This window comes from Lacimicrobium alkaliphilum, assembly GCF_002591895.1.
GTDB lineage: Bacteria > Pseudomonadota > Gammaproteobacteria > Enterobacterales > Alteromonadaceae > Lacimicrobium > Lacimicrobium alkaliphilum.
The window spans coordinates 1-48873 of record NZ_NISX01000026.1 but is presented as its reverse complement, the minus strand read 5'-3'; the positions used below and the strand labels follow the sequence as shown (position 1 = coordinate 48873).

Genomic DNA, 48873 nt, shown 5'->3' with positions numbered 1-48873 from the left:
CAGGATCAGGCAGAATATGCAGGGCCAAACTTGGTACAGAGTTTAAGGCTCTCAATAAATCATTTGTTACAATCAGTAAGGGCGTTCAACAAATTTCCGAACGAGAAAAAAGTTAACAATCGCAGGCACAGCGACGGCTTTTTCATTGCGGCTACGCCTTCATTACAAAGCCGCGCGTGCTGCGGGCGTTATATTTTCCTCAAACTTAACCATCAAGGATGAATTATGAAACCTTATAAGAATATACAGAGTAGACATTTAGGCTTTTTACTTTTGATCGCCAGGGCTACGGCGATTATTGGTTTGTTGGTATTTATCTTTTCAATTGTAATGTTTTGTTTAACATTTATGGGTAAGAGTATTGGGGCAATGTCACTCGTAACATTTCTTCCGATGTCTATGGGAATCATTTTTTTCTCAGGTTTGCTTGCAGTCTTGGTCGCATGGGAAGAGGGTTATCGTCTTAGAACAGAGCACATGATAAGTAATGCAAAAATATAACAAACTAAATCATCGGAAATCCCCTGTTTGAAGCGTTAGGGGGTTAAAGGTGCTGATCCACATCCATACTGTTGTGGAGAATTCGGATTACAACGATCCTGGATTCCGTGCCGGCTCGGTAAAAGATGATATGACTGCCCTGACTGAATTTTTTGTACCCTGGTTTTATGTCATCCGCATCGCGGCCAATATCAGGTTGGCGAGCAAGCAGCTTGAAAGCATCGTCAATCTGCCTGAGGTATTTATCTCGTTGACGTTTTCCCCATTTTTCGGTGGTGAAACGGCCTATATCGATAACGTCTTTTCGGGCAGCGGCAGTGAGCAGGTATGGACGCATCAGTGAGCTTCGTTGTCCAGTTCTGTAATAACGCTTTCAAGGGAATATTCTGCTATTCCACTCTGCTCGCCTTCATCCAGGAGGCGTCGGAGCCGTTCAAGCTTACTTTCCGTTTCTTCAAGCAGACGCAGTCCGGCACGTACTACCTCACTCGCCGAGCCATAGCGGCCATTTTCAACCTGAGTGGCTATAAACTCGTCAAAGTGGGGGCCGAGCGTAATGCTGGTATTTCTAGCCATGGGGAGACTCCTGTACCAAATATTGGTATATTGTGCCAAAACACCCATAACAAGGCAAGGCAGGCCGACGCGATAAAGCCGCGCGGCTGCTTGAAACGTTATACGCAATTGGTCAGAATAACTTTTTAACATCGCGGTAAAAATTCTCATGAGAACCAAGTGCTATCAATTCGAGTATTACAGTGCCATCCTCGTAGCTGTAACCAAGTAAAGTTAACTGCTTGACCATCTTGAACTTATACACGCGAAGAAATGCTAGGTCGCCTTTTTTCTGCTCTCCTAGAAGAGGATCGTCCATCAGTACCTTTACGGCTTTATCCAAGTCTCTTTTCTGATTCTGATGTAACTTCTTTACTGCTCTCTTAAAATTAGCTGTCTGTAAAACACTGGTAATCTTAGCCAAAATCGTAAGGCTCCAATTTTCCTGCTTCTTTTTCAGCTTTGGAAATGATTGCCTGTTTAACGAATTCGTATGGCAAATCAGGATTATCTTCCATCATTTCACCTATCTTCGCCCAATGCTCAATCTGTTTTGGCATAGTTCGGTTTAGTGCTTTGCCCATAATGGTCGCTTTCTCAACCAGATCTTGGTCTAGCCTTACGCTTGCAGTTGCCATAAGATGTCTCCTAATAGTTTGCCATCACATTGTAGCAATGCGCTACAAATGTGGCAAATTGCGTATAAGAAACGCATTAAGTCGCTCGCAGGCTCGCTGGGACAGTAACACGTGGGCTCTGTCGCTTATGTGGGGCGTTATACATGAGAAGGAACTCTGATGAGCTTGAAAAATCACTTTGAATTGCTAGCCGCCTATAATCAGCGGATGAACTCGAAAGTTTATGAGGCTGCGGGACACCTCTCCGCAACAGATTTGGCGAAAGACCGTGGGGCCTTTTTTGGCTCCATCCTGGGAACTCTGAATCACATTCTCGTTGGTGACACCATCTGGCTCAAACGGTTTGCTACCCATCCGTCCTGCCTGAACTCGTTGCGGGAAGTCGCTGATATTCAAAACCCGACGAGCCTGGAGCCTCTTGGTCTGTCTGTTACAGCAGCTGCTGAAGCGCTCGGGGTCAGTCGAAAAACGTTAAGCGCCGTTCTGAACGGCAAAGCCGGTATTAGTCCGGAAATGGCAATTAGGCTTCTATCGCTTTTAATACCTCATCGGAGAGCTGGCTAACCCAGCAGTCTCAGTATGAGCTTTGGCATGCTGAGCAATACCGTAAAGACCTTAGGGTCAAGAAACTTGTCGCTGCGCAGTAGAGCACATAACCAAGCCATCAAATTCGCTCCCTTTGGTCGCCGGACCTCGTTTCACCCGGCCGTTTATGGAGGCCGTTATGTGCGCACGATCTACAGGCAATAGAGGGAAACTTGATGACCGATTATTCTGGTTCTTGCCTGTGTGGCAATGCGAAATTTGAAGTGCAAGGGAAGTTCGATGGCTTTTACCTGTGTCATTGTCAGCATTGCCAAAAGGATACCGGATCTGCTCATGCGGCAAATCTATTTTCGAGCTCAGCCAAGTTGACCTGGTTGGCGGGCTCAGATTCTGTGACTACCTTCACGCTTCCAGGCACTCGTCACAAGAAAAGTTTTTGTAAGTTCTGCGGTTCCGCATTGCCAATCATTCACGAGGTGGGGCTGCTCGCCGTTCCCGCCGGGTGTTTGGATACGGAAGTCTCTGTATCACCAACAGCTCACATCTTTACATCTAGCAAAGCTGTTTGGGATAAAGGTTTAGGTGATGTGCCAGAATTCGAGGGGCTGCCAGAGTGAGCAGCTGTCACATAATCGGGTAATCGGGGGTCTCTGGCCATCGTCAGGTTTCTCAATCTCAACGCGCCGTGCCGGTTGTGGGCGGCAGCGGCCTGAGCGTAGCTCAGACTTGACCATTTCCCAGTCCCCGGATCTTGCCCATGCCGGGCATACACAAATCAAGCCAGCAGGAAGCGCTAATGCACGCTTCTGCTTGAGGCGTTAGTTGCCCACAGGGAATTTTTGCTTTTGATGTAGAACTCGAAGAATATGAACAGCACCATCTTGAACGAAATATGAAACTATCATTGAGACTTCTGGGATTATTAAAAGTCTTCCTTGTATACCTTCTCTTTCTACTCCCATCAAAGACTGCTGAATCAAATTCTCTACTTTAGACTCAATTATTGCATCCGTTTTCTCTGCTGCTAACGGGTTAAATTCGTATAAAAATTCGAAAATAACCTCACGATCGTCCAATGAGCTTTTTTCCCAAACAATCATTTTTTAGCTTTATTCCGGATTTTCATTTTTCTAGCTTCCATGTCCAAGCTAGCCTTTTCATGACTGACAAACTCACTCTGTCCAGTTTCCAATTTGCTAAACGCTGCATTAACCTGTTCAGTAAGCCACTGATCGTGAGTAATTACTTTGCGTTGCTGTTCAGCAAGTTCTTCAGTAAGCTCTCTACAAGCGTCACTTAAAGTACGCCCTTGGCTTTCAGCCATGAGCTGAGCAAGACGTTTAGTTTCTTCATCAACTCTAAATTGTATGCGAGTATCCATGATAAACCTCATATTTATGTGCACACAAACGTTAGCACAAACTTGTAGTTTACGGCAACTAACAAACGCATAAACTCGCTCGCTAGCTCGCTGGGGGATCCCCTCATAATTCGGGTCTTCCTAGCGAATGAACCAGCCTCGAATATTCTTTTAGCGCCCCCGAGCAATCGTTGCCCGGGGATGAGATAGTTATTCCGTTGTTCGTGAGTACTGTGGTCATGGCATTGGTCGGGAAATGCATGAAGAACCGCAAGTTTTACATTATGGTCAGCGAGGGAAAGGCCTGACCTTGCAGGAAGGTATGGTGTTCACAATAGAACCGATGATTAATCAGGGTAAGGCCAAAGTTAAGTTAAAGAAAGACGGCTGGACCGTTGTCACCAGCGATAAAAAGCTATCCGCTCAGTGGGAGCACACGATTGCAGTGACGTCAGACGGTTATGAGGTGCTTACACTCAGAACAAGCGAGCGTATTTAACCGGCCAGTCCTCAGCGGAGGCTTTCTGGCTGAGGCTGCGCCCGCGATCTGCCTCCTACATACATTTCATCCTGAGGGCTCACCCGGGCATGTCGTTTTGCAGAAGTAAGGGTCGTATTAAAAGGCCATATCAATCCTTTGCGTTTCCCGTCGACATCACTATTTGCCATCTTAGCCATACTGGGTATATTAAGCTTGTCAATAAACTGAATTTTAATCATCAGAAGACCTGTAACAGCGACGTTGCCAGGTTAAAAGGGTGCATAGCTAAACATCACTATGGCTGTACAGATGCTGTATGTGTTATCAGTTTCCGGAGTCTGATTTGAAAAAATTGATAGTCAGTTTGATACTTTTGTTATTGATTGCCACGCTTGTTACAGCCAAATATTTGGGCTTTTTCGCCCCGTCTTTTTCGTCTGTCGCACATAATCCCATTCAAAGAATCGAATTAACTGATCTCAGCGGTACCAGTCACTCGTTTGATGAACTGGAGGGTAATGAAACAGTTATCTATTTTTTTACGTCCTGGTGCGCCCCCTGTTACAAAACATTGGCGACACTACAAGCGCTTTCCCAAAATCACGATCTGAAATTTGTTCTGCTTACCGTAGCCCTGGATGATGATCTGGATGCTATTACCAGGATGCTGGAAAAGACCGCATTTTCAGGGCAGGTCTGGCTCGCCAGCGAGGGCACTATGGCGTTGCAGAAGCGCTACTTTGGCAATGAACGCAGAACCGTGCCTTATGTAATCAGGCTGAGTGATAACACCAACATATCAGAGAGTGCCTATAGTCTGAACGCCGCAGAGTGGAAGTCGATTTTAGTCGATGGCGTTTCTTTTGCCAGAGCAAAAGGTTTGTAACGCTTCAAACAACGATATATCTGTGGCGGACCAAGCGGAACGTGACAAGGGCATGTACGATATGTCACTGAATTGCCTGTAAGCCTCGCATGTACTGACTTGGTAATTCATGCAAAGACAAATACTCACTGGCTAAATATCGTTCAAAACGATAGGATTCTTTGATTAAAAATATAATCAGCTCGAAGGAACGGCAAATAAAATGAACTCCCTACTGGTATCTGCAGGTTTGTTGTCAATTGTTGTTGGTCTGGTTTTAGTCGCACAAAAGTAGTCACCTGTTTTCGAACCGCATTAACGTGCAATGGGCTGTTGCCCGCTGCCATGGGGTCTTGTGGTTAAACAGGTTTTTAAGAAAAAATGTTTACATTCAATTCAGACAGGACGAAACGATGAAAAAAGTAATCTATCTGGCGATTCTGGCCTTAGTGTTGGGTAGCTTGCCTCTTGTGGTTAAGGCTAAACCTGAAGATGTACAGGTCAGCCCCTTTACTATCGGAGAAAAAGTGACCTTTCACTCAGCCATATTAAATGAAAACCGGATGCTGAACGTATACCTCCCAGCCAGCTATGCAGAAAACGCTGACAAAGAGTATCCGGTAATTTATCTGTTGGATGGTTCGGCTGATGAGGATTTTGTGCATCTGGCCGGGCTGGTGCAGTTTGGCTCAATGTCATGGATAAAATTGCTTCCGGAGACCATCGTTGTAGGCATCGCCAATGTTGACAGAAAGCGCGACTTTACTTACCCCTCTGACAATCAGCAAGATATAGAAGAGTTTCCGTCTCACGGCGGGTCGGCAAGCTTTATTAAAGCGATTCGTGAAGAGATTCAGCCACTGGTGGAAGAAAAATATCGCACCAGCGCAGAAAAAACCATCATAGGCCAATCCTTAGGAGGGTTACTGGCCACTGAAATCTTATTAGGAAGCCCGGCATTATTTGATCACTACATTATCATCAGCCCGAGTTTGTGGTGGGATGATGAATCCTTATTGAGCCTAGAGCCGACGCCACTCAACCCGGCCAAATCGGTTTATGTGGGCGTGGGCAAAGAAGGGCCGACAATGGAGCGTGTGGCGAAAGCGCTGTTTGAAAAAATTGAGGGCGCAAAACCAGAGGGCACATCTGTCTACTTCAGCTTTTTTGAACAGCTGGATCATGGTGACACGCTTCACCTTGCGGCCTATGATGCTTTTGATAAAGTGTTTAAGGCTAAAACAAAGTAATAGATGATGCCCCATCCGGGCTCTAACACAGCGTTTCAGAGACGGCTCTGAGTCACGGAGTATCTTATACCAATTGAACCAAATAATTGGTATTAAGGGGACGGCCCCTGGCATGCGAGGAGTCGATATGAACTGGCTGATTCTGTTTTTCGCGGGTTTACTGGAAGTGGTTTGGGCGGTCGGGCTCAAATATACCGACGGTTTTACCAAACCCATTGCCTCTTTTATTACACTGCTGGCCATGATGGGCAGTTTTTATCTGCTTAGCCTGGCCATGCGCTCTCTGCCTCTGGGAACGGCTTATGCTGTTTGGGTGGGCATTGGCACAGTGGGCGCTGCCATTGCCGGTATCGTACTGTTTCAGGAGTCGGTCAGCGTGGTCAAAATGCTCAGCTTACTGTTGGTGGTGTTGGGGATTATCGGGCTGAGATTATCAGCGTGATTGCCTCTTGTTTTTGCTCCTGAGAAGAGAGCCCCGGCTCACTGGGCCAGTTAATATTAGCCACAGAAGCAATCCAGGCTGCACGGAACTCGGTGGCCACCGTCTGGCGTTCTGATTTTCCATAATCAGGCACATCAGGCCCGAACAGCGCTGCATAATTCAGTAAACAAACCAGCAGAACAGTCACCAGAACGAGGTAAAAGCGCTCTGGTAAACTGCGCGAAGACCAGAAACTGAACAGGGATTTAAACACATTTTTTGTTTGCATACGGCTTGCTTAACTGGAAATTGGAAATGGATAAAGGACGGTTGTCGCCAGCTACAGTTAGTCGATACTGTTCGACTTCTTGAAGGCGTTAATGGATGCACTTAACAGCCTGGCCTTGGCTGTCTGCGCGGGCAGCTCTTTCAGTACGGCTTCATAGGCAGCCAGATTGCTTTTGTTCAGAAACGGCTGAATGCCCTGTGCGATAGTTCTTGAGGCATAAAAGCTGCCCGTTCTGAGGTTTTTTATCAGCAGCTCATCAATACTCTGGTTTAACTCAGGATAACGCTGTAACTCGGTTAAGGCCGATTCCATCACCTTAGCGTCATAACTGTCATCCAGCGCGTCCAGCAAAATCTGTGCATTTTCAGTGTGGGGGGATTGCTGTTGCATCATGGCTAAGGCCTGAAACTGTACCCTGCCTAAGGGACTGGTCAGATACTCACTTGTGATAATGGCCAGCTGCTGATCCTCAAACTGATGGCTGGCATATAAGTCCTGCAATGATTCCAGTGCATCAACCAGGCGCCTTTCCTGTTCGAACATGGCGGCCCTGGGGTCGTCCTCAGACGATGCGCACTCGCCGGTCTCCCGGCACGCGCTGGCCTGATTCAGCGCACTGATAAGCGCTTCTCGCTGCTGATAAAACTCAGCAGGCAGGGCGTTTGCCTGCGGTTTTTTCTCAGGGGCAGGCTGTTTATCTTCTAAAGCGGCACCCTCCGCGGGCTGTTGCCCAGGCTTTTCTGGCGTTGCGTGAACGGCAGGCGCTCTGGGTTCGCCAGCGTCCTGTGATGACCAGATTTGACACAGATAAAGTGCGATGGCGCAAACGGCTGCAATAAATAGCAATTTTTTGATCATGACTTCAGCCTTCTTATCAGCAACAGCGCCAGTATCCAGTAACTGACTGAACCACCACCAGAGTCATCAGGACTTGAGGGTGGTGGGGCCGGAGGTGTTGGCGTGTCACTGTCATCCGGGCTGAATGACGTCCAGTCAGACAAAGTGGATGTGGGTAACAGACTACCGCCATAGATATAACCATTCTGGGAATTCAGATTAACTTCATAGTAAATATCGTTATTGTCACCCAGTACCACCGTACCCATCACGTCAAGGGCCGTATCTTTGGTAACCCTGGCAATTTCATCCCCTTGCTCACCGGCCACGTCTTTTAGTGCAATACCATCAGATTTTGTCACGTATATCTCATCACCTTGCATAGCAATCAGACGATCTTCATCGGCTAGCTCCTGATGTTCTGCTAACGACGCCCACTCGCTGAAATCCCACAGACCACCGGCAAAAATATAGCCTTCATTGTCGCCGCTATACTGAATCCGATAGTAGCGGGATTGATCAGCCGGTGTGCCCGCCACAATATCCAGAATCTGATAGACCTTGCCCACTACCGCACCTTCACCGGTATCGGTTCCGGCTGCACTCTGGCGGATATTAATGGCTTTCTCTGCACTGATGCTCTGGCCCACCGCAAAGCTGTTTTCCAGATACTGCATACAGGCATGCTTTTCATACACGGTTTTGGCATAGGCGGTGCTTTGTTCCTCATCCAGTTCGATGGCCCCGGCAACAGAAACCCGATCAAACCTGGCGTTCAGACAAGCCGCATCCTGTTGCTGTGCAACACAATGAAAGGTGTCGTTTTCTAACAAACAGATCTCGCCTGTATTGAGTTGCAGATAATTGTACTGCCAGGGGTATTCGGGGTTTGCCAGAGAGTAAGGCGGTGGGACATATTCCGGCACACAAAATTCGGTACCTTCCATCATACAAGGCACATCCACAGGCGCCGCTTTGTTATTGTCTGCAATATAATTCAGCCAGGATCTGGCTTCATATTTACCCAGAAAACCCTCGTCCTGCCAGGCCGGGTTCTCTTTCCAGCGACAAATCTGGCTTGGTCCGCCGTTATAGGCGGCATAGGCCGCACGGGTTCTGTGTTGCCAGTTTTGTGGGTCAGTAATACAACTGGCCTGCTCCGCGTTTTGCCACTCCGCATAAAATATTTCCAGCGCATAGAGCATATTCTCGAAAATCTGCCAGCCTTTGCCCTCGTTGATTCTGGCGAAATGCCAGCGGTCATCAATTTGCATCATGCCGTGACCATGACCGGAGTCACCCCGCATCATCTTCATTCTTCCATCGATGACTGAGTCGCGATAATGGCTCCAGAAGGTTTCCTGCGTAGCCACAGCCTTTATGGCCTCAATCCAGGCATCAACTTCACCGGCAGATGCATCGGGCTTACGGACCGATAAGTAATACTCAGCGGCATCACGAATCGTCGCATTTAACTCATTCATATAGCGGGCACGCTCTTCACTGACAGGCAGTGAGGTATCGAATACAACGTCCGCAAGATAAGTGCTTACAAAAGCGGGATCACCAAAAGGCTCTATATCGCAGTATGCCGGTGCCGTGCCAAAGGTCCAGCTGGTATTGTCGGTTATTTTGTGAGCACACAGGTAATAAGCCTCGGTATCATTAGGAGCAGCTACCGCACCAAAGCCACCTGCAGCAAGAATGATAAAAAAAACGTATTGAAGCGATCTCAAAGATTTATTCCTTTAAAATCAATCTATAATGAATAAGTTATTCAACAATCTGATGAAAGTCAAACTAATAGTGCGTTTTACTTCATCGATGGTGGCGGCTATAACTACCCTACAAAGCGCAGCCGGCAATCTGTATCATGACACCTCTAACCCAAAAAAGGAGAGCAACGATGAGCGAAAAAGAAGCTTACCAGAAGAAGTTACAGGCACAGCTGGACGAGTGGAATTCAGAAATTGACAAGCTCAGGGCAAAAGCTGATCAAGCCGAGGCTGATGCGCAACTGGAGTATTACCAACAGATTGAAACATTGCGTGAAAAGCAGCAAGAGTCCAGCCGGAAACTGGAAGAACTTAAAGCGGCCAGCGACGATGCCTGGCAAGACATGAAAGCAGGTATCGATAGTGCCTGGGACTCACTTGGCCGTTCGCTGGAGTCGGCAAAATCCAGATTTAAATAGACAGTCTTATCTTTGTGGCCAGCAATTCGCCGGCCCCGGAGCGGCGGGTTCTTCGCTGTATAAAAGGGAGATAACAGATGCCTGAAATAGTCCTCACCACCTTCGACTGGGTGCCCGAGATACCCCGTGGTTACGTACGTGACCTGAGAGTGCGCTGGGCACTTGAAGAAGCCGGCTTGCCTTATTGTGTCGAGAGTGTGTCGTTCCGTGAACGGGATGCCGCACATTTTTCCAGCCAGCCATTCGGGCAGGTGCCGTGGCTGACCGAGGGTGATATCACAATTTTTGAAAGCGGCGCCATGGTGCTTCACGTGGCAGAAAAGAGCGATATTCTGATGCCCTCTGAACCACACGCCAGAAGCGAAGTCATCAAGTGGCTGTTTGCAGCACTCAACTCCGTGGAGGCTGCCAGCCTGCCCTGGTCAATTTTTAAATTCTCTGATGACACAACACAAACCCCAGGGCGGCAGCATCTGGATAACTTTCTCAACACCCGGCTACAACATATGGAACAGGTGTTGGCAGAGCGCGCATGGCTGGCCAATGACTCCTTCTCTGTGGCCGATATACTGATGGCCGATGTACTGCGCCTGGTAGACCGGTTTGATGGACTCAAAGACTATTCCGCCTGCCGTAATTATATTGCTCGTGCTACGGCCCGCCCGGCCTTCGCAAAAGCCTATGCAGATCAGATGGAACACTTTGCTGCCGCAGACTAAAAGCTGGGATTGTTATCGTACAATGCCTGCCACGATACACCGGAAAAACAGCCGCCAGCAGCTGACTTCTGGTAGTAAACGAACCTGTTGGCTACTGGCCAGTCAGGCCGCTGATTTTTTGTAATGCGATGACGATGGTAGAAATTAAACATCCACAACAACTTGCCCGATTACGTCGACTGGCTTTATCCGCACAGGGGTTGTTGCAGGCCCGCCCATACGGGCGTGGGTTGCCCGGAGCACGTAACGCGATCAACCATATCGGCTATGTGCAGATCGATACCATCTCTGTTGTAGAGCGGGCGCACCATCATGTGTTTCATTCCCGGGTTCCCGGATTCAGGCCAGCCATGGTCGATGAAATGTTGGCAGCGAAAGATATTTTTGAGTATTGGTCACACGCAGCAGCCTTTTTACCCATGGCGGATTTTCGCTTCTCGTTGCCTTATAAGCAGGCGATCAAAAGCGGCCAGACCCATTGGTTTAAAAACCCGGATAAAAAGCTTATGCAGCAACTGCTGGCCCGTATCCGCTCAGAAGGCCCGGTTCGATCCCGTGATATAGATAGCAACACCAAAAAACGTGCGGGCTGGTGGGACTGGAAACCCGCCAAAAAGGCACTCGAACAACTGTATATGCAAGGCGACCTGATGGTGAGCGGCCGTGAAGGCTTCCAGAAAACCTATGATGTTACCGAACGGGTCCTTCCATCTCAGGTCAATACAACCGCGCCCTCCATGGAGGAATTTGCAGCCCACCTTCTGGACCAACAGTTGCGCTGTCATGGCGTGGTGTCACTCAAGGGGCTGACCTACCAACGCCGCAGTGCAGAACTTCGCAACGCAATGAAAATACTGGTCAACGAAAGGCTGGCGCAGAGTACACTGCAACAGGTGCGGTTAAACAGCGGCGAAGTATTTGTAGTGGAACAAGATGCGCTGGAGCAACCTCTACCCCGGCTGAACAACCGCCTGCTGATTCTGTCACCCTTTGATAACAGCGTGATACAACGGGACAGGCTCAGGGCGCTTTTTGCATATGACTACCAGATAGAATGTTATCTGCCCGCTTCAAAACGCCGGTACGGTTACTTTTGTCTGCCGCTGCTTTATCGGGGTGCGTTTATCGGGCGAATGGATTGTAAAGCTCATCGAAAGCGCAATGAGTTAGAGATTAAGTCGCTGCATCTGCAACCCCATAGATTTGACGAGGAGGCCGTTGTTGCGGCTTTGGCAGAAGCTATCAAAGCGTTCTGTCATTTTCAGGAATGTGATTCTGTGTCTTTAACAAAAGCCTCCCCGGAATATCTTATCCAACATTTACGCAATATGCTGAGGCCATAAAACGTTACCAGACTTTCCACTTAACCCGGAGCCGGGCACCCCCTTTTACTGGCAACACGCAGTGCATTACTATTAACAGACAAGCTATAAACACATTACATCGACTAGTCACCGGGAAGCGTACATGCTGACGATTGCGGTTCTGCTGATCATATTGTTGGCCATGTTTATCTGGCGGCTGACGGACCATCGCGCTGATTACAACGCCTTTCAGCGGCTTATCGCCGCGCAACCCACTCGGCCAGCACGCTTTAAACCTCAGTTGGTTGCTGATTTACCAGAACCTGCCCGGCGCTTCTTTTTGTACACCATCGAGCCAGACACGCCACTTTACCGGGTTACCAGGGTCAGCATGTCAGGTAAGTTTGGCATGGGAAGCAAAGCCAAACCTGATTACCTGAATATGACAGCGACTCAGGTATTCACGGTGCCCGAGGGTTTTGTCTGGAAAATGCAGGCCCGGAGAGGATGGATGACACTTTCCGGCTCAGACAGCAACAGCTGGACCCGCTTCTGGCTGATGGGGCTGATACCGGTCGCCCGCCTGGGTGGCGATACTGACCATACCCGTTCGGCCTTTGGTCGCTATGTTGCCGAGGCCGTGTTCTGGTCTCCGGCATCCGTACTGCCCGGCCCGGGTATTAGCTGGGAACTGGTAGACAAGGATTGTGCCCGACTAACAGTGATGTATCAGGGGTTATCGCAATCAGTTGATGTCACCGTAGCGAATAACGGCCAACCGACCAAAGTCCGCTTTATGCGCTGGAGCAACGCAAATGCAGATAAAGTTCATCGGCTGCAACCTTTCGGTGGATACCTGTCAGAGTTTCGGGAATTTGGTGGTTTTCACCTGCCAACTCATGTGGAGGCGGGCAACCATTTTGAAACCGACCAGTATTTCCCGTTTTTTGTGGCAGATATCACAGACATTGCATTCCCTAATGAATGATTTGTACGGGCATAAACCGTAAATGACCAAATAATCGAGGGAAAATACGGGCAGCAGCCTAGTAAATCAGGCTAACCGCCAGGCCCGATATGGATATTTCTGAAGTCGCGAAGCGTTCCGGTGTTCCCGCCTCCACACTGCGGTTTTATGAAGAAAAAGGATTAATCCGTTCTCTGGGCAGGCAGGGTATACGCCGGCAGTTTAGCGCCAGTGTGCTGGAACAACTGGCCCTTATCTCACTAGGGCGCTCTGCGGGGTTCTCACTGGATGAGATTAAGCAGATGTCAGGGGGCAAGGGAGAGCCGGAGATTGACCGGCAAATGTTGTCAGACAAGGCAGACGAACTCGATGCTTCTATCCGCAAACTGACCGCCATGCGTGATGGCCTGCGCCATGCGGCGGTGTGCTCAGCACCGAGTCATATGCAATGCCCCACCTTCCGCCGCCTGTTAGGACTGGCAGCTGCGGGGGTGATTGGCAAAGACAGCAAGAGACCGCAAATAAGCCGCAATAAGCCTGTTTAACAGGTGCGCTCTGGTTGGGATTCTGATGTAATGATCGGGTTATTTATTATCATGGATTCACATGCGATCTGAGTTAAGGAAGAAAATTTCAGAAGTCTGCGCCAGAAAGATCGGTGTAAAAGGCGAGTCTGTCGGGTTGTCATTTTATGCCTTTTTTGCCAATAAGAATGATGATCCGGAGCTTCTTATGGAAGCAGCAACCTGGTGGATAAAAACCCACGAACTGAATCATTTCGAGAAAGCAACAAAGATAAAGCAGATGGTCGAGGCCGGGATTTAGCTACGCCAGCAAAAGCCCTTAGCAGGCACAGCGCCGTAACCTGAAATTATTATCACCGGTGCTTTAACAAAAATCAGAGCAGGAAATCATCTTGGAAATACGACTGGATTATCTGCGTCAGGGCATCGCCTCTACCATGCTCAGCCATCTGATGCGGGAGGCTGCAGGCCGGGGCTATAAACGACTCAGCCTGGAGACCGGCTCAATGGCATTTTTTGAACCGGCGAGACAATTATACTCAGCATTCGGTTTTATGCCCTGTGCACCTTTTGCCGACTATTCGGAAGATCCCAATAGCGTATTTATGAGCAAACAACTGGACGATACATAGCAATGAATATCAAACATATTGATCATATAAATATTGCAGCGCCTGAAGCGCTTCTGGATAAGGTTTTACATTTCTATGTCAGCATTCTCGGGCTGAAAGTTGGCAACCGTCCGGATTTCAGTCGTCCGGGATACTGGCTGTATGCGGCGGATAAGCCTGTTGTGCATCTGATAGAAAACGCAGAAAAGCAGCCTTGTGAAAATTCCTGCCTGGATCATTTCGCTTTCAGAGCAACAGGGCTTAACGCTACTAAAGCATGGCTGGAAGCGAATAATGTCAAATATCGTCAGGCAAAAGTAGAAGCGTTACAACAAACTCAGCTGTTTTTAACCGATCCTGCCGGTAATGGCGTGGAATTAAGTTTTTTGGCGGAGCCTGAACAGATTTAGGCCACCACAACACCACCGCTTTACCCTCTGTTATTAACCTGAAGGGAGTTAAAGGATGCACCTCACCAAGGCCACATCCCATCATCTGACCACACTGATGAGCTGGTTCCCCGACCGCAAAACCTGCTTAAACTGGGGCGGCCCGATGTTTCGCTTTCCTTTTACAGCTACATCTTTTGTCGAAGATATCCGTTGGAATACCCTACCCTCCTATTCGTTAATTGGTGAACATGGCGAGCTTATTGGTTTTGGTCAGTATTACCTGCGCGAGGGTCGTTGCCATCTGGGCCGCCTGGCTGTTTCCCCCTTGCAGCGCGGGCAGGGCCTGGGTCGCGTACTGGTACAACAGTTAGGAGAAATCGGCTGCAGTGATCTGGAGCTGGCCCAGTGTTCGTTGTTTGTGCTGGAAGATAACCTTCCGGCGATTCAGTGTTATCGCAAAGCGGGTTTTGAGTTCGCGGCTTACCCTGGCGAAATGCCGCCACTGGAAGGCTGTGTGTATATGACAGCAAGACCCGTTCTGTTAAAGGAAAACCAATGAAAATATATGGCGATATCCGCTCCGGCAACTGCTACAAAATCAAACTGCTGTGTGCATTGGTGGGCATTGAGCACCAGTGGATCCATGTGGATATATTGGCAGGCGATACCACAAACAGTGATTTTTTGAGGAAAAACCCAAACGGCAAGATTCCGCTGCTGGAGCTGGAGGATGGCCGCTGTTTGTCGGAGTCCAATGCCATACTCAATTATCTGGCTGCTGGCAGTGATCTGCTGCCCGGGGATCCTTTCGAACTGGCAAAGGTTCAGCAATGGCAATTCTTCGAGCAATACAGCCACGAGCCTTATATTGCCGTGGCACGTTTTATCGCCAGATACCTCGGCCTGCCTGAAGAGCGTAAGCAGGAATATAAGTCTAAACAGGCCGGCGGGCATAAAGCACTGGCGGTGATGGAACAACAACTGACCACAACCCCCTATTTAACCGGCAACAGGTTGACCACGGCCGATATCAGTTTGTACGGCTACACCCATGTGGCTGATGAAGGAGGCTTTAATCTGAGTCAGTATCCGGCTATCAAGGCATGGATCGGAAAAATCGCTGCTCACCCCAACTACACTGGCATGATCTGAGTAATAAACACATTGGGATCACTGAACACCGGGCCGAAACGATGAACATTGCGGATATACTTATCCTGTTTACCCTGATGATCGCCCTGGCGGCGCTCCCCAGCACCAGTGTGGCACTGGTTGTTGTGCGTAGCGCTACCGCCGGCTTTAAACACGGTGTTGCCACCAGCTGTGGCATCGTGCTTGGTGATCTGATTTTTGTTCTGCTTGCCATTTTGGGGCTCACAGCTCTGGCCGACGCGATGGGAAGTCTGTTTGTGTTATTTCGGTATCTGGCCGGGGGATATCTAATCTGGTTTGGTATCAGTCTGCTCAGAACAGCCCACTCAACTCAGGCAACCACAAAACACAACTTTGCATCATCTCTGTCGACCAGCTTTCTGTCCGGCCTGCTTATCACGCTTGGCGATATTAAAGCCATATTGTTCTATGCCAGCCTGTTTCCCACATTCGTTGATTTGACCGCTATCGGAACCTACGAACTCATGGCAATTATGGCCATCACAGTTGTATCTGTAGGTGGGGTAAAGCTCGGTTATGCTTTCGCGGCGCAAAAAATTCTGACATTCAGGTTAAGGGCACAAAGGGCAGCCAAAATCACCGCTGGCAGTATCATAGTGGGTGCCGGCACCTACCTGATCGTTAAGTAACCGACAACCCAGTTCGTTGCCTGCTGAACTAAAGGGGGAGCATTGGCTGAGGCCCTGGCAACCATCCTGACACCGGCCAGAATTTACATGTTCTGCCTGATATCAAAATACAGCCTTGCCTCCCGTTTGATTCTCCCGGCTTCAGCTACAGACACCTTTACTTGTCGGCCGCGAGTGTCTTCGCCGCCGCGAGCAGATCAGCATCCATTTGCGACTTCGCATGCCTGTAATTGACCTCTGCCCAGTAGTTGGCTTTTTCCGGGTTGGGTTCTACATACAAATAGAATTTTGCCAGCTCTGCAGCATGGGCGTAATTATGTGCCGCTGTTCGCTGAGCGATACGCTGTTGCATCGCCTTTAACCACTGGCTGCCTGAATCTGTGAACTTCTCTGCCATTGCCAGTCGCAGCAACAGTGCATCATCGATAAACACATGGTCTTCAGTCAAGGTAACCAGGCTGTTCAGTACCTGCTGATCATTGTCTTGTGCAAACTGAATGTCTGCCCATAATGCAATGGCACTCAATGGTGCTGCAGACAGCGTCAGGTTCTGAATATGCTGTTGAGCTTTTACAGGCTGGCCCATCGACAATGCCAGTTCAGCCAGTATCTGTGAAATCCAAATCTGATGGGTTGAGTTTTGCCCCTGAGTGCGCTCGACCATCTGTAGTAAATCACCATAGTATGTCTGGATGCCTTCCGGATCCTGTTGCGCCCGGGTATCCACCACACATGCCGTCACAACAGCGGCATTCGTCAGACCTAACAATTTTTTGCAGGCCTCTGTTGCCGCGCTATACCGGCCCAGATTATTCAGTACGGAAGCCTTGAGCAACAGTAGCCCGGCATCCCGGGGAGCCTGATTTAAAGCATCTTCAAGGGTTTGACTGGCTGCCTTAAAATCATGCTGATGCTGCTGGACTCTGGCGAGTCCGTACTGTCTGCGGACTGCGTCTTTATCGGTTTCAGGCGTATATTCTTCGACCGCTTTACGCAATCCGCTGATGTCAGTCTCCGAGGACGTCAGATACTGCAAGGCCATAACCTTATCCAGTAACTGCTCAAGGCCTGATTCACTGTACTGGTCTGGCGCTTTCTCACTATGGGGTTTTTCGTGCTGGTGATTTTCATGGCTGATCGCCACCGGTGACCAGGCACTGATACACAGCGCAATGGCTGACCAGAATACACCATGAGTCATATTTGATAACCATGAGGGTTTGTTCATTTTCATTCTCTGACCTTATTAAAAACGCCATCCCTGGCGATAGCGTGATTTAGTCGATCAGCAGGTCGTCGTAGGCCTGCTCACTGGTAACATCGTTGGTCACAACGCGACCGTTTAAACGCAGTGGCATGTCATCACCGGCTTGCGCAAACGCTTCGCGACTGAGGTTTGAAAACAACACCTGCAGCGCCTCTACCGAGACCGACACTTCACCCACCACTGCCGGGTTCTGATTATCGGTCACCGAGAAGGTAAAGCTGTCCTGGCCGGTAAACTCATTGTCGGGTGTATACGTAAAATCACCGTTTTGTGAAATGGTTACCATGCCATTATTGGCTTCCTGCTCCAGAGCAAACGAGAGCGGATCATTGTCCTCATCGGAGGCCTGCAGGCTGTCGCTGACAGGCACCTCTGTTTGTGTGATCAACTGTGAATCTGCTGCTACCGGCGCCTGATTTTTCTCCATCGGTGAAGATTTTGAATCATCGCCGTTAAAGCAACCACTGAGCATCAGCGCCATTGCGCCAAGAAGTATGGTTCTTAACATCATTATCTCCTTTAGTTTGAACCAGCCAGAGGAGTGGCCAGATAAGGAAACTGATTACCCATCATCGATGCATCAATCGGAGCGCCATCGGTGAATGGCACATTGCCTACATTGGCATCGGACTCTTCACACAAGCCAAGGTTGGTGGGTTCGCCGTCGATAGGAATGGGATAACATAAAGCTCCCATCACCACACGCAGCGCAATATCTACCACATCATCACCTGGTCGACGGCCATTGGGGAATCCGGCCAGATCGTCTCCGGCAACACCAAAGGCCGACTGCTCATTAGTGGGAACCGCCGGAATAGCCGTATTGAGGCGTAACATCTCTGAGGGCGTCACGGTTGCCAGCTGATTAACGCCGGGAAAACCGGTCAGAAATGCAGTCACCAAATCGTTGCGTGGAAAATGGGTTGGTGCCAGGGTTGGGAATGAGGTTCCCAGGGTTCCATTGACCGCCTCCAGAAAGAGTATGTTGAGCAATTCCGGTAGTGAAGGGTGGGTCACATAATCGGCAAACTGACCATCTTCACTGGGGTGCAAAGATGAGAATTTGTCTTTGTCACCAATACCAATCACCAGTTCATTGACCAGCGGGCTTCCTAGCCGTGAAACCTGAGTCATTGCGCCACCAGCAACGGCGGGCTTGTCAAAGGTAGCATTGGGGTTTAGCACCGTGGCCTGGGGTAAACTGGCGGTAGTCCAGGCGCCAATTACGCCATTGCCGCTTCCTGTCACACAGGATTTGGGTACTTCAACGGCAATACTGGTGACATTTTTATCCACCAGGTCATCGTTGTCACTGGTTTGTGTCACACCACCCGGAAAGCCATTTCCGTCATTAGCACCCGGCGCACTGTCGCCTTCAACCGGCACATAGTTGACCAGATCAAAGGTTTTACCCAGGTTAACCACAAATGGGTCTTTACGTTGGCCGACAAAGATTTTTGCCGGCATACTGCAGCCTGGCAGATCCGTTGTGTAAACAAACTGATTCGCATACTGCTCATAGCCTGCGACACTGCCAAAGGTTTTGGTGCCAATAAAATCCAGCGGCTTACCTAACGACGTTGAGCCGTTGGCTGACAAGGTTGTGCGATTGCCATTTCCCTGGCTGCCCTGCACGAGTTCCACGGTATAGCTTTCAAAAAAGTTGGCTGCCGCACTGGAGTCGAGGCTTACCGGGCCAACATTTTTAAGGGGTACTTTTACCGATTTCTGTTCACCTTCCGGGCCAATCGACAAAGCAATACCATTGCCATCAGCGCCCAGTTTGGCGTCAAAATCAAACACAAAAGACAAATCTTCAACGGCGTCACCGTCGTTGTCGATATGTATTGCATAGTGGGCTCTGGGGTGCATCTTAAAATAGTTTGGGCCGCCATACGCATCCTGCAAAGGAATATAGTTTGCGATCAGCGTGACGTAATCCTCTCTGCCAGATTCATAGCTGTTAAACGCATAAAAGTCTGTAGAGTCTATGGTCGGAGTCTGAGTCACTCCGGGGGCTTCTCTGTGACTCGAAGCCTGTGTTGAAAATGCCACCACGCCGGCAATCAGCGCGACGGCAAACTTAGTGTAATGCTGCATAGTAAATCCCTCTTTATTGTGAGTTCGTTAAAACCAAACGCACAACTCAGAGGGTTGGATGCAAAAGAATTACTTTTTTTACACGTTTATCAGATTTGACGTGTACAACACCTCTGTTGGCTGCCCGGTGGGTGAGCCACCCAGTGGCTCCAGACTGACCGCCAGAACATTGATGGGTACGGACTTCAGACTATCAGGCGCCGGAACACTCAGCTCTCCATTTTTAGGCAGTACCCCCAATGAGATTGGTGAATTACCGTTTGCAGGCACAATCCACAGTTCAAAGTCTTTATCAGCAAGAGCAACGAGCTGATCCGTCGCCCTGACCCGCAATTGTTGGTCAGAGATCTCAATTAACCATAACGGATTGGTCTTTTGATCATTGACCACTGCGATATGCGTTACCGGCGGTGCCAGCGACGGACTTAAACTGGTCCAGACCACAGCAATCAGCAATGAGGCGGCGAAAGCCAGCAATGCCGGACCGCGCCAGAATCGGGATTGATGTTTGCTGGGGGCCTTAAATTCGCTTACGGACGCATTTTTATTAACAAAGCCCAACTTTTCCTGAATGCTTTCCCATACATTTTCACCGGGCGCAACCGGTGTAATGTCGCCGCCCATTCCGTTCAGGTATTGCTCCCACAACCAGGTGGTTTCGGCAATAGACTGATTTGTCATGATCAGCTGTTGGTAGCGTCTTCGCGCTCCGCCGCGCAGGGTACCCAGTACATATTCTGCGGCCAGCGCGTTACGTAATGATTCTGTGTGATAGTTCATAATGACAGGCACCTTTGCAGACTTTGCAGCCCCCTGCGAATCCAGCTCTTAATGGTTCCCAGTGGGGACCCCAGATGCTGCACGACTTCATGATGAGATAACCCACCATAATAGGCCAGGTGAATGGCCTGGCGTTGCTGGTCATCCAGTTCCTCAATACACTCGGCTAGTCGTTTACGTTCTGCTGAGGGAACGGGGATCGTGGTGGTGGGGCCATCTTTCTCGGGTTCCAGCGTAACTTCGTTGCGAATGTTGTGATAGCGCATAATGTCGAGGGCCCGATATCTGACAATACTGACCATCCAGGTCAGCACTGTACCTTTGCTGCGCTGGTAACTGGAAGCGCCATGCCAGACCTTGATAAATGCATCCTGGGTTGCTTCTTCAGCCAACTCTTTATGTTTAAGCATTTTCAGGGCGACTGCATAGATCTGCGCACTGGTTTTAGCATACAGTTCTGCAAACTCATCTCTTTTGCCATCAGCGATAGCACACAACAAGGGAAATAACTCTTCATGTTCCATAAACATCCTTTATCAGGGGGGCTGTGGCTATAACCAAACGACTGAGTGTTGTTTTCAGATTCAGACCTTACCGATTTTTTTAACCATCGAACGATTCATCCTTCAGGTAAGCCCGTTTACCACTGTAATACAAACTGGCATTTACTCAACCACATAGCACACATGTCCTTAATCGCCGGCGAGCAGCTGGCATGTTTCGCCTGTAGCAGCAGGTGTCTGCCGTAAGTTAAGATGAGTGCTATGCTGTTGTAACTATTTGAAGGAATAAAAAAATGAAAGCTACCGGAAAAATTAATTATGTAGAGTTCCCTGCCAGTCAGCTCGAGCAGACTAAACGTTTTTTTAGTGACGCCTTTGGCTGGGAATTTGTTGATTATGGTCCCGATTACACAGCCTTCAGTGAAGCTGGCATAGATGGTGGTTTTTACCGCTCGGAACTGGCAGCAGACACCGATACAGGCAGCGCTCTGATCGTGCTGTACAGCCACGACCTGGAGGCCATGCAACGCAAAGTCCAGGAGTGTGGCGGCAAGATTAAAAAAGCCATTTTTGCCTTTCCCGGTGGCCGGCGCTTTCATTTTACCGATCCCAGTGGCAACGAGTTTGCCGTATGGTCAGACATACTGGCTGATGCAACGCAGATCGCTTAGTCTGCACACACCCGTCAGGTTAAATTCAGTCGACACGAGGAAATACCATGGACTTACTCTACCCCATGTTTGCACTGGTTGTGCTGACCGTCATTGTGGGTCTGTTAACCGGTTACAGGCGAATCAGCAGTGCCTCGGCCGGCGAACTCGATCCCAGATATTTTAAAGTCATGGCTAATTACACTGTGCCGGATCATATTGCCAAATTTGGCAGAAACTTCGATAACCTGTTTGAAGTGCCGGTGCTGTTTTATGCCGCAGGTGCCAGTGCAATGGCGCTGAATATAGTAAGTGAATGGTTGCTGATATTTGCCTGGCTGTTCGTTGGTTTCAGAATTATTCACAGCCTGATCCATATCACTTACAACAATCCAGTGCACAGGTTTGTGGCCTTTCTGCTGTCTTTTGTTGCCGTGGTGGCGATGTGGATTAACATCATCTTACAGGCCGGTTCTGTAACCGGTTAAACGCTGTTTCTCTTACGAGACGAAAAATGCCTATCAGTAGTTTGTTAATTACCGTCGGTGGATTGCTGTTGGCTGGCCTTGCGGTAGAAGGAATCGGCAGGCATACGCCACTACCACGAGTGACATTGCTGCTGGCTTTTGGCTTTGTCATTGGCCCTTCAGGAATCGACGTACTGCCCGATATTCAGCAGACCTGGTTTCCGGTAATAGCCAATATCGCGCTGTTGATGATTGGCTTTTTACTCGGAGAGAAATTGGTTCGTCTGTTAACCGGCAGGCTTGGCGACACCATTCTCAAGGTCTCCATTTACAATGTAGTGATTACGGTAGTCGTTGTACTGGCTGGTCTCTGGTTGTTTGATGTACCGCTGATCATGGCATTATTGTTGGCGGCCATCGCGTCGGCTACCGCGCCGGCGGCCACCACCGATGTGATTGAAGAAGCCCGCGCCAAAGGCCCCTTTACCTCGGTTCTTACCGGCGTTGTCGCCATAGACGATGCGTGGGGAATGATCATATTCAGCATTTTACTGGCCTGGGCCCTGGTGCTCGGTGGCGACGGCAATGGTCTGCACGGTTTATGGCTGGGGGTGCAGGATGTGGGTGGTGCCATGTTGTTAGGCACTCTGCTTGGGGCGCCCATGGCTTATCTCACCGGGCGAATCCGGCCCGGACAACCCACGATGGTCGAGGCGCTCGGTTTCGTATTTTTGTGCGGTGGCCTGGCAGAGTGGTTTGGCGTGTCTTTTTTACTGGCCTCTATGGTCATGGGGTCAGTGGTCTACGCACTGGCCGGGCATCACAAACGACCATTCCACGAAATTGAATATATAGACTGGCCTTTTAAAATCCTGTTTTTTATTCTCGCCGGCGCCGCTCTGCATATACCGGCACTGTTCAATGCGGGCGCTATGGTGATTGGCTACATACTATTGCGAATTGTCGGTAAAATTGCGGGGGCGATTATTGGTGGCAGGCTCAGCGGTGCCGATCCGGTGGTCAGTCGCTGGCTTGGCCCGGCATTATTACCTCAGGCAGGTGTGGCAATTGGCATGGCATTACTGGCAAGCCAACAGTTTCCACAATTAGCCGAGGATATATTGGCTGTCGCTATTGGCGCCACGGTATTCTTTGAATTAGTTGGCCCTGTTTTTACCAGGCTGGCGCTGCGCCGCGCGGGTGAAGACACCCAGATGAGTCAGCGCCATCCGAAACGCAAGCAATAACGACCGGATTTTCATTTCACTCAGGAGCCTTTATGAAATTACCGCTTTACCAGATCGATGCCTTTGCAGAGCAACCCTTTTCTGGCAATCCAGCGGCAGTTTGCCCCCTGACTGAGTGGCTTGACGATAGCCTGCTGCAACAGATCGCCGAGGAAAATAATCTGTCTGAAACGGCGTTTTTTGTAGCAGAGGATGGCAAGTACCGATTGCGCTGGTTTACCCCTGTTGAGGAAGTGGACCTCTGCGGTCATGCGACCCTGGCCGCTGCGCACGTTTTATTTACCCATTTAGGTCACGCTAGTGATGAGATTGTGTTTACCAGCCGCAGCGGCGAACTGATAGTGCGCCAGTGCGAAAATGGGCTGGTCATGGACTTCCCGGCATCGCTACCCCAACCGGTCGTCAATCCGCCACAAGGATTGTTCAGGGGCCTGGGGGTTCAGCCTGAGGAAGTATTGATGGCGTTTGATTATATCGTGGTGCTCAGGGATGAACGTCAGGTTCGTGACCTCAAACCTGACTTTTCTCACTGGATGCAGCTCGACGGGCGTGGCGTCGTGGTCACTGCGCCCGGCAAAGACGTGGATTTTGTCAGTCGCTGTTTCTTTCCCAGACTACGGGTTAATGAGGATCCGGTTACCGGCTCGGCGCACTGTGAGACCGCACCCTACTGGTCGGAAAAACTCGCTAAAACAGCGCTGACAGCCAGGCAACTATCGGCGCGATCCGGCACCGTTGCCTGTCAGCTAAAAGGTCAACGTGTTGAGCTGACAGGGCAATGTGCCGACTATCTGCAGGGCCAGATAACCCTTAGCATTTAGCCGGTTTTAACCTTTTCCTAAGCACCGTGCTGCCAGCCCTGGCTAGCGGCTCTGCTGCCAGAGTTGTATTTCTCTTTCCAGCCCCTGTTTGGATTTCTCTACCGCCTGCATCGGCGTCAGGTTGTCAGGGTATTCTTCCTGTTCCACTACCAGCCAGTGGGTACCACCCACCTCAATATTGGCGCTCAGCAAGGCCTGCCAGTCAATATTGTCTTCTCCGATCAACACCTTGCCTTTGTCACCTTCACGCAGCTTAGCCTTGTAGTGGGTAGTCAGTGTACGACCAGGATAGGCCCGTACATAGGCGGCCGGATCATGACCGGCAAAATAGCTCCAGCCCACATCCTGCTGTAGCACCAGGTTGTCCGGAGTATGTGTGGCGATATAGTCCCACAGGGTTTTGCTGCCATGGCCACCGGATGAAAACTCCTGCGCATGGTTATGGTAGCCAAAATCCAGTCCATAGGCGGTTACCAACGGCAAGAACTGGTTGAGGTCAGCCACTGTCTGTTTGACAGTGTCGGCAGAAAAGGCCCGTTCATCCCAGGGCACAATCAGTGTCGGACAATCCAGAGCCTGATAAAATGCCAGAGTGCGATAGCGATTTGTCTCATTCAGCGCATCAAAGCCGATATGCGCACCGCTGCATTCCAACCCAAGTTCGTTTAAACGGGCTTTGAGTGCTGCCGGGTTGTCCTTATAGGGGCCAAAGCTACCGGCAAACTCAACTCCATCGAATCCCATCGCAGCAAGTTGCTCCAGAGTTGTGTCGAGATCACGTTCAACACTGTCTTTAACCGACCAGAGCTGCACACTGATGCCTGGCATCGTCTTATCGGTGGCGCTATGCGCAAACCATGGAAGCAAGACCAGCGTCAGGAGCAATATATTTAATCGTTTCATCGTTATCTTTCCTTATTGTTTGCCGCACTTACAAACGCCCGGCTTTAAGTTCTTCTATCGCATAGTGTGCGGCTCTTGCCGTCAGTGCCATAAAGGTTAATGACGGATTAACCACCCCAGACGAGCAGAAACTGGCGCCGTCAGTGACAAAAAGATTAGCTACATCATGAGATTGATTGTATTTATTCAGAATGGATTGTTTAGGATCCACTCCCATTCTTGCCGTACCCACTTCATGGATAGCCAGCCCCGGAGGCGACTGCGTCGCCTGGGCGTTAATATCCTCAAAGCCAGCTGTTTTAAGCAGATTGGCAGCATCCTCTGCGGCATACTGCATCATCGTCAGCTCATTGTCGGACCATTTGCAGTTAAAATGCAGTTGCGGAATACCCCATTTATCTTTCTTAGTCGGATGCAGGCTTACCTGGTTGTCGGCCCGGGGCAGCATTTCACCCTGGGCACCCATCCAGACTTGCCAGGGGCCCGCCTGGGTAAGACGTTGCTTAAAGTCTTCACCGAAACCGTCCGAGCTACTCATACCCTGCCAGTTACCTCGTGTGGCGCCACCGGCAAGTGCATAGCCACGAATATAATCCTTATGATATCGGGAGGGCTCAAAATGACTGTTGGGAATATAAAAGCCGGTAGGGCGACGGCCCTTATAATATTCATCCTCATAGCCGGGGATGCGCGCTGAAGCCCAGGCGTTGTAGTTGTGATCCATCAGGTAGCGCCCCAGTACACCGGATGAATTGGCCAGACCGTCAGGAAAGGTCTTACTCACTGAGTTCAGCAATACCTGCGTAGAACCTAAGGTAGAGGCGCACAGAAATACCAGTTTGCCACGGTATTCCCGTTCGCTGAGATCGTCATTATCGATGACCCGCACTGCAGTTACGCGCTGCTTCGCATCATCATACACCAGGCTATGCACCACACTATTGGGGGCAATATGCAGATTACCGGTGCGGGCCGCCGCCGGTAATGTGGCACTCTGGGTAGAAAAATATGCGCCAAAGGAACAGCCGCGATAACACTCATTGCGGGCCTGACAGGTTACCCGCCCCAGCTCCATATGAATTTTACCGGGTTGGGTTAAATGCGCACACCGACCGGCCACCAGAGGGCGATCAGGAAAGGTTTCGGCCAGAGACGCCTTAAAATCCAGTTCCGGTTTGGTCAGCTCAAAGGCTGGCTGGCTGATACTGTCGGGCAACTGGGGCAATTTATCCTGACCGGCAGCAATACCGGCGAAGCGTTCTACATAATCATACCAGGGGGCCAGATCCTTGTAACGAATAGGCCAGTCGATGCCGTGACCATCTCTGGCATTCGCACTAAAATCAAAATCGCTGAAACGATAACTCTGTCTTGCCCATAATAATGATTTTCCGCCCAGCTGATTGGCGCGGATCCAACTGAACTCTGTACCTTTTTCAGTGGTGTAGGGCAGATCACGATCGTTACCAAAAAAATGCCGGGTTGTATCGTTAAATGCATAACATTGCTGCTGCACAGATTGCTGTTGCTCTGTGAGCAGATTATCGGTTCGGGTGCGGTACGGGTATTCCCAGGGGCCTTTCCCTTCTGTGGGATAGTCCTTACGATGTTCGACCAGCCTGCCCCGTTCAATCATCAGTACCTTAAGGCCCGCCTCACAAAACTCCTTGGCTGCCCAGCCTCCGGTAATACCGGAGCCTACCACCAGTACATCAAATTCTTCATCCGTGTTTTGCACAATTTTTTTATCTTGCATCAACCTTTCCTTCAGAACGGAAAACCACCACTGTAGGCTTTGCCCACCGAAGCATATGGTACAGACCCTTTGAAACCGCCGGGAACAGGGTCATAGGCCAGCACTTTGGTCATTCCTACCTCAGAGGTAAAATAACCAAATACCAACAACGACTTAACCAGTTTGAATGCCTGAGTGTCTGTCAGGCTAAACTCTTGCTGTGTTTGTTCCAGGGCATTCAGCAGGCTCAACTGTCGGGCCGGCTCAGTCTGACTGAAGCCGTTACCGAAGCGCGCGACTGAGGCCGCCTGAATTTTGTCCAGAATGGCCACAACCGTTTCCTGCTCCTGTGGTTCAAAACAATGGTGCAGCTGGTTGTCTACAAACCAGTGGCAGTCTGTGGCCAGTGCACCCGGGGTGTCGGTTTTTGGTATGCTGAGATCACCAATCACCGCCAGAGTTTGTAACTGTGAAGCGGTTAACAGCTGCAACTGCCGGTTACCTTCAGGTGTCTGCTGGAACGCCATTGCCACCGACAAGCCATTGCCGCTAACTAATGTGTTTGCAGCATGCGCACCTAATACTAAACCGAGGCCTTTTAACAGACTGCGGCGGTCCATGCTGGCTGCTTTGTAATTTTTCATAGCTCTCTTACCCAGATATTTCGAAAACTCACCTGGTTTCCATGATCCTGCAATTGCAGTGGCGCACAGCCATGAGCCTTATAAGCCGGTTCACCAACCCAGACTGTAACGCCCTGAATCTCAGTATTATGTTGCACTACCACGCCATTGTGCAGCACCGTGATATAACCGGGTTTCTCCGGTTTATCGCCATCAAAGCGCGGCGCTTTGAATAGAATGTCGTAACTTTGCCACTGCTCAGGAGGGCGTGTCGCGTTTACCAAAGGCGCTTGTTGTTTGTATAAAGCGCCGGCCTGACCATTGCTATAAGTGCGATTGTCATAGGAGTCGAGGATCTGAATTTCATAGCGTTGCTGCAAAAACACCCCGCTATTATTGCGCTGCTGACCCTGCATCTCAGCTTCTGGCTCAGGCGTTTTCCATTCCAGATGCAACTGCACATCACAAAAATCTGCCTTAGTACGAATATCTCCTGATCCAGATACAACGGTCATCTCACCATCACTGACAGCCCATTTAGCCTCACCACCCTTAACACTCTGCCAATGGTTAAGGTCACCGCCATCAAACAGCACAATGGCATCAGAGGGTGGCGCATCCGGTGGTGCAGAAATAACGGCGGGCTCCGGCTCCCAGACTTCGGTTTTTTTTGCCTGCTGTGCCGCATCCTCCAGAGCCAGACCATTCAGGCTCACCGCGGATAAAAGCATTGCTGTGACCAGGGAAGGGGAAATACCTCGTTGTATTATTTTCATAATGAGTCTCTTGATTAGGTTATTTTCAAACCGCTCAGGTTGCCCAGGCGCGATCGCCTTTTTTATACGGATACTCTCCGTCATAGCGCCCCGGCACAGCCACATAGCGCAATACCTGAGTGGCCCCCGCTTTCGAGGTAAAAAATCCAAACAGGCTCAGTTGTTTGAACAGGGTAAAATAGTGAGGCAGAGACACCTCCTGGCCGGGCTTACTGCCGGGGTTACCCAATTCCCAGAAAGCCACCCGGTTTTCCCGGTTATAGCTGTACGCTTGCTGGTTCAGGTCAGCGAGCAAATCCTGGCGCTCTGTGTTATTCAGCAACAAAAACGGTTTGCCAAAGACAGACTCACTGGTGTTGTTAATCTTCACCATCCCCTGCCTGAACACCTGTTGCTCCTCAGGCAGATAACAGTCAGCCACCAGCACAGCCATAATCCGGCCCACATCGGCGTCCCTGGCCCCGGGCGTATCAGTGCGGGGGATAATGGTCTCCGCCACTTCGTTCAGCAGCATCAGGTCCTCCTTACTGAACCCCGCAGCCTTGGGCGAGGTGGCTTCCGCCACGCTGGTCCAGGCTATCGCGTTGCCCACAAAGGCTGCACCCGTTGCCATACCAATCATTTTAAGCAATTCACGTCTGTCCATCACAGGTTGCCTCGCTTGAGTTCGTCCACCGCATGGGCTGCGGCCCTTGCCGTCAGCGCCATATAGGTTAAAGACGGATTAACACAGGATGCTGAGGTCATGCAGGCGCCATCGGTGACAAACACGTTGAGTGCATCCCAGACCTGATTATGCTTGTTCAGTACTGAGGTTTTCGGATCACGCCCCATACGCGCGGTGCCCATTTCATGGATCCCCATGCCCGGCGCATAGTCACCGTCATAGCCGCGTACATTTTTCAGGCCGGCAGCCTCAAACATTTCCATGGCATCGGCCTGCATATCCTTACGCATGGCCAGTTCGTTATCCTTTATTTCCACATCCATGGCCAGCACCGGCAACCCCCACTTGTCTGTGACCTTGTGGTTCAGATAGATACGGTTTTCGTGATAAGGCAGTATTTCGCCAAAGGCCGACATGCCTATACTCCAGTGCCCTGGCTCACTCATGGCCGCTTTCAGATCTTCACCAATGCCCAGTTCGGCAATATCTTTGCGCCAGCCCTGACGACTGGCGCTGCCCTGATAACCAAAGCCGCGCAGATAATTACGCTTATCGTCGTTCCAGTTTCGATAACGGGGAATATAAAAACCGGCCGGACGACGACCAAAGGTATATTTGTCCAGATACCCTTCAACGTCAGCAGATGCGCCCACACGAAAATGATGATCCATCACATTGTGACCCAGTTCACCACTGCTGCTGCCCAGGCCGCCTTCCCATACATCGGTGGCTGAATTCATCAGCAACCAGGCTGTATTCAGAGCCGAGGCATTCACAAAAACAATGCGGCTGGTGTACTCGATGGTGTTGTTGGTTTCTGCGTCTATTACCTCAACGCCGGTGGCTCGCTGCTTGTCTTTGTCGTACAACAACCGCGATACAATAGAGAACGGGCGCACAGTAAGATTGCCTGTTTTAATGGCTGCAGGCAGTGTTGAAGACTGGGTACTGAAATAACCACCAAAGGGGCAACCCAGCCAGCATTTGGCCCGATACTGACAGCCTGCCCGACCCTGCTCTGGCATCGGCTGAGTGATATTGGCGCAACGGCTGTTAATTAAGTGACGCGTACCCTTAAAGGTTTTTTGCAGTCGCGCAGCCACATCTTTTTCCACGCAATTAAGCGGTATCGGGGGCTGAAACTGACCATCGGGCAATACATCCAGACCATCTCTGTTACCACTGATACCGGCGAATTTTTCCACATAATCATACCAGGGTGCCAGCTCCTGATAGCGAATCGGCCAGTCGACGGCAATGCCTTCTTTGGCATTGGCCTCAAAGTCCACTTCATTCAACCTGTAGCTCTGGCGCCCCCATAGCAGGGAGCGCCCGCCTAAATGATAGCCACGGAACCAGTCGAAACGTTTGTCTTCCGTGTAAGGAGCCTCTTTGTCTGTTGCCCACATGCCGAAGGTAGATTCATTCAGCGGATAATCGCGGCTGAGTACCGGATAATCCAGTTTCATCTGTCGGGTGGGCACATCACGGTGCGGGTAATCCCAGGCTTCCTTGTGGGCGTTTTTGTAATCTTTGATATGCTCGATATTTCTGCCACGCTCAAGCATCAGTACCTTCAGCCCGCGTTCACAGAGCTCTTTCGCTGCCCAGCCACCACTGATACCGGAACCCACCACGATGGCATCATAATTATTTACTGTCATAGCCTACCTCTTGAAAACGGCACCGAATCCCAGAGCACCCAGAGATTCATTACACATCACAAATTGCCACCGCTTCTCGCAGTGAATCAATCTTGCCCGTTATTGTTAATGGTGTGGGGATAAATTCCTGTGCCAGATAGCCGTTAAAATTGATCTCTTTGATGGCTTCAGCAATCGCCCGGTAATTAAGTTCCTGATTGTCACCAATCTCATGTCGGCCGGGTACACCGGCGGTGTGGTAGTGACCAAAATACTGATGGTTGTCTCTGATGGTGCGGATAATATCGCCTTCACTGATCTGCATATGGTAGATGTCATACAGCAACTTAAAGTGTTCTGAACCCAGCGCCTTGCACAGTTCAATGCCCCAGGCTGAGTTGTCCGCCATATAATCGGGATGATCCACTTTGCTGTTAAACAATTCCATTTGCAGCACCACGCCACGCTTTTCAGCATGGGGCAGGATCTGCTTCAGCCCCTTTACGGCGTTAGCCAGTCCGGTCTCCGGGCTGATGCCCCGCTTGTTGCCACTAAAGCAGATCAGATTGATATAACCGGCCTCAGCGACCAGATCGATATGGCGCAAATAACGCCGGATTAAGGCCTGATGAAAGCGTTCATCGGCCCAGCCATCAGTCAGGTTCAGTTCGGCACCGTTACACATTGACGAGTCAATGTTGTGCTTTTTCAACACCGGCCAGTCTTCGGGGCCAACCAGATCAATCGCCGAAAAACCCAGAGATTTAACCGTTTGGCACAGCTGCTCAATCGGTAATTCACCATAGGTCCAGCGACTCACCGAATGGCGGATATTGCCTTTGAGGTTGCTGGCTTCCTTCTGAGAGGCACTGGCCAGCGCTGACAAGCTCATTACTGTGCCAGCACCGACACCGGCCAGGGCTAACCCCTTGAAAAGTTGCCGTCTGCTAGTGTTCATGCTGACCGATCCGTTCATTTTTGAAACTAAACAAAAACAGAAAGAACACCGCCGCCGCAAAGCCTGCAGGATAGAGCCATATCTGCTGCCAGTCATGACCTTCAGGTTGCGCAAAACTGTCGGTGATCTTGCCGGCGATCCAGAATCCGACCAACATACCCACACCGTATGTGGCCAGAGTAATCATCCCCTGAGCCGCACTTCTGATACGCTCTCCGGCCTTGGCATTAGTGTAGATCTGGCCTGAAACGAAGAAGAAGTCATAACAGATTCCGTGCAGGGCAATACCTACGAGTAACATGGCCATACCACTTTCGGCATTGCCATAGGCAAATAACACATAGCGCAAAGCCCAGGCTGCCATCCCCACCAATAAGGTGATCTTTATGCCAAACCGTTGCAGAAATACCGGCAACACCAACATAAACAACACTTCAGAGACCTGCCCCAGCGTCATCTTGCCCGTAGCATTCTCTACCCCTATCTCAGTCAGAAAGGGATTGGCATTCTGATAATAAAAAGCCAGCGGGATACAAATCAGTACAGAGGAGATAAAAAACAGCAGGAAGTTGCGATCTTTTAGCATGGCTAATGCGTCCAGGCCCAACACCTCTCTGAGGCCACTTTTTTCCCCAAAAGATTTTGGAGGTGTCGCGGGCAGCGTAAAACTGAACAGCCCCAGTAACAATGAAGCTATAGCGCACAACGCAAAGGTGTTCCTGAGCATACCATCGGCAATGGCCTGCTGATTATCCCAGGAGAACACATAGCTGATGACCAGGCCCGCGATAATCCAACCGATAGTGCCCCATACCCGGATTTTGCCGAATTCTTTGGCAGGTTCCTGCATCTGAGCGAATGAAACCGAGTTCACCAGCGCCAGCGTCGGCATATACACAATCATGTAGCCGAGCACAAAGGGATAGAAGCTGTCGAAACTCTCAGCAGTGTACAGGCAGTACATCAGTACCGCGCCGAGCAGATGCAATACGCCCAGAATACGCTCGGCGTTAAAATAACGGTCTGCGATCAGGCCGATAATAAAGGGCGCAATGATCGCCCCCCATGACTGGGTTGAGAACGCCATGCCAATTTCATTGCCGTTGGCTCCCAGCGTATTGCCCAGAAACGTCCCCAGAGTGACAAACCAGCCCCCCCAGATAAAAAACTGCAGGAACATCATAAAACAGAGTCGGACACGTATGCTCACGGGCATGGGATTCTCCTGTTAAAGACCGAGTATGCGGCGGTTGGCTTCGTGATCGGTGCCACTGGCGGCAAAGTCATCAAAGGCCTTGTCGGTTGTGCGAATCAAGTGCTTGCGGATAAACTCAGCGCCCTCTTTGGCACCGTCTTCAGGGTGCTTAAGACAACACTCCCATTCCAGCACCGCCCAGCCGTCAAAGCCATACTGAGTCAGTTTACTGAAAATCTGGCTGAAATCGGTTTGTCCGTCACCCAGTGAGCGAAACCGCCCGGGGCGATCAACCCAGGATTGATAGCCTCCATATACGCCGCTGCGACCAGAGGCGTTGAATTCCGCGTCCTTAACATGAAAGGCCTTGATACGCTCATGGTAGATATCGATAAATGCCAGGTAGTCCAGGTGTTGCAACACAAAGTGACTGGGATCGTAAAGAATATTCACCGCCTGATGATTGTCTGTCGCCGCTAAAAAGCGCTCAAAGGTCACACCGTCATGGAGGTCTTCGCCGGGATGTAACTCATAGCAGATATCTACGCCCTGATCGGCAAAGTGATCCAACACCGGGCGCCAGCGTCTGGCCAGCTCTTCAAACCCCTGTTCAACCAGGCCCTGAGGGCGCTGCGGCCAGGGGTAGTGGGTATGCCACAGCAAGGAGCCGGAAAAGCTGGCATGGGTGTTCAGGCCCATGCGGCCACTGGCTGTGCCTGCGGCCAACAATTGCTGCTCTGCCCAGGCCTGACGTTTCGACGGATTATTACGCACCGCTTCCGGGGCAAAACCATCAAACATCTGATCGTATGCGGGATTGACCGCCATCAATTGCCCCTGTAAATGGGTAGAAAGTTCGGTAATGCTGAGGCCATTTTGCGCGGCTATGCCCATTATTTCGTCGCAATAGTCCTGGCTGTCGGCTGCCTGCTGAATATCAATAAGTCGCGTATCCCAGGTAGGCAACTGAATACCCTGATAGCCTAAACCACAAGCCCATTGGCATATACTTTCAAAGCTATTGTAGGGTGCTTTGTCATCAATAAACTGCGCCAGGAAAATAGCCGGCCCTTTGATGCTTTTCATAGACTATCTCCGGTGTTTGGGATGTTGGTAAGGTCGGGCATTGTGTGCCATTTCTGTTCCGAGGCGCTGGCCGCCACAACCGTTTCTATAAAGGCCATGCCACGTAGCGCTTCATTGATACCCGGTAGCGGGTTGTTGCCTGAGGTTGACTGCTGACGCAGTGCGGCTACCTGTTCGGCAAACTGTTGATATAAATTGGCAAAGGCTTCCAGATACCCTTCAGGATGCCCCGGCGGTGTGCGCGTTATACCACCCAGCTCAGCCGCTGCATCTGTAGCACTGCGCAGCACTTCAAACGGCTTGTCTGCATGCATTAATTTAAGGCTGTTGGGTTGTTCCTGTGACCAGTCGATGGACGCCTTTTCTCCGTAAACCCGTATCCGCAGGTTATTCTCTTCACCAACGGCGATTTGGCTGGCGCTCAGCATCCCCCGGGCGCCTGAGGCGAAGCGCAACATAACCACGCCGTCATCGTCCAGCTGGCGATTATGGCTGGCGTTCAAATCAGCACTTAGCTGATCAATGCCGTCGTTACAGATAAATTCGGCCAGATTGGCAGCATGCACACCAATATCGGCCATACAGCAACTGATCCCGGCCTGCTCCGGGTTAAGTCGCCAGGCTGCCTGTTTACCCGACTCAGCGTTAGTGTCGGCCAACCAGCCCTGATGATATTCCACCGCCACCTTGCGTATAGCACCTAACTCGCCTCTGGCCACCAGCTCGCGAGCGGCTACTACCATAGGATAGCCGGTGTAGGTATGCGTCAGCGCATACAAGCGACCACTGCGTTTCTGAACCACAGCCAGTTCACGCGCTTCATCCAGAGTCAACGTAGCAGGTTTATCACACAGCACATGGAAACCAGACTCTAATGCCAGCCTGGCGATCTCAAAGTGCAGATGGTTGGGAGTAACAATGCTGACAAATTCCATGCGCTGGTCGGCAGGTAAACTGGCCTCCTGCTCAAACAATTGTTGATAACTGTCGTAACATCGGGAAGGGCACAGATTCAGCTCCTGACTCATTAACCGGGACTTTTCCGCATCCCGGCTAAAGGCACCACACACCAGCTCAATTTTACCATCCAGGTTTGCAGCCATGCGATGCACGCCGCCGATAAATGCACCGGGACCGCCCCCGACCATACCCATTCTGACTTTCTTCATAATTTTCTGCCATTACTGACTGTTAACGGAATGTTACATCTGGTTGCCTGTCTACAGATAGAATAGAATCGGACTGTATTAGCACAAATTCAGCGTGCTCTTTGAGAGAACAGAGCAAAGCTCTGAACTCAAAAACCAGTATCACATTGATTTATAGGAAAATAAATTTATTCCATGAGTATAGATGAGAAGCACCTGCCTGCACAGGCACAGCACTTCCTTGACAGTATGCCGGATCAACAATGGCTCAGAATGTACGATTTGTTAACTGATGTGCTGGTTTGGATAAAAGACAGCCACAGCCGTATTATGTATGCGAATCAGGCATTTCTGGAACACGCCGGGATGGATACGCTGGCACAGGTAGTCGGACTGAGTGATTACGATTTGACACCCGGACATATCGCCCGACTGTTTGTTGCTGATGATAAAAGGGTAATGGAAGGGGAGCTGATTACTCAAAGGCTGGAAATAAATCGTTTGCCTTCGGGTGAACTGCACTGGTTTACCACCAGCAAAAGACCCTTGTTTGATTTTCAGAATCGCCGGATAGGTACCTGTGGCATTTCCCGTCACTTACATAAAACTTCCATCATGCTCAGTCCGCTGGCCAGCATCGAGAAGCCGATGAACTTTATCAAAGACAACTTTACCCGGGAAATCAGTATCACTGAATTGGCGAAATACGCCCATTTGTCGGTCAGTGCACTGGAACGCCGGTTCAGAAAATCGCTGGGTAAAACGCCAAGACAACTGATTAATCAATTGCGTCTGGAATATTCGCGGCGATTATTAATAGAGGGTGAAGAGCCTGTCTATTCGGTCGCTGAACGTTGTGGCTTTGGTGATCCAAACTATTTCAGTCGTCAGTTTATGCGCGAGTTTGGCGAGTCGCCCTCAAGTTTTCGTCAACATTTTCAACACTGACACCCATTTGCCTGTAACAGCGGCACCGCCTAAGATGAACGTTTTCCCCGGAGTGTGTTGATGAAAATTGCCCTTATTGGACTCGGCGATATTGCAAAGAAAGCCTATCTGCCAATGATTGCTAACTGGCCCCGGCTGGAGCTGGTTCTTTGCAGCCGCAATGATTCCACACTGGCTGATCTGGCCGCTCAGTATCGCATCAGCCAGACCTGTAATGACTATCAGGAACTGCCCGGGCACGGTGTCGATGCAGTAATGATTCATGCTGCGACAAAGAGCCATTATTCACTGGCCCGCTTTTTTCTTAATCTGAGCATACCGGTGTTTGTGGATAAGCCACTATGTGACAGCTATACACAGTGCGAGGCGCTGTATGATCTTGCGGAACAAAAAAGCACACCGCTTTTTGTCGGTTTTAATCGCCGCTATCTGCCTCTGCTCAGTCAGGAAACGGGGCATTCAGAGGGCCGTATGAGCCTGCCATCAGAGCTGATGTCATTGCGCTGGGAAAAACACCGGCATGACTTGCCAGGCGAACCCCGCAATATGATCTTCGATGATTTTATTCACGTGGTGGACAGCGTCAATGTGACCGGCGAGCTGCATCGTGCGCCACTGCAGTTTACGGTGCAATCTGACCGGGATAAGCTGACAAGAATCGATTGTCACTGGCAACATGAAGGGCGCATCTATGAGGCGAGCATGAATCGTCAGTTTGGCACCACCTGTGAGCGCATCAGCCTGAACTATAGAAATAAAGCGCTGGAACTGGAAAGCCTGCTCCGTGGTCATTGGCTTGAAGACGGACAACAGCGGGTCGTAGGCCTGGCCGACTGGACACCGATGCTCGCCGGAAAAGGTTTCTACGCCATGCTGGAACATTGGCTGGAGGTGATAGCAAAAGGCAGCTTGCAAAGCTGTCGCGTTGAACGCAACCTGAGTAGCCACCGCCTGTGCGAGGATCTGTGTCAGCAACTGATAAAAGTATAAAATCTCTGCGCCATCAGCACAGAGCAGTTACCCAACCATGGTAAACCATCACAAGGAGTCATAATGAACTGGTATGTTGAGGTATTAAAGAAGTATGCGGTATTCACCGGCAGAGCGAGAAGGATGGAGTACTGGTTTTTTATTCTGTTCAATTTTCTGATCAGCATCGTCCTGGCCCTGGTTGACACAATGACGGGCACCTTTAACTCGGAAGCCGCAATAGGGCTGCTGGGTGGAATTTATGGTCTGGCCGTTCTGATCCCCGGTATTGCGGTAACCATAAGGAGACTGCACGATACAGGGCGCAGTGGTTGGTGGTTTTTGTTGATTTTTATCCCGATAGTTGGCGGTCTGATCCTGCTTGTATTAATGCTGTTTGACAGTGAGCCGGGCGAAAATGCGTATGGCAGCAACCCAAAAGCCGATGGCATAATGCAGTCCTGAGGACGAAGAGAAAACATGGCGAAGGAATTAAAACACAGCGCAGCAATTTCCTCATATCTGGGCCGCAGCGGGCACCCCCAATGCGGTGTTCATGATCTCTTCAACTGACCTATACCGGTTAACAAACGGAAAATAGATTGAAGTCGCAGAATGATACTGATTTGGCGTAGTGAGTGCGTCGGCCAGCGCTGGAAGCCCCTTCTGATCTGATCTATAGTAGGCAGACATTACTCAGCTGGCATCTGACAGCCAGCTTGATGAGCACGTTGCAGAATATCAGTAACCGGAAGACACAGGCACCAGGAAGGTGTGATTTTTCTGTGACACCAGGAGGTCCTTAACGCCCATGCAGTATGTAAAGTTGGGCCACACTTGTCTATCCGATGCGTCTGCCGCTGCCCAGGAATTTCATCGACAGGTAGCCCAGCCCGGGATGAGCCTGGTCCTTTTCTTCTGTTCCAGCCGCTATGATCTGAGTGCACTGGCCGAAGCCATGGTCGCCTGTTTTGGTGATGTACCTGTTGTCGGCTGCACGACGGCGGGAGAGCTAGGGCCGGATGGATATCAGGATAATAGCCTGAGTGGGGCCAGTTTCCCGGCAGATGCTTTTTTTGTCTCCAGTCTGTTAGCAGAGAATTTAAGCACAATCAGACTCAATCAGCTTCAGCGTCAGACCCAGGAGCTGGAAGCCGTTCATAATGAAAGCCGGGCGGATAGTGATACTAATAGCTTCGCATTACTGTTGGTGGACGGTGTATCTCAGTGTGAAGATGCCATAACCAGAATGATTCACAACTCGGTACCCTGTATGCCATTGCTTGGCGGCTCAGCTGGTGATGACCTGGAGTTCAGACAGACTCACGTTTTTTATCAGGGAAAATTTCACACTGATAGTGCCGCATTGCTTTTTGTCTCAACCCGTTGCCCATTATCCGCGATAAAGAGCCAGCACTTTGCCGCAACAGATCAGCGCCTGGTTGTTACGGGCGCGGAGCCACACAAGCGCCTGGTTACAGAAATTAATGGCCTCCCTGCTGTTGCAGAGTATGCGCGCCTTACCGGTGTGGATGAGAGCGATCTTAACCTGATGCGCTTTGCACGCTCACCTGTCGTGGTAATGATCAATGGCAGAGAATACGTTCGCTCAATTCAACAGGCCAACTCGGATGGCAGTCTGACATTCTACAGTGCGATTGAAGAAGGCCTCGTGTTCAGGGTTGCGCGTGGTGTAGACCTGTTAAGCAATCTGTCATCGTCGTTGCAACAGGCTTGTGAAACCATTGGTGAACCTCAGATTTTACTGGCCTTTGATTGCGTACTGCGCAAACTTGAGATGGAGCAGTCCGGCGATAAGCTCAGGGCCAGCGAGCTGATTAAACAATACCATGCTATCGGCTTTAACTCATACGGTGAGCAATACAGTGGGGTACATGTTAACCAGACCTTTACCGGTATGGCCATTGGTTTTCCGGAAGAGGGCTTATGAAAAACCATCTGAGTGCACATCAGGCCAATGATATTATCGCCGGCGAGCGCACCGAACAGCAAATTGCCCGGCTGAATAAAATCATTACAGCACTAATGGACAGAGCCGAACGCAGTATGAGCCAGCAGGGTTCCGACTTCGGCTTATTCCAGGCTACTCTGACACTGGAGGACGAGGTAGAACAACGTACTCAGGAACTGACTGAGGCCCTGGCAGAGAACAAAAAAATAACACAAAGTCTGTACGAGCTCACAGCCAGCCTTAAGGATGAAATTCGCCAGCGAAAGCGGGCAGAAGCGCTACATGCCGGGCAATATCAGATACAAGAGCTGATCACCGCGAATATTCCATTGAAACAAGTGTTGCGTCAGATAACCGCCTGGATAGAGAGCCATAGCAACGGCGGGATAGCCTCCATTGTGTTATTAGCCAGCGATGACAAAACCATCTCGGATTGTCTGGCGCCCAGCCTTCCACAGGAATATGCGCAGGCGCTAACAGGTGTGCAAATTGGGCCGCAAACGGGTTCCTGTGGTACGGCCATGTACTTTAACAAAGAAGTCACCGTTGAAGATATCAGCTGCGATCCTCTGTGGACTAACTATCGGGATCTGGCCCTCGAAAACGGACTGCGGGCCTGCTGGTCTACCCCGATCACTGCGACATCCGGGCAGGTGCTGGGCTCTTTTGCCATTTATTACCGCCAACCGCAGTTACCCGATGCAGATCAACGGGAGATGGTCTCAGGGGCAGTACATCTGGCGGGCATTGCTCTGGAGCGCGCTCGCTCCGAAGAGCGTATTCACTATATGGCTCACCATGATGCTTTGACCGGGCTACCCAACCGCACACAATTGCAGGATCGTATTGATAGCGCCATCGAAATGGCCAGGCGCCATACCAGTCATACGGCTGTACTGATGATCGATTTGGACAGGTTTAAGCATGTTAATGATTCCCTGGGTCACCACGCTGGTGACGAAATTCTTAAAGAAGTGGCAGAGCGTTTAGCCGAATGTGTCAGAGACAGTGACACCATCGCACGACTTGGTGGTGACGAGTTCGTCATTAATTTACCTGATATTGAACATGATTATTCGGCATCAATGGTCGCCAGCAACATCTTGCAACAACTGGAAAAGCCGTTTTTTATCCGTAAACAGCAATTGCAGCTCGGCGCCAGCATAGGCATCAGTATGTACCCGGAAGATGGTGACAATGCCGATGATTTACTGCGTACTGCAGACACTGCCATGTATGCCGCAAAACAAACGGGAAGGGGCCAGTACTGTTATTTTACTGAGGAATTAAACAAAGCGGCCCATGAGCATATTGTCCTGTTGTCACAGCTGCAACAAGCCATAAAAAATCACGAATTCTGCCTGTATTACCAGCCGTTATATCGCCTGAGTGATGATCGCCTTGTGGGTGCTGAGGCATTGCTGCGCTGGCAACATCCGCAGCGGGGGCTACTCGCACCGGGGCATTTCCTGTATATGCTAGAAGAGCACGGGCTTATGGCCGATGTGGGAAGCTGGGTGTTACAGCAGGGCTGTGCACAAATGGCAACATGGCTGCAGCACGGTCATAGTAATATTCGCTTGTCTATTAATCTGGCAGCGGATCAGTTTTATCGAGGCAACCTGGTTGCCGAGGTAGAAGATGCATTGCGCCGCAATAAACTGGCGGCTGAGCATATTGTGCTGGAATTTACCGAAACGGTGCTGTTGCGCAACTCAGAGAGTATTATTGCGACCATGAAAGCCCTGAAAATGATGGGGGTGAAAATGTCATTAGATGACTTTGGTACCGGCTACTCCTCTTTGTCTTATCTGCACAGCTTTCCGGTCGACCAGCTGAAAATTGATCGGTCTTTTATTCAGGCTACCAATGAGAAAAAGATCACCCTGGACATTGTAACCAGCATCGTTCGCCTTGCGCAAAGCCTGGGGATCCAGTCAGTGGCAGAAGGACTGGAAACCCCTGAACAAAAAGCGTTGATGAAACAGCTTAATTGTGACTATGGTCAGGGCTATATGCTCGGTCGCCCAATGAGCGCTGAGAATTTCTCGCGTTTGCTTAATGGCGACCGGCCAATGGCCATCCATAAAAATGATGGATAAAAGTTTACTCTGACCCTACTTTTGTATCAGGTGATCTGCCAGGGCGCCGGGCAGTCGCCCGGGCTGAAAAATCTCTATCCAGTAACCGTCAGGATCCTGAATAAAGGCGATTTCTTTGATCTTGCCATCCATAGGGCGTTTTACAAAAGGCACATCCAGTGCTTCAAAGCGTGTGCAGGCGGCATCCAGATCCGGCACCGCAAAACCGATATGGCCGAACCCTTTAGGCTCATCATTACCATTGTGATATTGCAATTGCTCATCTTCCTCATCCCCCCAGTTATGGGTCAGTTCCAGCATCGCCGGACGGGAAAAGGTTTGAACTGTGCGGGTATCGTTGCTGTTTTTATCCCAACGCTCCAGCTCATCACTATCGATGGCGGCAAGAAAGTACAGTGAGAACTGCATTTCTGCAAAGTCGAGCTTGCGAACCAGCGTCATGCCCATGACCCGGGTGTAAAAATCCAGGGTTCGTTTCGGTGACTTGATTCTCAACATGGTCTGATTAAAGACAAAGCCATCAGTAGCTGGATCACGTTGCTCATTAAGGCCCTCTGCCTGTTCAAAATGTCTGCTCATGTGTCTCCCCTTTTGTGAGAATCTTCAGATAAATCAGGATTACTGATCAGCACCGGCACTGGCGGAAATAACCGGTCTGCTCTGGCCGCGAATTTTTGCCAGTTCAAAATGTTGTTGCCAGAAATTTACGATGATTTCATTAACCAGGTTGGACTCAGCATTCATCAGCAATATCAGGCCAACGCCATGCTCGGGAGAAAAACTGATATCCGCCCGGTAGCCTTTTACCCAACCGCCATGATGGGCCAGACGCTGTCCGTCAAAGTCATAGATGCGCCACCCCAATCCATAGTGTGCGTCTTTAAGGTGTTCGCGCCAGTGCCTGCGATAAAGCTCCCTGCTGGTACGCACCCTGGGAGTTATCAACTCTTCAATGGCATAGTCAGACAGAATATGCGGGTAATCACCCAGCATCAGCCGTAACCACTGCGTCATATCTTTGATGCTGGTATTAATACCGGCGGCAGGAGCAAAACGGTAATAGTCTTCCCGCACTTTGACTTTTCGCCATTTTCCACGGCCGATTAACACATGGGGCTGAGCCCAGTTGTCATCCGAGATCAGCGATTGACGACCTATACTGGTGCGCTTCATATTCAGTGGCAACAGCAAATGCTGTGTCAGCAACTGACCGTAATTCTGTTGTGCGCCCTGACTCAGACTCTCAGAGATTACCCCAAACAGCGCATTCTGATAGGTATAACACTGCCCCGGCTTGCAGATGGGCTGCAACCCGGCCAGTTCATTTAATACCCGTTTGACTGAGTAGTTTGCTTCGATCAGATTATCATAAGCATTTGGCATATAGCCGCTGGACTGGCTGATAATATGGTTCAGAGTGAGGTTGTTGGCCAGTTCCGGCAGAAAAGGATAGTCCGGAGCCAGTTTCGACACGGGCAGGCTCCATTGCAATTTGCCTTGCTCAACCAGCTTAGTGGTCAATACCGAGGTAAAGGTTTTGGACACCGACGCCAGCCTGAACAGGGTATCTTCGTTGACTGGCTGACCACCATAAGTATTGTGGCCGTAAGTGAAAATCTGCTGTGGCAGCTGCTCTGACACCACCGCAAACGCATAGCCGGGAATATTGCGCTGACGCACTTCCTGCTTCACTTCTTCGGCAAACTGACCGACCCAATTGTCCTGCGCGGGCACGGCCAGGCTGAACAACCACAATACCCCCGCGAAACTCCAATAGCGCATGTTGTTTTTTTAATCTTGTCGTTAAAAAGCGGTATGCTGAACAGACAGCAGAACCGGCAACAGGTTCTGTCTGTTTTTGTCCTGCCTCATTTTTTCCTCTATCGGTATTGTATCATTGTCACCAGGGCAAGATTAACTTTCACGACGCTAATGTCTGCGTTTCTTGCTTTACCGGTGAATACCTCCGGAACGAGATACACCTTTTGATCTGTTCACTTCCGTTTTCATCGCATTTTTTTCTGCAGAAGCATTAGAATCAGTGTCATCTGTCACTTGATAGCCATCTCTATGCACGCATTTCAACAGGCAAGGATCACCCGGGACAAACGCTTTGACGGTGTCTTCTTCGTTGCGGTTAAAAGTACCGGTATTTTCTGTCGGCCGGTGTGCCCTGCGGTATTGCCTAAAGAGCAGAATGTTACTTATTACCGGCTAGCGGAACAGGCGATGGGAGATGGCTTCAGGCCGTGTCTGCGTTGCAGACCAGACTCGGCACCCGGCTCCTGTGCATGGAAAGGGGTCGATACCACCGTTGAGCGGGCATTGTCTCTGCTGAATGCGTTTCCCGATCTGAGTCTGCAACAGATTGCCGAAAAACTTGGCATCAGTGATCGCTATCTGCGTGGATTGTTTCAGCAGCATCTCGGTCTTTCACCGAAACGCTACCAGTTATACCAGCAATTGTTATTTGCCAAACAGCTGTTACATCAGACCAGCCTCAGCATTGAACAGGTAGCTCAGGCCGCGGGTTTTCAGTCTGCCCGCCGCTTGCAGGACAATGTGCGCCAGCATTTGCAGCTGACACCCAGGCAAATACGTGGCAAGCAGGAATATACCCGGCCACTGGAACTGAAATTATCCTTCAGGCCGCCCTATAACTGGCCTCAGGTACGGGACTTTCTGGCTTTAAGGGCGGTACCGCAGATGGAGTGGGTGGAACAAGACAGCTATGCCAGAACCTTCAGACTGGATGGGCGACAAGGCTGGTTTCATGCCCGTTTTGATGAGACTAACGACTGTTTCGTGGTGAAGCTGGAGATGCAGCCACTGGATAACCTTAAGTCTGTGACAGACCAGATAAGACGAATACTGGATCTGGATGCGGATATGCCGGTAATCGGCACTGCCCTGACTAATTCAGGCATTGCGCAACCCTTGCTGGTGCCGGGTCTGCGTTTACCCGGGGTGTGGGCCCCCTTCGAAGCAGGTTGCCGGGCGATACTCGGTCAACAGGTGAGTGTTAAAGCCGCCATTGGTTTGCTCACCCGGCTGACAGATATTTGTGGTCAGCCTGTCGACAGAGGCCGGCTATTCCCGTTACCGGAAGCGATAGCAGACGCCGATTTAAGCAGCTTAGGGATGCCATCCTCGCGTCGGGAGACCCTCAGGCGTTTTGCCCATTATTGTTTACAGCACCGGGAGCATGACCCGGATGCACTGCTCAATATAAAAGGCATCGGCCCCTGGACAGTCAGTTATATAAAACTGCGCGGTTATTCACAGCCGGATATCTGGCTGGATTCCGATCTGGTTATTAAAAAACAAATTGCCAATTATGCGCTGCAACCTGACCAGGCTGCGCCCTGGCGCAGCTATCTTACCCTGCAACTGTGGAGCATGTGATGAACAGTACATTTATGCGAACCCCGATAGGATTGTTAGCAATCAGAGCAATCGACAACGCCATTAGCCATATAGCATTTGTTGACCGCCAGGATGCTCCTGCAATACAGCATCCGCTGCTGGTGCAGGCCCGTGAACAGTTGCAGCAATATTTTGCCGGCCAGCGCCAGGCATTCAGTCTGCCACTGGCGGCGACAGGCACAGAGTTTCAGCATCAGGTGTGGCAGGCACTGGCGCGGATACCCTATGCACAAACCGCCAGCTACGGGCAGATTGCAGAATCCATTGGCAAGCCCAAAGCGGTTCGTGCGGTGGGCGCGGCTAACGGCCGAAACCCACTGGCTATTGTTGTGCCCTGCCACAGAATAATTGGCAAAGACGGCAAATTAACCGGCTATGCGGGAGGATTAGAGCGTAAAGCCTGGTTGTTAGCGCTGGAACAGGGTTAATCCTGATTAAAAGCTCTGGAAACCACCCTATTACGGCCTTCATTTTTGGCCTGGTAAAGCGCTTTGTCGGCACTGTGAATCAAATCCACCAGCGCGCCATAGCGGTCAGCCTGGGTCACACCAAAGCTCATGGTAATATCCAGAACCATGTCACCCTCTGCAACAGGCTGAAAGGCAACAGACTGACGCATTCTCTCGGCTACCTGTTCAGCGCTGAGTAAATCTGAATTGGGCAACAGTACAATAAACTCCTCTCCGCCCCAGCGCCCCAGATAATCGCCCTTGCGCAGACAATCACCCAGAATATCGGCAATACTGGCAATCACCTGGTCTCCGACATTGTGCCCATGGGTATCGTTCACCTCTTTAAAATGGTCGATATCAGCCATAATCAGGCTCATCGATTTGCCTTCCTGTTGTATCTCCTCGAAGGCTTGTTCTATGTACAGGCGGTTAAACAGTCCGGTAAGACGATCGGTGTAGATTTTACTGCTGACACTCTGCTGAATGCGGCGAATGACCCGACTCAGCAACCAGAGCAATGTGAGCAGCGCGGCCGTCATAATCACCAGATTGACCAGGAAAGTGCGGCTCATGGCCTGTTGCTGTGCTTCCAGGGGGCTGATAATAAAGAATCGCCACTTCAGCACATCCAGAGGCACTTCGGTGATCAGCACATCCTGCTCATTTAATTCAACCAGATTCGTCTGATTGCCAGCCAGACTGGGGCCTTTGTACCAGTCAGAATACCAGGATAAGTTCTGTAATCTGGTGCGCTCATCGCCCCTTGGTTGCAGATCAGCAAAGGAGGTCAGCACGATCTCGTCATCGCTATTCACAAAAACAAAATCATAGCCCAGTTCTTGATTGTAATGGCTGAAGGTGTCCACAAAGTCCGACAAGGGCATGCCAATACCAACGAAACCGAGCAAATCTCCGTTCATATCACGCTGCATAATATCCATATACAAGCGCAAATCCTGCTCATGTCCCAGCCCGGCATAGAAATCCTCCTGTCGTTCCTTGAGCCGGAAATACCAGGGGGTCTCTTCTTCACTCAGAGCCAGTTCATCGCCGTCGGAATAATATTGCATTTGCTGCGGCTCACTGGCGATAAAGAACATCAGTTCAAAGCGACTCTGCATATCCTGTAAGAACGTACGGATCTGCTCTGGTTCTGCATTCATATAAGGTTTGAAGATATCTGCCCGGGCCAGTGTCTGGGCAATATGCATGGGCTTAATCAGTTCTTCTTCAACCAGGGAAAAAACCGTGGAGGTGGCCTGCAATTGCTGTCGGCTCTGATCGCCGACAATATTGCTGATGGTAAAATAGGAGAGGGTACTGATAACGATCACGACCAATACAAAACCAACCAACAAAGCGAATTGTAAAGACCCGAATTTCCGCAATGGCCCGACTCCAATTATTTAACTGCAGGTAATCGGCCACCGCTAAGCTTTCTTTAGCAGATCCCCGCCATTAATTTATCGCCGAGGTACTATCTCACCGCTCCCTTAGTTAGAATAGCAGTCTCGACATAAAAACAAGGACTTAACATGGCTTTTTCTGTTGTCATTCTTGCCGCGGGTAAAGGAACCCGTATGAAATCCTCGCTTCCCAAGGTCTTGCACCCCATTGGTGACAGACCCATGGTACAGCATATTATTGATACGGTAACCGCTCTTGGCAGTGACAGTATTCACCTGGTATTTGGCCATGGCGGTGAGCAACTACAACAGGCTCTGAGCCATAATACGCTGAACTGGTGCTTACAGGCGGAACAACTGGGCACCGGCCACGCCGTGCAGCAGGCGGCAGAGCATATCCAGGACAATGAAGATGTATTGATCCTGGTCGGCGATGCACCACTGATTAAGTCCGATACCCTGCAGCAACTGCTTAAAATAAAACAGCAGGCCGATCTGGCCTTACTGACCGTAGAGCTGGATGATCCCACAGGAATGGGCCGGATAGTACGCGAGGGTGATCAGGTCAAAGCCATCGTCGAACACAAAGACGCCACCGAAGAACAGCGCCAGATCAAAGAAATCAATACCGGCATGATGATCATGGGCGGTAAAGACCTTAAACGCTGGCTGGCGAACCTGAGTAATGACAATGCCCAGGGCGAGTACTACCTTACCGATGTAATTGCCATGGCCGCAGATGAAGGGAAAATCATTAAAGCCGCTCACCCTTCCAGCGCGGTTGAAGTAGAAGGCATCAATAATCGCAAACAACTGGCAACCATTGAGCGGGCCTACCAGCTTGAACAGGCAGAAGCGCTGATGATGAACGGCGTAAGCCTTCGCGATCCCTCCCGCTTTGATCTGCGCGGTAACCTGGATACCGGCGAAGATGTGGTAATTGATGTCAATGTGATTGTGCAGGGCAATGTGCGCCTGGGTAACAACGTGATAGTCGGCCCCAACTGCATGCTGATTGATTGCGAAATTGGCGATAATACCGTTATTGAAGCAAACAGCATTGTAGAACAGGCAAAAGTGGGCACTTACTGTCAGGTTGGTCCATACGCACGCTTGCGCCCAGGTGCCGAGTTACATGAAAAGGCCAAAGTAGGTAACTTTGTAGAAATGAAAAAATCCGTACTGGGTAAGGGTTCGAAGGCCAATCATCTTACCTACCTCGGTGACAGTGAAGTAGGCGAGGGCGTCAATATTGGTGCCGGAACCATCACCTGTAACTATGACGGCGTCAACAAGTTTAAAACCATTATCAGAGACGGAGCCTTTATCGGCTCTAATTCCTCTTTGGTTGCCCCGGCGGTAATCGGCAAAAATGCCACCATCGGCGCCGGTTCAACCATTACCCGCGAGGTGGCCGACGAAGAACTGGCTGTTGCCCGTGGCAAACAGCGCAATATCCAGGGCTGGCAGCGACCGGTGAAGAAATAGCGCTAAAGTTTACAGTTATCAGTGGTCAGCCATCAGAAAACCCGGATATAGCAAAGCGAAATCCGGGTTAATCCTGTGACCTCTCCCTTCCCGCAATCCAGCAACCTTTGAATTTATCGTTGTTTTGTTTCCTCACCGAGAGGAGTCAAAGGTGCTGGACGCGTCCGCTGCAATCCTTGCAGGCTACGCAAGCCCGTTGTTTGTAGAGCCAAGTTTATTGGACTGCTTCGGATAGCTTCTGCGTCAGAATAATTGTCAGAGAAACCCGTTCTCGCAAAGGCGCAGAGGAATGTTGAATTGACCATATTAGACCCTGTTCAGAATCGACGGCTGGCGATCTCACATTAGAATTCTAAGACACTCTTATCCCGAGACTGACCAGCACCCGCAGCTGCAATGGTATTTCTTAATCAATTTTTTCTCCAAGCAATGCCCTTTCGCTAGATTCAGGAAACACTTATATCAGCAATACTTCGAAGTACATATGAAACGACTTCGTAACCATACGTAATCATTGAACTGGATACATTCTTACAGTAATGTAATGATGATATTTATGAAAGCATATGTAATCTGCAAATTATCATCTCAGTAAAATTGCAGTTGCAGAAGGCTGTCAACATTAACCTTAACGCCAACGGGCTTTCATTATTGACACCAGAGATAGTTAACAGGAGCGCAAAAGCACTAGCATTGAAAGCTGATTTAAGTTTATCAGAAGCTCTCTATTTAACAGCAAGTTTAGATTGGCGGAAGGAGCGTTGCTTTGAAACGGGCAATTTATGGACTGATTTTCACGTTAGGATTAATACTCTTAGTATTCTTAAAATACTACGAAGCACCAGTAAATTTTACCAAAGCGGCTGATACAAAGAGTAATATCACAGCCACTATTAACGCTACTCGTGAACAGCCTGTAACCAGCCTCCATCCGGTTGAAAAACCTTCAACTAGTAATACATTTTGCGAACTACCAGAAAATTTCCGAATGAACTTCGACAACTTTAAAGTTCAATTCCTTAAGAAGAAAGCAACATTGTGGCTTCTTGAAGGGGAGAGAAGACGTAGCAAATATACTGGCTTCTTTTGTGGGCTACTCTGCTGCATTGGAGTGGTATTACTCCACTATTGATATATCGATATACGCTACCAATATAGGGTTGTTAATTGAAGAGTTAGAAAACTCAAAATTTGAAGCTGATGCCTTAGGTCATTCAGTTAGTTTTGATTCACTGTTATCTGATTTCAAAGTCAGTATGCCAGATATTTTCTCACCTAAGAGTCA

57 protein-coding genes and 2 pseudogenes are annotated in these 48873 nt (G+C 50.1%); 32 read left to right on the top strand and 27 right to left on the bottom strand.

Annotated features, from left to right (window positions below; all coding sequences use genetic code 11):
- Both CDA54_RS19780 and CDA54_RS18515 read left to right on the top strand, forming a co-directional pair.
- Nucleotides 1-222: hypothetical protein (locus tag CDA54_RS19780; RefSeq protein ID WP_218962430.1), on the top strand; the 222-nt coding region annotated here is incomplete at its 5' end.
- Nucleotides 223-225: 3 nt separating this feature from the next.
- Nucleotides 226-501: a hypothetical protein gene (locus CDA54_RS18515; RefSeq protein WP_099036534.1), complete on the top strand. Its 276-nt coding sequence runs from the start codon at nt 226-228 to the stop codon at nt 499-501.
- Between the two features lie 43 nt (nt 502-544).
- On the opposite strand, the gene CDA54_RS18510 is transcribed toward CDA54_RS18515, so the two are convergent.
- From CDA54_RS18510 to CDA54_RS18495, 4 genes are all read right to left on the bottom strand, one after another.
- A complete protein-coding gene (locus tag CDA54_RS18510) occupies nt 545-838 on the bottom strand; it encodes a type II toxin-antitoxin system RelE/ParE family toxin (RefSeq protein ID WP_099036533.1) in 294 nt (97 codons plus the stop codon).
- On the bottom strand, nt 838-1077 hold the full coding sequence (locus CDA54_RS18505; protein WP_099036532.1) for a type II toxin-antitoxin system ParD family antitoxin: 240 nt from the start codon (nt 1075-1077) through the stop codon (nt 838-840). The genes CDA54_RS18510 and CDA54_RS18505 overlap by 1 nt, the downstream gene beginning before the upstream one ends.
- Before the next feature lie 112 nt (nt 1078-1189).
- On the bottom strand, nt 1190-1480 hold the full coding sequence (locus CDA54_RS18500) for a type II toxin-antitoxin system RelE/ParE family toxin (RefSeq protein ID WP_099036531.1): 291 nt from the start codon (nt 1478-1480) through the stop codon (nt 1190-1192).
- Nucleotides 1473-1694: a TA system antitoxin ParD family protein gene (locus CDA54_RS18495; protein ID WP_012518669.1), complete on the bottom strand. Its 222-nt coding sequence runs from the start codon at nt 1692-1694 to the stop codon at nt 1473-1475. The genes CDA54_RS18500 and CDA54_RS18495 overlap by 8 nt, the downstream gene beginning before the upstream one ends.
- Before the next feature lie 159 nt (nt 1695-1853).
- Between CDA54_RS18495 and CDA54_RS18490 the strand changes: the two genes are divergently transcribed.
- A complete protein-coding gene (locus CDA54_RS18490; RefSeq protein ID WP_229748207.1) occupies nt 1854-2258 on the top strand; it encodes a HigA family addiction module antitoxin in 405 nt (134 codons plus the stop codon).
- Nucleotides 2259-2455: 197 nt separating this feature from the next.
- Nucleotides 2456-2857 (top strand): GFA family protein, encoded by a 402-nt coding sequence (locus CDA54_RS18485; RefSeq protein ID WP_099036530.1) that lies wholly within the window; start codon nt 2456-2458, stop codon nt 2855-2857.
- 201 nt (nt 2858-3058) lie between these two features.
- Here CDA54_RS18485 and CDA54_RS18480 read toward each other — a convergent pair whose 3' ends face one another.
- Entirely contained in the window at nt 3059-3340 is a 282-nt protein-coding gene (locus CDA54_RS18480; protein WP_099036529.1) for a type II toxin-antitoxin system RelE/ParE family toxin, read from the bottom strand.
- Nucleotides 3337-3621, bottom strand: coding sequence for a type II toxin-antitoxin system TacA family antitoxin (locus CDA54_RS18475; protein WP_099036528.1), 285 nt, complete (start codon nt 3619-3621; stop codon nt 3337-3339). The genes CDA54_RS18480 and CDA54_RS18475 overlap by 4 nt, the downstream gene beginning before the upstream one ends.
- Nucleotides 3622-3811: 190 nt before the next feature.
- Between CDA54_RS18475 and CDA54_RS18470 the strand changes: the two are divergent.
- From CDA54_RS18470 to sugE, 4 genes and pseudogenes are all read left to right on the top strand, one after another.
- A pseudogene (locus CDA54_RS18470) lies at nt 3812-4099 on the top strand (M24 family metallopeptidase); the annotation flags it as partial.
- Between the two features lie 325 nt (nt 4100-4424).
- Nucleotides 4425-4967, top strand: a complete 543-nt coding sequence (locus tag CDA54_RS18460; protein ID WP_180237277.1) for a TlpA family protein disulfide reductase — start codon at nt 4425-4427, stop codon at nt 4965-4967.
- A gap of 392 nt (nt 4968-5359) precedes the next feature.
- On the top strand, nt 5360-6196 hold the full coding sequence (locus tag CDA54_RS18455; protein WP_099036525.1) for an alpha/beta hydrolase: 837 nt from the start codon (nt 5360-5362) through the stop codon (nt 6194-6196).
- 127 nt (nt 6197-6323) lie between these two features.
- A complete protein-coding gene (gene sugE, locus CDA54_RS18450) occupies nt 6324-6638 on the top strand; it encodes a quaternary ammonium compound efflux SMR transporter SugE (RefSeq protein ID WP_099036524.1) in 315 nt (104 codons plus the stop codon).
- On the opposite strand, the gene CDA54_RS18445 is transcribed toward sugE, so the two are convergent.
- Genes CDA54_RS18445 through CDA54_RS18435 form a run of 3 tightly spaced genes read right to left on the bottom strand, consistent with a single transcriptional unit; the run spans nt 6613 to nt 9479 of the window.
- The gene (locus CDA54_RS18445) at nt 6613-6906 is read right to left on the bottom strand and encodes a hypothetical protein (RefSeq protein WP_099036523.1); all 294 of its coding nucleotides are present in this window, start codon (nt 6904-6906) and stop codon (nt 6613-6615) included. The two genes, sugE and CDA54_RS18445, sit on opposite strands and share 26 nt — an antisense overlap.
- A 57-nt stretch (nt 6907-6963) precedes the next feature.
- Nucleotides 6964-7764, bottom strand: a complete 801-nt coding sequence (locus CDA54_RS18440; RefSeq protein ID WP_099036522.1) for a hypothetical protein — start codon at nt 7762-7764, stop codon at nt 6964-6966.
- Entirely contained in the window at nt 7761-9479 is a 1719-nt protein-coding gene (locus tag CDA54_RS18435) for a lysozyme family protein (RefSeq protein ID WP_099036521.1), read from the bottom strand. Before CDA54_RS18435 ends, CDA54_RS18440 begins: the two co-directional genes overlap by 4 nt.
- 170 nt (nt 9480-9649) lie before the next feature.
- Here CDA54_RS18435 and CDA54_RS18430 point away from each other — a divergent pair, with 170 nt between their 5' ends.
- The 11 genes and pseudogenes from CDA54_RS18430 to CDA54_RS18380 all read left to right on the top strand — a co-directional run bounded on the left by CDA54_RS18430 (nt 9650) and on the right by CDA54_RS18380 (nt 16256).
- A complete protein-coding gene (locus CDA54_RS18430) occupies nt 9650-9937 on the top strand; it encodes a sll1863 family stress response protein (protein ID WP_099036520.1) in 288 nt (95 codons plus the stop codon).
- 77 nt (nt 9938-10014) lie between these two features.
- Complete coding sequence (locus tag CDA54_RS18425) at nt 10015-10656, top strand: glutathione S-transferase family protein (protein WP_099036519.1); 642 nt, start codon at nt 10015-10017, stop codon at nt 10654-10656.
- A 134-nt stretch (nt 10657-10790) separates the two neighbouring features.
- Nucleotides 10791-11999 (top strand): winged helix-turn-helix domain-containing protein, encoded by a 1209-nt coding sequence (locus CDA54_RS18420; RefSeq protein ID WP_099036518.1) that lies wholly within the window; start codon nt 10791-10793, stop codon nt 11997-11999.
- A 124-nt stretch (nt 12000-12123) separates the two neighbouring features.
- Complete coding sequence (locus CDA54_RS18415) at nt 12124-12948, top strand: DUF6544 family protein (RefSeq protein ID WP_099036517.1); 825 nt, start codon at nt 12124-12126, stop codon at nt 12946-12948.
- A gap of 89 nt (nt 12949-13037) precedes the next feature.
- The gene (locus CDA54_RS18410; RefSeq protein ID WP_099036516.1) at nt 13038-13472 is read left to right on the top strand and encodes a helix-turn-helix domain-containing protein; all 435 of its coding nucleotides are present in this window, start codon (nt 13038-13040) and stop codon (nt 13470-13472) included.
- Between the two features lie 61 nt (nt 13473-13533).
- Nucleotides 13534-13752 carry a DUF6500 family protein gene (locus CDA54_RS18405; RefSeq protein ID WP_099036515.1) on the top strand — a complete coding sequence of 73 codons (219 nt, stop codon included), beginning with the start codon at nt 13534-13536 and terminating at the stop codon, nt 13750-13752.
- Nucleotides 13753-13861: 109 nt separating this feature from the next.
- A pseudogene (locus CDA54_RS18400) lies at nt 13862-14083 on the top strand (GNAT family N-acetyltransferase); the annotation flags it as partial.
- 2 nt (nt 14084-14085) lie between these two features.
- A complete protein-coding gene (locus CDA54_RS18395) occupies nt 14086-14472 on the top strand; it encodes a VOC family protein (protein WP_099036513.1) in 387 nt (128 codons plus the stop codon).
- Nucleotides 14473-14527: 55 nt separating this feature from the next.
- A complete protein-coding gene (locus CDA54_RS18390) occupies nt 14528-15013 on the top strand; it encodes a GNAT family N-acetyltransferase (protein WP_099036512.1) in 486 nt (161 codons plus the stop codon).
- Nucleotides 15010-15606, top strand: coding sequence for a glutathione S-transferase family protein (locus CDA54_RS18385; RefSeq protein ID WP_099036511.1), 597 nt, complete (start codon nt 15010-15012; stop codon nt 15604-15606). Before CDA54_RS18390 ends, CDA54_RS18385 begins: the two co-directional genes overlap by 4 nt.
- Nucleotides 15607-15647: 41 nt before the next feature.
- Nucleotides 15648-16256 (top strand): LysE family translocator, encoded by a 609-nt coding sequence (locus CDA54_RS18380; RefSeq protein WP_099036510.1) that lies wholly within the window; start codon nt 15648-15650, stop codon nt 16254-16256.
- Nucleotides 16257-16413: 157 nt separating this feature from the next.
- Here the strand turns inward: CDA54_RS18380 and CDA54_RS18375 are convergent, their stop codons facing one another.
- The 5 genes from CDA54_RS18375 to CDA54_RS18355 all read right to left on the bottom strand — a co-directional run bounded on the left by CDA54_RS18375 (nt 16414) and on the right by CDA54_RS18355 (nt 20927).
- Nucleotides 16414-17490, bottom strand: coding sequence for a tetratricopeptide repeat protein (locus CDA54_RS18375; RefSeq protein ID WP_099036509.1), 1077 nt, complete (start codon nt 17488-17490; stop codon nt 16414-16416).
- Nucleotides 17491-17533: 43 nt separating this feature from the next.
- Nucleotides 17534-18031 carry an Ig-like domain-containing protein gene (locus CDA54_RS18370; RefSeq protein WP_229748209.1) on the bottom strand — a complete coding sequence of 166 codons (498 nt, stop codon included), beginning with the start codon at nt 18029-18031 and terminating at the stop codon, nt 17534-17536.
- Nucleotides 18032-18042: 11 nt separating this feature from the next.
- Nucleotides 18043-19623 (bottom strand): DUF4331 domain-containing protein, encoded by a 1581-nt coding sequence (locus CDA54_RS18365; RefSeq protein ID WP_099036507.1) that lies wholly within the window; start codon nt 19621-19623, stop codon nt 18043-18045.
- A 78-nt stretch (nt 19624-19701) separates the two neighbouring features.
- Nucleotides 19702-20403, bottom strand: a complete 702-nt coding sequence (locus tag CDA54_RS18360) for an anti-sigma factor (protein WP_099036506.1) — start codon at nt 20401-20403, stop codon at nt 19702-19704.
- Complete coding sequence (locus CDA54_RS18355; RefSeq protein WP_099036505.1) at nt 20400-20927, bottom strand: RNA polymerase sigma factor; 528 nt, start codon at nt 20925-20927, stop codon at nt 20400-20402. The genes CDA54_RS18360 and CDA54_RS18355 overlap by 4 nt, the downstream gene beginning before the upstream one ends.
- Before the next feature lie 272 nt (nt 20928-21199).
- Between CDA54_RS18355 and CDA54_RS18350 the strand changes: the two genes are divergently transcribed.
- Genes CDA54_RS18350 through CDA54_RS18335 form a run of 4 tightly spaced genes read left to right on the top strand, consistent with a single transcriptional unit; the run spans nt 21200 to nt 24091 of the window.
- Nucleotides 21200-21577, top strand: coding sequence for a VOC family protein (locus CDA54_RS18350; protein WP_099036504.1), 378 nt, complete (start codon nt 21200-21202; stop codon nt 21575-21577).
- Nucleotides 21578-21624: 47 nt separating this feature from the next.
- Nucleotides 21625-22044 carry an MAPEG family protein gene (locus CDA54_RS18345; RefSeq protein ID WP_099036503.1) on the top strand — a complete coding sequence of 140 codons (420 nt, stop codon included), beginning with the start codon at nt 21625-21627 and terminating at the stop codon, nt 22042-22044.
- Nucleotides 22045-22070: 26 nt separating this feature from the next.
- Nucleotides 22071-23270 carry a cation:proton antiporter gene (locus CDA54_RS18340; RefSeq protein WP_099036502.1) on the top strand — a complete coding sequence of 400 codons (1200 nt, stop codon included), beginning with the start codon at nt 22071-22073 and terminating at the stop codon, nt 23268-23270.
- A gap of 32 nt (nt 23271-23302) precedes the next feature.
- Nucleotides 23303-24091 carry a PhzF family phenazine biosynthesis protein gene (locus tag CDA54_RS18335; RefSeq protein ID WP_099036501.1) on the top strand — a complete coding sequence of 263 codons (789 nt, stop codon included), beginning with the start codon at nt 23303-23305 and terminating at the stop codon, nt 24089-24091.
- A 42-nt stretch (nt 24092-24133) separates the two neighbouring features.
- On the opposite strand, the gene CDA54_RS18330 is transcribed toward CDA54_RS18335, so the two are convergent.
- The 10 genes from CDA54_RS18330 to CDA54_RS18285 all read right to left on the bottom strand — a co-directional run bounded on the left by CDA54_RS18330 (nt 24134) and on the right by CDA54_RS18285 (nt 34846).
- Entirely contained in the window at nt 24134-24994 is an 861-nt protein-coding gene (locus tag CDA54_RS18330) for a sugar phosphate isomerase/epimerase family protein (RefSeq protein WP_229748210.1), read from the bottom strand.
- 28 nt (nt 24995-25022) lie between these two features.
- The gene (locus tag CDA54_RS18325) at nt 25023-26750 is read right to left on the bottom strand and encodes a GMC oxidoreductase (RefSeq protein WP_099036500.1); all 1728 of its coding nucleotides are present in this window, start codon (nt 26748-26750) and stop codon (nt 25023-25025) included.
- Between the two features lie 11 nt (nt 26751-26761).
- Nucleotides 26762-27373: a gluconate 2-dehydrogenase subunit 3 family protein gene (locus CDA54_RS18320; protein WP_099036499.1), complete on the bottom strand. Its 612-nt coding sequence runs from the start codon at nt 27371-27373 to the stop codon at nt 26762-26764.
- Entirely contained in the window at nt 27370-28083 is a 714-nt protein-coding gene (locus CDA54_RS18315; RefSeq protein WP_229748212.1) for a 3-keto-disaccharide hydrolase, read from the bottom strand. The genes CDA54_RS18320 and CDA54_RS18315 overlap by 4 nt, the downstream gene beginning before the upstream one ends.
- A 79-nt stretch (nt 28084-28162) precedes the next feature.
- Entirely contained in the window at nt 28163-28774 is a 612-nt protein-coding gene (locus tag CDA54_RS18310; RefSeq protein WP_099036497.1) for a gluconate 2-dehydrogenase subunit 3 family protein, read from the bottom strand.
- Nucleotides 28774-30459, bottom strand: coding sequence for a GMC oxidoreductase (locus CDA54_RS18305; RefSeq protein WP_099036496.1), 1686 nt, complete (start codon nt 30457-30459; stop codon nt 28774-28776). The genes CDA54_RS18310 and CDA54_RS18305 overlap by 1 nt, the downstream gene beginning before the upstream one ends.
- Nucleotides 30460-30508: 49 nt before the next feature.
- A complete protein-coding gene (locus CDA54_RS18300) occupies nt 30509-31396 on the bottom strand; it encodes a hydroxypyruvate isomerase family protein (RefSeq protein ID WP_099036495.1) in 888 nt (295 codons plus the stop codon).
- The gene (locus CDA54_RS18295) at nt 31386-32606 is read right to left on the bottom strand and encodes a nucleoside permease (RefSeq protein ID WP_268235349.1); all 1221 of its coding nucleotides are present in this window, start codon (nt 32604-32606) and stop codon (nt 31386-31388) included. The genes CDA54_RS18300 and CDA54_RS18295 overlap by 11 nt, the downstream gene beginning before the upstream one ends.
- 18 nt (nt 32607-32624) lie before the next feature.
- Nucleotides 32625-33677 (bottom strand): sugar phosphate isomerase/epimerase family protein, encoded by a 1053-nt coding sequence (locus CDA54_RS18290; RefSeq protein WP_099036493.1) that lies wholly within the window; start codon nt 33675-33677, stop codon nt 32625-32627.
- Nucleotides 33674-34846: a Gfo/Idh/MocA family protein gene (locus CDA54_RS18285; RefSeq protein ID WP_099036492.1), complete on the bottom strand. Its 1173-nt coding sequence runs from the start codon at nt 34844-34846 to the stop codon at nt 33674-33676. The genes CDA54_RS18290 and CDA54_RS18285 overlap by 4 nt, the downstream gene beginning before the upstream one ends.
- A 174-nt stretch (nt 34847-35020) precedes the next feature.
- Between CDA54_RS18285 and CDA54_RS18280 the strand changes: the two genes are divergently transcribed.
- From CDA54_RS18280 to CDA54_RS18260, 5 genes are all read left to right on the top strand, one after another.
- Entirely contained in the window at nt 35021-35773 is a 753-nt protein-coding gene (locus CDA54_RS18280; protein WP_143452326.1) for an AraC family transcriptional regulator, read from the top strand.
- A gap of 60 nt (nt 35774-35833) precedes the next feature.
- Nucleotides 35834-36763 carry a Gfo/Idh/MocA family protein gene (locus tag CDA54_RS18275; protein WP_099036491.1) on the top strand — a complete coding sequence of 310 codons (930 nt, stop codon included), beginning with the start codon at nt 35834-35836 and terminating at the stop codon, nt 36761-36763.
- A gap of 63 nt (nt 36764-36826) precedes the next feature.
- Nucleotides 36827-37207, top strand: a complete 381-nt coding sequence (locus CDA54_RS18270; RefSeq protein ID WP_099036490.1) for a DUF805 domain-containing protein — start codon at nt 36827-36829, stop codon at nt 37205-37207.
- Nucleotides 37208-37640: 433 nt separating this feature from the next.
- Nucleotides 37641-38693, top strand: coding sequence for an FIST N-terminal domain-containing protein (locus CDA54_RS18265; RefSeq protein WP_218962429.1), 1053 nt, complete (start codon nt 37641-37643; stop codon nt 38691-38693).
- Complete coding sequence (locus CDA54_RS18260) at nt 38690-40816, top strand: bifunctional diguanylate cyclase/phosphodiesterase (protein ID WP_099036488.1); 2127 nt, start codon at nt 38690-38692, stop codon at nt 40814-40816. The genes CDA54_RS18265 and CDA54_RS18260 overlap by 4 nt, the downstream gene beginning before the upstream one ends.
- Nucleotides 40817-40831: 15 nt before the next feature.
- Here the strand turns inward: CDA54_RS18260 and gloA are convergent, their stop codons facing one another.
- Nucleotides 40832-41395 carry a lactoylglutathione lyase gene (gene gloA / locus CDA54_RS18255; protein WP_099036487.1) on the bottom strand — a complete coding sequence of 188 codons (564 nt, stop codon included), beginning with the start codon at nt 41393-41395 and terminating at the stop codon, nt 40832-40834.
- A 39-nt stretch (nt 41396-41434) separates the two neighbouring features.
- Complete coding sequence (locus CDA54_RS18250) at nt 41435-42598, bottom strand: serine hydrolase domain-containing protein (RefSeq protein ID WP_099036486.1); 1164 nt, start codon at nt 42596-42598, stop codon at nt 41435-41437.
- Between the two features lie 288 nt (nt 42599-42886).
- Here CDA54_RS18250 and CDA54_RS18245 point away from each other — a divergent pair, with 288 nt between their 5' ends.
- Nucleotides 42887-44221 carry an AlkA N-terminal domain-containing protein gene (locus CDA54_RS18245; protein WP_099036485.1) on the top strand — a complete coding sequence of 445 codons (1335 nt, stop codon included), beginning with the start codon at nt 42887-42889 and terminating at the stop codon, nt 44219-44221.
- The gene (locus CDA54_RS18240; protein WP_099036484.1) at nt 44221-44670 is read left to right on the top strand and encodes a methylated-DNA--[protein]-cysteine S-methyltransferase; all 450 of its coding nucleotides are present in this window, start codon (nt 44221-44223) and stop codon (nt 44668-44670) included. The genes CDA54_RS18245 and CDA54_RS18240 overlap by 1 nt, the downstream gene beginning before the upstream one ends.
- Here the strand turns inward: CDA54_RS18240 and CDA54_RS18235 are convergent.
- The gene (locus tag CDA54_RS18235) at nt 44667-46082 is read right to left on the bottom strand and encodes a sensor domain-containing diguanylate cyclase (protein ID WP_143452325.1); all 1416 of its coding nucleotides are present in this window, start codon (nt 46080-46082) and stop codon (nt 44667-44669) included. The two genes, CDA54_RS18240 and CDA54_RS18235, sit on opposite strands and share 4 nt — an antisense overlap.
- A 147-nt stretch (nt 46083-46229) precedes the next feature.
- On the opposite strand from CDA54_RS18235, the gene glmU reads away from it, so the two are divergent.
- Nucleotides 46230-47588 (top strand): bifunctional UDP-N-acetylglucosamine diphosphorylase/glucosamine-1-phosphate N-acetyltransferase GlmU, encoded by a 1359-nt coding sequence (gene glmU, locus CDA54_RS18230; protein WP_099036482.1) that lies wholly within the window; start codon nt 46230-46232, stop codon nt 47586-47588.
- Between the two features lie 1046 nt (nt 47589-48634).
- Nucleotides 48635-48873 (top strand): hypothetical protein (locus tag CDA54_RS19775; protein WP_218962428.1); only part of this gene is annotated, 239 nt, incomplete at its 3' end.

Coding starts and splice junctions, on each gene's coding strand:
- CDA54_RS18345 (WP_099036503.1), top strand. CDS start 21,625: ATGGACTTACTCTACCCCATGTTTGCACTGGTTGTGCTGACCGTCATT.
- CDA54_RS18480 (WP_099036529.1), bottom strand. CDS start 3,340: ATGATTGTTTGGGAAAAAAGCTCATTGGACGATCGTGAGGTTATTTTC.
- CDA54_RS18475 (WP_099036528.1), bottom strand. CDS start 3,621: ATGGATACTCGCATACAATTTAGAGTTGATGAAGAAACTAAACGTCTT.
- CDA54_RS18405 (WP_099036515.1), top strand. CDS start 13,534: ATGCGATCTGAGTTAAGGAAGAAAATTTCAGAAGTCTGCGCCAGAAAG.
- CDA54_RS18390 (WP_099036512.1), top strand. CDS start 14,528: ATGCACCTCACCAAGGCCACATCCCATCATCTGACCACACTGATGAGC.
- CDA54_RS18245 (WP_099036485.1), top strand. CDS start 42,887: ATGCACGCATTTCAACAGGCAAGGATCACCCGGGACAAACGCTTTGAC.
- CDA54_RS18260 (WP_099036488.1), top strand. CDS start 38,690: ATGAAAAACCATCTGAGTGCACATCAGGCCAATGATATTATCGCCGGC.
- CDA54_RS18315 (WP_229748212.1), bottom strand. CDS start 28,083: ATGCTTTTATCCGCGGTGAGCCTGAATGGTCTGGCTCTGGAGGATGCG.
- gloA (WP_099036487.1), bottom strand. CDS start 41,395: ATGAGCAGACATTTTGAACAGGCAGAGGGCCTTAATGAGCAACGTGAT.
- CDA54_RS18280 (WP_143452326.1), top strand. CDS start 35,021: ATGAGTATAGATGAGAAGCACCTGCCTGCACAGGCACAGCACTTCCTT.
- CDA54_RS18290 (WP_099036493.1), bottom strand. CDS start 33,677: ATGAAAAGCATCAAAGGGCCGGCTATTTTCCTGGCGCAGTTTATTGAT.
- CDA54_RS18515 (WP_099036534.1), top strand. CDS start 226: ATGAAACCTTATAAGAATATACAGAGTAGACATTTAGGCTTTTTACTT.
- glmU (WP_099036482.1), top strand. CDS start 46,230: ATGGCTTTTTCTGTTGTCATTCTTGCCGCGGGTAAAGGAACCCGTATG.
- CDA54_RS18340 (WP_099036502.1), top strand. CDS start 22,071: ATGCCTATCAGTAGTTTGTTAATTACCGTCGGTGGATTGCTGTTGGCT.
- CDA54_RS18320 (WP_099036499.1), bottom strand. CDS start 27,373: ATGAAAAATTACAAAGCAGCCAGCATGGACCGCCGCAGTCTGTTAAAA.
- CDA54_RS18285 (WP_099036492.1), bottom strand. CDS start 34,846: ATGAAGAAAGTCAGAATGGGTATGGTCGGGGGCGGTCCCGGTGCATTT.
- CDA54_RS18275 (WP_099036491.1), top strand. CDS start 35,834: ATGAAAATTGCCCTTATTGGACTCGGCGATATTGCAAAGAAAGCCTAT.
- CDA54_RS18365 (WP_099036507.1), bottom strand. CDS start 19,623: ATGCAGCATTACACTAAGTTTGCCGTCGCGCTGATTGCCGGCGTGGTG.
- CDA54_RS18310 (WP_099036497.1), bottom strand. CDS start 28,774: ATGGACAGACGTGAATTGCTTAAAATGATTGGTATGGCAACGGGTGCA.
- CDA54_RS18495 (WP_012518669.1), bottom strand. CDS start 1,694: ATGGCAACTGCAAGCGTAAGGCTAGACCAAGATCTGGTTGAGAAAGCG.
- CDA54_RS18505 (WP_099036532.1), bottom strand. CDS start 1,077: ATGGCTAGAAATACCAGCATTACGCTCGGCCCCCACTTTGACGAGTTT.
- CDA54_RS18395 (WP_099036513.1), top strand. CDS start 14,086: ATGAATATCAAACATATTGATCATATAAATATTGCAGCGCCTGAAGCG.
- sugE (WP_099036524.1), top strand. CDS start 6,324: ATGAACTGGCTGATTCTGTTTTTCGCGGGTTTACTGGAAGTGGTTTGG.
- CDA54_RS18350 (WP_099036504.1), top strand. CDS start 21,200: ATGAAAGCTACCGGAAAAATTAATTATGTAGAGTTCCCTGCCAGTCAG.
- CDA54_RS18490 (WP_229748207.1), top strand. CDS start 1,854: ATGAGCTTGAAAAATCACTTTGAATTGCTAGCCGCCTATAATCAGCGG.
- CDA54_RS18355 (WP_099036505.1), bottom strand. CDS start 20,927: ATGGAACATGAAGAGTTATTTCCCTTGTTGTGTGCTATCGCTGATGGC.
- CDA54_RS18485 (WP_099036530.1), top strand. CDS start 2,456: ATGACCGATTATTCTGGTTCTTGCCTGTGTGGCAATGCGAAATTTGAA.
- CDA54_RS18430 (WP_099036520.1), top strand. CDS start 9,650: ATGAGCGAAAAAGAAGCTTACCAGAAGAAGTTACAGGCACAGCTGGAC.
- CDA54_RS18270 (WP_099036490.1), top strand. CDS start 36,827: ATGAACTGGTATGTTGAGGTATTAAAGAAGTATGCGGTATTCACCGGC.
- CDA54_RS18380 (WP_099036510.1), top strand. CDS start 15,648: ATGAACATTGCGGATATACTTATCCTGTTTACCCTGATGATCGCCCTG.
- CDA54_RS18420 (WP_099036518.1), top strand. CDS start 10,791: ATGGTAGAAATTAAACATCCACAACAACTTGCCCGATTACGTCGACTG.
- CDA54_RS18250 (WP_099036486.1), bottom strand. CDS start 42,598: ATGCGCTATTGGAGTTTCGCGGGGGTATTGTGGTTGTTCAGCCTGGCC.
- CDA54_RS18325 (WP_099036500.1), bottom strand. CDS start 26,750: ATGCAAGATAAAAAAATTGTGCAAAACACGGATGAAGAATTTGATGTA.
- CDA54_RS18455 (WP_099036525.1), top strand. CDS start 5,360: ATGAAAAAAGTAATCTATCTGGCGATTCTGGCCTTAGTGTTGGGTAGC.
- CDA54_RS18240 (WP_099036484.1), top strand. CDS start 44,221: ATGAACAGTACATTTATGCGAACCCCGATAGGATTGTTAGCAATCAGA.
- CDA54_RS18445 (WP_099036523.1), bottom strand. CDS start 6,906: ATGCAAACAAAAAATGTGTTTAAATCCCTGTTCAGTTTCTGGTCTTCG.
- CDA54_RS18360 (WP_099036506.1), bottom strand. CDS start 20,403: ATGAACTATCACACAGAATCATTACGTAACGCGCTGGCCGCAGAATAT.
- CDA54_RS18425 (WP_099036519.1), top strand. CDS start 10,015: ATGCCTGAAATAGTCCTCACCACCTTCGACTGGGTGCCCGAGATACCC.
- CDA54_RS18265 (WP_218962429.1), top strand. CDS start 37,641: ATGAGCCTGGTCCTTTTCTTCTGTTCCAGCCGCTATGATCTGAGTGCA.
- CDA54_RS18410 (WP_099036516.1), top strand. CDS start 13,038: ATGGATATTTCTGAAGTCGCGAAGCGTTCCGGTGTTCCCGCCTCCACA.
- CDA54_RS18375 (WP_099036509.1), bottom strand. CDS start 17,490: ATGAAAATGAACAAACCCTCATGGTTATCAAATATGACTCATGGTGTA.
- CDA54_RS18330 (WP_229748210.1), bottom strand. CDS start 24,994: ATGAAACGATTAAATATATTGCTCCTGACGCTGGTCTTGCTTCCATGG.
- CDA54_RS18415 (WP_099036517.1), top strand. CDS start 12,124: ATGCTGACGATTGCGGTTCTGCTGATCATATTGTTGGCCATGTTTATC.
- CDA54_RS18510 (WP_099036533.1), bottom strand. CDS start 838: ATGCGTCCATACCTGCTCACTGCCGCTGCCCGAAAAGACGTTATCGAT.
- CDA54_RS18300 (WP_099036495.1), bottom strand. CDS start 31,396: ATGAACACTAGCAGACGGCAACTTTTCAAGGGGTTAGCCCTGGCCGGT.
- CDA54_RS18440 (WP_099036522.1), bottom strand. CDS start 7,764: ATGATCAAAAAATTGCTATTTATTGCAGCCGTTTGCGCCATCGCACTT.
- CDA54_RS18385 (WP_099036511.1), top strand. CDS start 15,010: ATGAAAATATATGGCGATATCCGCTCCGGCAACTGCTACAAAATCAAA.
- CDA54_RS18370 (WP_229748209.1), bottom strand. CDS start 18,031: ATGTTAAGAACCATACTTCTTGGCGCAATGGCGCTGATGCTCAGTGGT.
- CDA54_RS18335 (WP_099036501.1), top strand. CDS start 23,303: ATGAAATTACCGCTTTACCAGATCGATGCCTTTGCAGAGCAACCCTTT.
- CDA54_RS18305 (WP_099036496.1), bottom strand. CDS start 30,459: ATGACAGTAAATAATTATGATGCCATCGTGGTGGGTTCCGGTATCAGT.